Origin of the sequence: Microcystis wesenbergii FACHB-1317 (assembly GCF_014696875.1) — a bacterium.
GTDB classification, from domain to species: Bacteria; Cyanobacteriota; Cyanobacteriia; order Cyanobacteriales; family Microcystaceae; genus Microcystis; species Microcystis wesenbergii_A.
Genome location: NZ_JACJQV010000168.1, coordinates 1 through 46,684, shown reverse-complemented (window position 1 = coordinate 46,684; position 46,684 = coordinate 1). Strand labels below are relative to the sequence as shown.

The window sequence follows — 46,684 nt, the reverse complement described above, 5'->3', positions numbered from 1 at the left end:
CCTAGCTCTCTATAACCTGAGTATCCTAGCATTGTTCCCAGTATTATTACTACTAATACTATCCATAAAGGGTGTCTTTTTCCTTGATCTTTCCGAAAGTCCTTGACTTGTTTTAGTTTTTCTATTAAGCTCAACATATGTTTCAAAAGTTCGCGTTCACTTCTCATTTTACCTGACAGTGATCGCTTTTACTTTTGATATTCTCATGGGAGAATGAAACAGCCCTACCCACAGAAGCGGAATGGGAATATGCCTGTCGTGCGGGGACTACTACTCGCTTTTATTTCGGTGATGATGCTAATCAGTTAGAAGATTACGCTTGGTATGACGGAAATTCTGGGGGTAAAACTCATCCTGTGGGCCAGAAAAGGCCCAATGCTTGGGGACTGTATGATATGAGTGGCAATGTTTGGGAATGGTGCGAAGACAATTGGCACAATAACTATATCGGAGCGCCAAAGGATGGCAGTGCTTGGCTGACAAATGATAATGATTATCACATACTGCGGGGCGGTTCTTGGTACGACTTTCCAAATTACTGCCGTTCCGCTTACGACTTCACCTACTTCCGCCGCGACTACTACTACTACGTCGGTTTTCGGGTGGTGTGCGTCCCCCCCCTAATCAGTTAACAGTTAACAGTTATCAGTTTTCCCCACTGTTAACTGATAACTGATAACTGATAACTGAAACAAGGCGGGTCGATTTTTTTTTGAGATTTTCTAGGGTGCGTCCCAGGCAGCTTTTGCCTTTTTGAAAGCAGTTTAATCTAAATTGCGATGGGTGACGCTGTGCTAATGGGACTTAGGCATTTTCGGGCAGCAAAAAAGGCTCAAACCATTACGGGACAAAGGGTTAACCTCGATTTATGATTTTCCTTGATCTATCTGGGTTTCAGCGATTTTGGGCTTCTCGAAGTAAATCCCAAGCAGGGATTGGGGTTGAGGCTTTTCTCGATTTGTTTTTTGTCTAAGTCCCACTAATACTAAATCCGTTGAGTAACGCACAGAAAACGGGTTTCTCCGAGAAACCCGTTTTCTACTCATGCACTCATGCAAAAAGGGGAATAAATAATCAGTCTTTAATAACCAGATTTAGTATAAGACATTCTACATTCTACCAAATTTTTGACGGCGATCGCTAACTTAAACAGAGGGACGTACCACCCGAATCAACTTTCCCTGTAACGATTCCTCTCCCCTTACCGCCTCATCAACCTGTGCTGTAAACTGTTGCCAATTACGATTATTCGTACAAACCACAATCCCGAAATGCTGATCATCACGACGATGCAAACGGATAAAATCAATTCTATTGATCGTCAAAATGGCTCGCTCTTGACTTACAGCAAACGCCAACACCTGCTCGTCAGGTATCCGTTGATTAGCGTTTCCCGCTTCTTGCACCGTCAAAACATCATGCCCCAAATTTCTCAACAATTCCACAACCGGCAAAGGAAACTGCTCATCTGCATAAAAACGTGCCATCCCCTAAACTGCCTGATTCTGCTCAATGAGTAAATCAATCTCATCTTCATGAGCCGCCGCATATACCCAAGCATTGGCTAAATCCGTAGCTCTAATAGTTGGATAACTTGTTAATAAATCAGCATCACTATAACCAAGACGACGAGCTTCTACTAACACCCAAACTGGAATTCTTGTATTGGCAATGCAGGCTTGTCCGCCGCAAACTTTAGGGGTTTTCTCAATTCCCTGCCAATTACCACCAAGACTTTGAGCGAGTAACTGGATTACCTGCACTTTTTCGCTAGGTTTGAGGGCAAGAAGTTGCTCTTCTAACTCTTTGATGATCACAGGCTTAAATCCTCATACAGTTTTGACCAATTATCCCTAATCATTTTACCATAAAATTTGTGTTGAAAACCTCCCACTATTCAGTTAACAGTGAACAGTTAACAGTTAGATTGAAACAAGCGAAATCCAAAATCAAACTAGGTGTTTTTTTGATTTCAATAATATGTCCTTTAGATGCACGGCAGCTTATTAAGTTATGATACTACAATGGCACTCTCGAAAAAACAGCGAAAAATTCTCGACCAAATCTTCGAGCAGCCCGTCCGGTCAGATGTTGTCTGGACGGATATCGAATCGCTGCTGGAGGCACTGGGAGCAGAAATATCCGAAGGTAGGAGGTTGCGGGTGTGGGTAGCCCTTAAGGGAGTTAAAGCCGTCTTCCATCGCCCCCATCCTCGTCGGGAAACGGACAAGGGGGCTGTAGTATCAGTGAGGCGCTTTTTAAGCGAGGCAGGAGTGGAAAACGATGAAGTATAAAGGTTACGAAGCAGTAGTTTCTTTTGATGACGAGGCGGGTATCTTTTACGGTGAGGTGGCCAACGTCCGAGATGTTATCACTTTTCAGGGAGAGAGTGTAGCGGAATTGCAGCAAGCTTTTGCTGATTCAGTGGAAGATTACCTAGCTTTTTGTGCCGAGCGCGGGGAAAAGCCAGAAAAACCTTTTTCTGATAGTTTTCTGTCACAGCCACACCCGAAATTACACCAACAAATTTAGCAATAAGTAGGCTGGTTTGAGGAACGAAACCCAACCCAATTATTTAAAAGTGTTGGGTTTCACTATCGTTCAGCCCAACCTACGATCTACTAAGGGCGGGTCGATTTTTTTGAGAAAATTGAGGTAGTGTTAAATTTTGTTAAGGACAATGAAAATGAAACAGTTATCGGCTATCAAAAAGTATTATAATTGTCTTTTCTATCCTAAATCAACAGTTTCTGCTTATCAATAATTATGAATACCTATCAAACCTATTTAACTATTGAAATTCTCAAAAGATTATCCTCTCTAACTTACCCTTTGAAGCAGCAACAAAGTTAGCCATTAACATTCAAGTGGTTGAGGATGAAAGGACAGAAGCGGATTTTGAAACCTGATTAGATAAAACCAAGGGAATCTGGGCTAGTGGAATATAGCTAGGTAATAGGTGTAGGGATAATTCATGAATTATCCCTACTAGGTAATAGGTGTGGGGCCAATTCATGAATTAGCCCTACAATAGGTGTTGTTAAATTGAAAGATGCTGCGAATCAGCCCGGAACTGAAATTACTTTGACTTGCCCTGAGCCAACTTGCCCTGAGCCAAGTCGAAGGGGTCGAAGGGCTTGCCCTGAGCTACGTCGAAGGGTAGCAAGGATTGCATGGCATCTTTCCGATTCTGATCTGACAACGCCCTTTCCTAGCAAGGTTTTTGAGTATTTTCCCCAATCTTCATCAATAATGCTGGCTAAGTACATAAATTTTCACAACTCGATCGCCACAACCAACCGGCCAAGAACTACAATAACTCTAGCATCTGTGTCAAAAAAGGCCTATCTATGCAACTTTCGCCCCAAGAAAAAGATAAATTACTCATTTTCACGGCGGCACTGCTCGCCGAAAGACGCAAAAACCGCGGTATTAAGTTAAATTATCCCGAAGCGATCGCCTATATTAGTGCCGCCATCCTCGAAGGTGCTAGGGAAGGTCGTAGCGTCGCTGAATTGATGAGTTACGGCACGACTTTATTAACTCGCGAGGAGGTAATGGAAGGCATCCCGGAAATGATTACGGAAGTGCAGATCGAAGCGACTTTTCCCGATGGTACTAAATTAGTTACCGTTCACAATCCCATTCACTAACAGGAGATTTTTAACACTTATGATTCCGGGAGAAATTATCACACCATCCGGGGCGATCGAGATTAATGTCGGTCGCGACACCCTGCGTATTTCTGTGGCTAATACAGGCGATCGACCCATTCAAGTGGGTTCCCACTATCATTTTTATGAAGTTAATCAGGCCCTGGAGTTCCAGCGCGAATTAACCAAAGGAACCCATCTGAATATTCCCGCAGGTACATCAGTTCGATTTGAACCGGGAGACACGAAAGAGGTGGAATTAGTTGCCATCGCGGGAACTGAAGAAATTTATGGCTTTAATGGTTTAATTAATGGTTCTCTCAAGGGCAAGAAAAAGAAAAAGTAGGGCTTTGACGGAAAAATTATCACAGTTTGATCGCTCAATTGTGGTAACATCAAGGCAACGATAACTAATTCTTTCCAAGACTATGACGACGGTAAAAATTGGCATTATTGGCGGCAGTGGTTTGTATAAAATGGATGCCCTCAAGGATGTGCGGGAAGTATCCCTCGATACTCCTTTTGGTTCTCCTTCCGATGCTTTAATTCTCGGTACTTTAGAGGGAACAGAAGTGGCCTTTTTAGCGCGTCATGGCAGAAGTCACCATTTTTTACCGACCGAATTACCCTTTCGAGCTAATATTCATGCTCTCAAACAATTAGGGGTTGAATATATTATTTCCGCTTCGGCCGTTGGTTCCCTAAAAGCCGAAGTTAAACCCCTAGATTTAGTCATTCCCGATCAATTTATTGACAGAACTAAAGAGAGAATAGCGACTTTTTTTGGGGAAGGAATTGTTGCTCACGTTGCCTTTGGTGATCCCATTTGTCCCCAATTAGCCAACATTTTAGGGGATGCCGTCGCTAGTTTAAACCTACCGGAAGTTACCTTGCATCGGGGCGGTACATACATCTGTATGGAGGGGCCGGCTTTTTCTACTAAAGCGGAATCAAATCTCTATAGAAGTTGGGGCGCAACCGTGATCGGTATGACCAATTTAACCGAGGCTAAATTAGCCCGAGAAGCGGAAATTGCCTACGCTACCTTAGCTCTAGTTACCGATTACGATTGTTGGCATCCCGATCACGATCATGTCACGGTAGAAATGGTGATCGAAAATCTACACCATAACGCTATTAATGCCCAAAAAGTCATCCAAGAAACGGTGCGCCGTCTAGCAGCTAATCCTCCCGTTTCTGCCGCTCATTCTGCCCTTAAATACGCTATTCTTACCCGTCTAGATTCTGTTCCCGTCGCCACTAAAGAAAAATTAGCTCTCCTGTTGAAAAAATATCTTGAAGAAGTAGAGAAATAGCCGAGAAAAGTGGCCGATGAATCTAGAAGTGGGTCATTTTTCTCGCTGTGATCCAGACGATCAATTTGACCCAAATTCTAAGTTATCTCTGGCTTAACTAGCTAGATATTCTCTGATGTTGCCCTTGCGTTTTCTTAATTTAGCGATCGCTTCTCGTTCGATCTGACGGACGCGTTCACGACTGATATTGAGTCGAACTCCTATTTTCGCTAAGGTGAGGGGCTGCCCATTATCTAAACCAAAACGCAGAGAAATCACTTCTTTTTGTTGAGGGGTGAGGTCTGCCATCAGTTTTTCTAAGTCCACCTGGAGGGAAGAATAGGCAGTGTAATCTTCGGGGGAAAGTCCCTTATCTTCCAAGAGTTCCCCTAATTCCGTGTCTTGATTGTCCCCCACCTTTAAGTCAAGGGAAAGGGGTTGACGGGCCCTTTCCAAGTAGTCTCGCACCTGTTTGGGAGTTAGGTCTAATTCCTCGGCTAATTCGGCAATGGTGGCAGCGCGACCTTTATCTTGAGCTAGTTGACGCTGGGCTTTTTTGATTTTATTCAGTTTTTCGGTGATGTGGATAGGCAGACGGATGGTGCGACTTTTTTCTGCGATCGCCCGGGTGATGGCTTGGCGAATCCACCAATAGGCATAGGTGGAAAATCGATAGCCTTTGGTGGGATCGAATTTTTCCACACCTCTTTGCATCCCAATGGTTCCCTCTTGGATCAGGTCCAAGAGATCGAGATTGCGTTTTAGGTATTTTTTGGCGACGGAAACCACTAGACGCAGGTTCGCTTCTACCATCTTGCGTTTGGCGAAATCCCCCGCCCCTAATTCTCGACGTAGTTGTTCTTCACTAATTTCCGCCGCTTCTGACCACTGGCGATCGCTGGGTTCCCTGCCGAGTTTAGTGCTTAGGGATTCTTTGATTTTTTCCAGAAAAATTAATCTTTGTACCTGTTTCGCATAGAGAATTTCTTCTTCATGACTGAGAAGGGGAACTCGGCCAATTTCTCTGAGATAGGCGCGAACTGGATCGGTGGGGTTTTTCGAGGTTTTCATGAGTGCGCGTCGGTTGAGGGTTGATATTCAGGGATTGATGGCGTTTTTCAGATTGCTTCCCCAGAGGCAGTTAAGGAGATGCTATCAGGTTTTTTTTAGTTTTGTAAAGAGATAAGTAAGTGATTACTCAAGGATAGAGAGAAATCTAATTGAAGATTTAATTGCCTCTATAGTCCTTTTTTGGGCTATATATAGATTCTATGGGCATAAATGGCGAGTAGTGACAACCTTGTTTATTTAACTAATATTACAACAATTATTAAATATTGTAAAGTTTATGAGAAAAAAAATATCCCTCTCAGGAACGCACCGATGAAGGGTAGGTTTGAGTATCTCTACTCATAGATTACCCAGAGGTTTCCGCTCAGGCTGCAATCTAGATGACAAAATCAGCAATTTTCTCATCTAGCGATCGCTAGGCGAGCAGTGAGGGAAGTATTTTCAGTGAACAGTGAACAGTGAACAGTAAACAGTAATCAGTGAACTGAAAACTCACATCTGAAAACTGATAACTGATAACAAGGGCCGAATCTAAGACCTAATTGGTTAAGCCAAAAGCTTTGATGTGCTTAGTTTCTAACCTTCTTTTTAGGTAAGAGAATTGCCAGATTCTTTCTTTTGCCTTTTGCCTTTTGCCTTTTGCCTTCAGAAGCTGATAACTGTTGACTGATTCAAGGCTGCCTCCCGTCTATTGACCTTGCCTAGCGGTTCAGGGGGGATTGTGTAAAAATAAGAGAAGATCGGTTTTTTTTGACTAAACCTATGGCCACTTCTTCCATTGCCGTTAGAGAATTACCTCTCTTTCCCCTACCCGAAGTTGTTTTATTTCCGGGTCGTCCTCTGCCCCTGCACATCTTCGAGTTTCGCTATCGGATTATGATGAATACGATATTGGAAGAAGATCGTCGTTTTGGGGTCTTAATGGTAGATCCGGCCACGGGAGAAATCGCTAAAGTGGGCAGTTGTGCGGAAGTTGTCCGTTGTCAACGTCTTCCGGATGATCGGTTAAAAATTCTCACCATCGGTCAACAGCGCTTCCGTGTCCTAGAATACGTCCGGGAAAAACCCTATCGCGTCGGTTTAGTGGAGTGGATTGAAGATGTCCCCACCACCCAGGATCTGCGACCTCTGGCCAAAGAAGTGGATCGACTGCTGCGGGATGTGGTTCATCTATCAGCCAAATTAACCGCTCAAAAAATTGAACTCCCCGACGATTTGCCCAGTCTTCCCCTGGAATTATCCTACTGGGTGGCGGGTAATCTCTACGGTGTGGCCGGGGAACAACAAGCTTTATTAGAAATGCTCGATACAGTCAGTCGTCTGCAACGAGAATCGGAAATTCTCACCTCGACTCGCAATCATCTGGCCGCTCGCACGGCTCTTAAAGATGCTTTAAATCAATGATATTGAGGTTTTCAAGCTTGAGGAGATGGCAGTGGAGGTGTTATTTCAGTGAGCAGTAATCAGTAAACAGTGATCAGTCAACAGTGATCAGTAAACAGTAATCAGTAATCAGTAAACAGTGATCGGTAAACAGTGAAAAGATGGCAAGAAACTGCTATTTAATACTGCTCACTTATAGCGGTTTTCACAGAAGTGAGTCCCGATTGAAACGCTGAAACGCCTATCTATCAAGGGATTTACTATACCTTATTAGACTGAAAACCGCTATAACACATACTGCTAACTGAAAACTCCAATCTGCTAACTGAAAACTCACATCTGCTAACTGCTAACTGCTAACTGATAACTGCTAACTGCTAACTGCTAACTGATAACTGCTAACTGATAACTGATTATTGATAACTCTCAATTACTTGACGAAAATCGCTTTTTTGTTTGACTCCGCGCATTTCTTTTACTAATTCCCGCTCCTTAAAGAATTGTACCGTGGGGGTCCCAGTTACTTGACCCATTTTGGCAATTTCCGGGTCAGCTTCGATGTCAATTTCCACAAAATAAATTTTGCCATCGTACTCATCGACCACTTTATCTAAAATCGGTTTCAGGGTTTTACAGGGGCCACAGGTGGGAGAAACATATTTTACCATTAACAAGCGATCGCCATCATGGAATAATTTCCGCAAAGCATAACCCCCAACGTGACGGGTTTTGTCAATATCAAAAGTCTCCTCCGTATCGGCCGGGGTTTCGCTAACGGTTTTTGTCTCGTAATGTTCAGAAGTGGCTGATTGACGGTATTCTTGGATTAAATTATGCTCCGATAACCATCTTTCTGCCAATAACGCCGCCATACACCCCGTACCTGCGGCAGTGATGGCCTGACGGTATTCATGGTCCTGCACGTCTCCTGCGGCAAAAACTCCCTCGACGCTGGTAGCAACAGTCCCCGGTTTGACTTTTACATAACCCACCTCGTCTAATTCTAGTTGTCCTTGGAATAGGGAAGTATTGGGAGTGTGACCGACGGCATAAAATAACCCTCTAACGGCTAATTCCCTGATTTCTCCCGTTTGCGAGTTTTTAATGCGTAGTCCTGCCATTTTACTGCCTGTACCGAACACATCCACCGCCTGGGTGTGAAAATGAACGGTAACTTTCGGATTATTTAACACCCGGTCCTGCATTGCTTTCGAGGCACGCATCGCTTCCCCGCGTATCAATAAATGGACGTGAGAGCCGTATTTAGTTAAATATACGGCTTCTTCGGCTGCGGAGTCACCGCCACCAATGACAGCCAGGTTTTCCTCTCTAAATATCGGTGTAGCACCGTCACAGATAGCACAAGCGGAAATGCCGTTACTCCAGAATTGGGCCTCGCTGGGTAATCCTAAGCGTTTGGCAGTGGCTCCCGTGGCGATAATAATACTATTGGCCTTCACTTCCCGGTCCGTGGAACGAATGGTAAAAGGACGCTGACTTAAATCCACCGAGATAACATCTTCGGTATAGCATTGGGTCCCCCATCTTTCGGCCTGTTCCTTCATTCTTTCCATCAGCTTCGGACCGGTGATTCCTTCGGGAAAACCGGGGAAATTTTCTACTTCTGTGGTGGTCATCAATTGTCCCCCCGGAATGCCTCCCGCTTGGAAACCCTCAAACATCAAGGGTTTTAAGTTCGCACGCGCCGCATAAATCGCCGCCGTATATCCCGCCGGTCCCGAACCAATAATGACTAAATTCTCGACAGTCATAACCGTAAATGCAACTCATAACGACTACGCTTTTTATTATAACAGATAATGTCGGGTGGGTTAGACGACGATAAGTTAGATAGTTTACCTTAATATTCCCCATCACTGACTCTACCAGTGGGTAAAGTCTGCCGCAAATTGAGATAGGGATAAAAGCTTAATACGGGTATCTTGAGCAACTTTTTGGCGCATTTGAGCCGTATTATATCCCCAATCGGCTAAATATAAGCCCACATCGTTTAAATCTGCTTGTTGCTCCACTAATTCCAACGCATCGAGACGATCCTCGACAAACCACAAATTAGCGGGAGATTCGGGTAAATTAGCCAGTATTTGCTGAATAGTCAGGTATTTTGGCTGTTTGATTTCCTTGCCAATTAATCTCGCTTCTGGAAAATTAATTGCTACTTTTTGTAACAATTGCTTGACAAAACGACTTTCTTTTGTAGTTATAATATAAACCAAAAAATCCGAGTCTAAAAGAGAGGCGAGGCGATCGATCGCGGGTTGATAAAATTGATGTAAAGCTAACCAAGACTCTAGATCCGACTCAATCCATCGATCCCGAAGACCATCGAGAGCATTTGAGAGAACTTTTTTCGCTATTTTCTCCCTTTCTAGCAGATTTTGAGCAATTGACGGCCAATTATTTAAAGCTTCCTCGTCGGGAATACCGAGAACGAGCGATCGCAACAGTAAAGGCATTTCCCAACCGGTTTCGATAACGGGACGAAGTTGCGAAAACCTCGGGAAAAAATCCTCGGGAATTATTTCCGGCCAAAGGGTTTCATAGGTGCGTTTGCTAATCTGAAAATACTCGATCATGCCATCACAAAGAACACCATCAAAATCGAGTGCTAGAATACGGGGGGATTGACTCATATTTTTGCGTTTACATTCTTCTTCAATTAGTTTGATTAATTTATTGCCCTAACTAGCGTCTCTTGTTGCCACTCCATGAATAAAGTAAATAATCATAATAGATTTATCTCAATAAGCGGTAATCGGAATCTCTATTACTATACCCTTCTAGCTTCAGAAAAATATCAGGATGGAGCGAGATATAGTAATGCACAAGTTATCCTATTTGTCAAGAGATGGTGGAGTGGTTATTTAGGTTCTCTCTCGACTGACCAATCCTCTGAGGATAATCCCATAGTTTCTACTACTTTTACACAAAAATAGTAGATATCTTTGGCGGAAAAATTAGTTTCTACTATAAAAACATTATTTTCAAGTTTTTGAGGTCGGCGAAATTTTGTGTCATCTTTCGATAAAAAGCGAGGAAACTCTAGCACAATCTCTTGAAACTTTTCAGGGTCTAGATCATAGAGAGTATTCAGGGTACAAATTAGTACATCTTTCCAAGTTTTTACTGTTTGTTGTTTACCACGAATAATTAGTTTTTTGGGTTTTGTATCCTTGACAGATGCAGTTTCATTGACTGGCAGCGAATCATCGCCAAAATAACTCCAAATTTTTATAACACGCTCGGCTAAATATTCGGCACGTTGTTCGATATCTTCTTTTTGCCATGAGTTAATACTATCAAAGTATTTATTGATTTCGAGATGGCTTTTATGGAGTTCTTCTTTCTTGTGAGAAAAATCTTTATCCGCCAGTTCTCCATTATAAGCCGTCAGGGTTAAATTACCTAAAGTATGCACAAGAAGTTGATGGGTAATATCTGCATCTGTTCCTAAATAATCCCTCCACTTATCATTTAATTTTTGCGGCATAATATGTTCAATAGTCAGGCGAGAATCACTTAAATCTACAGTTTCTCGATGACCAAAAGATTCTTCGATCGCACCGAGAATAATTTTCGCTTTTTCGCTGCGATTTCCTCCGTATAGTTTGATGGTGATTAACTTTTCTTTAAAATCATTATCTTTTGAGTAGTCTTTCTTTTGAAGAGAGATTTTTAATCTTTTAATAAAAGGTTCAGAGTTTAAAGCAGCATCTTTCTGAACTTGGGAATATAGTAAAGCAAAAGTTTTATTAAGTCCGCGAGTCTGGATACCACAAACAAAACGACGGACAAGAAAGTTTTCAAGGGTTTTTAAAACCTCTATAAAGTCCTTTTCAGATAATTTGCTATTTCCCCAGTCATCATAACAATTTAAAAGAAATGGATAGATAGTAGAGACCTCTAGACGCTGAAAAGAATCAAGATATTTACGAATACTAGAATTAGTTTCAAGGGTGGGAGTGATTAGTTTGGCATAATACATAGAAAATGTATATAAGTCCTCTATATAGAGAGCAGGATTATTATCAGCTAGTTTATTTTTAAAGGCAGAATAAATTTCGTTATTTCTAATTTCTGCCCCACTTTTTGATAAATAGTGACGGATAAATTCTGTTAAATTATCTCCTAATTTTTCCTGCATCGGCAGCCAGTATCTGTCATATAGTGTCTGTTGCTCCTCTTGACGAACGTTCATAAATAAATGATTACGAATTAAATCGGCCTCAGTTAAAGGCTGCCCCGTGGCATTCAAACTTTCAAATACTAGGTAAGGATCGTCGTCATTACCAAGAGTTATATTGACCAAAGATAAGTGATTACAGATAACTTCTGTTAGTTTAGCTAACGAAGATGATTGTTCATTAATCTTTCTTTTAAAAAAGAAATAACACTGGGATATGGTATTTTCTTTGTCGATGATTTTGCCACGGATCACAGACTGAAAATATTCTAGGTCTAACTGAGTAGGTTGAATTTTAAAGTAATCAGAACCTTTTTTAAAGGGATTAACAAGAAATGTTTTGTCAATTTCTGCGCTTAAATCCTGTTCTTGTTGGTCTTTCGCTACATCTCGCAAAGCAGCAAAGAGCAGAAAAATAGTCGTTAAACGTTGCTGTCCATCAATTAGCAGATATTTATTGACCACGCCGGAGTTAGGCGAAACTTGAGTTTTAACTATCGAACCCATAAAATGGGGACGAGGGTTTTCTTGACCGTATAAATAGCTTATGTCATCCCATAAATCTTCCCAATCTTTCTTTTTCCAACTATAAGTGCGCTGAAATAGTGGAATTATATATTGTGTGTTGCCTTGAATAATTTCTTGAAGAGTAACTACCGATGCTTGCATAGGGGCTAGTATAGGAAGATTTACCGATTATTCCTAGTATTTATTACTCTAACACAGCAATTTGGCACTGTCTAGGATCCTGGCGGTGGGTTACGCATTGCTAACCCAGCCGACGAATTGCTATATAATACAAATGCCCGCTATTATAGAATTATATTTTTCACTTTTAACTTAGTCTTATGGTTTCACAACTAGATAAAACTAACGTCACTGAAATTATCTACCCCGATAGCGATAGTCAACCCATGGCCGATAATACCCTACAATTTCGTTGGATCACAACAATTAAAACTAATTTAGACTGGCTATTTCGCCAGCAGTCTGATGTCTTTGTTGCGGGGGATTTACTTTGGTATCCCGTGGAAAATGATAATAAACTGCGTCAAGCGCCAGATATCATGGTGGTTTTTGGGAGACCAAAAGGGGAAAGAGGTTCCTATCGACAATGGCTAGAAAATAACATTAGTCCCCAGGTGGTTTTTGAAATCCTCTCTCCGGGTAACACCCTCACGGAAATGGCCAAAAAACAGCTATTTTATGACCGTTATGGGGTCGAGGAGTATTATCTTTATGATCCCCATAAAAATGATGCTAGTGGTGGGATAAGAGGCGAAAATCAGCTAGAAATTCTGGAAACTCTCGATAATTGGGTTAGTCCCCGTTTAGGAATACGTTTTCAGTTGGGGGAACCAGAAATGTTGCTTTTTTATCCCGATGGACAAGCTTTCACCAGCTATAACGAGGAAAAACAACGAGCGGAAAGATTAGCCAATAAACTGCGGGAATTGGGCATTAATCCTGACCAAATCTGAGAGGATGTTTCTTGGCTACTATTAAAAACGGATTTGCTCTGAGAGTGCCTATTGACTAGAGGCAATACCGCGCTGACGTAATTGGTCGATAAAAAATTCTTCTAGGGAAGCACGAGCTAAATTAAGACTGATCAAGCGAGCATCTATACTAGACAGGGCAGCCAGAAAAGCATCGGGTTCTCCCTGTAATTGTCCGTGCCAACAATTATCGCGCCAATGCAAACCGAGGAGCCATTGCTGTAGTTGCTCCTCCCTACCACCTTGAACAATCACCTGATAGACATCAGCACGACCGAGAATTTGGTCGAGGGAACCGACACAAAGTAATTCTCCCCGAGCTAACAGGGCAATGCGATCGCAAATTTGTTCCACATCGGAGAGAATATGAGAGTTAAAAAAGATGGTTTTCCCCCTTTGTTTGAGGGATTGAATAATTTCTCGCACCTGATAGCGACCGATAGGGTCCAGTCCCGACATCGGTTCATCGAAAAAGACTAATTCGGGATCATTGATTAATGCTTGAGCTATACCAATCCGTTGCATCATTCCCTTAGAATACTGACGCAATTGCTTTTTCTGGGCAGTTTTGCGGTCTAATCCCACTAAATCCAATAATTCAGGAATGCGTTTTTTCTGCAGAAAAGAGGGGATCTTAAAAATGCCGCCGATTAATTGTAGGAATTCCCAGCCGGTAAGATAGTCGTAGTAGTAGGCATTTTCGGGAAGATAGCCGATGCGTTGTCTGACCGAGCGATCGCCAATTGGTTGACCGAGAATCAAGGCCCGTCCGGAAGTGGGTCGGACAATCCCCAAAAGGGTTTTTAAGAGCGTGGTTTTGCCGGCCCCGTTCGGACCTAATAATCCAAAGGTTTCGCCCTCATGGACAATTAAAGTACAGTTTTTCAAGGATTCGATTTTTTTATTTAACCAGAATCCCGTCCGATAAGTTTTTTGTAAGTTTAACGTCTCTAGCACAGTTTCACAGCTGGTATTCGTCATTGTTTTGGAGTCATCTGAGACAGAATACATGGGTCTGATATCCCTCTTCCTACACTTTGCTTTTATTATCCCCAAATTGTCACCAGCAATGTCAACGGTATCAAAATAGCCCGGTTTTGGAACCCAGAAAAATTCCAACTGGTCTTGAGAAGGGGTATCAGTGCAGTTCCGGGCTATTGCCAGCTTTCTTCTCTGGCATTGCCGAAAATTAGCCGCTAAAATCTGTTAGACAGGTAACTTTGACACTTGAGCAGCAACTGGTACAATAGTGCGAACGCTTAAGGAAACCAGACTCTTAGACAAACACAGCATGAAACAAATCCTCAATAGCCTCAATTCGCTGACAGTGGCCAGTGTAGCCACTATCGCCTTGGCTTACCCTAGCATCGCTCAAGTTAATCTGTCTGTTTATCCCGCTCCTTCCTCGTCGAACGAATCCATAGAATTATACGTTCCCCCGCCAGAAAACAATAACACCAATAATAATACCTGTACTCAATTGATTGGGGCAAATATCGATAAAATTATCGGTCAAGCTCCCAATCAGTGGGGTATATTAATCGAATCTATCGATCGCCAAACGGTTATTTATAGTCATAACGCCGATCGCTATTTTATCCCTGCTTCTAATACAAAGTTATTTACCACGGCTGCCGCTTTACAGGTGATGAACCCGGAAACGACAATTCAGAAGAAATCCCTGCGCGATTGGGTGAATATCACTAATCAGAGAAGTAATAATTTCTACGCTGAAACTCTTTTTCGCTTTATCGGCGGTTCTAAAAGTGTTACTGCCATCTTGGCACAATTGGGCATCAATCCCAGTGGTTTTCGTTTAGCCGATGGTTCAGGATTATCCCGCCGTAATAATGCTACTCCCCGCTCGATCGTGGAAATTTTGCGGGTGATGTATTATTCTCCTAATCGCGACACTTTCTATGCTTCCTTACCAGTAGCGGGAATTAGTGGCACCCTGAGAAACCGAATGCGTCAGACGGCCGCTACTGGCACAGTTTACGCTAAAACCGGCACTCTTACCGGTGTGCGGGCTTTATCGGGTTATCTAGAAAACCCCCACCAAGAACCGATGTTATTTAGCATTATCGTTAATAATCAACGGGTTTCTGGACAGTCCCTAGTGAAAGCGATCGATACTATTGTCCTACAGATGACCCAATCTCGTTCCTGTCAAGCTCAGTAAATCTCTCGTAAAAATCCCCAACTGTCCTGATCAGCTGTCCGCGCATTTAAGTTGCTTGTGGAGATGAGGCAAGACTAAAGGTTAATAATAGCCATAATCTGCTTCAGTTTGGGTTTGGGTTTGGGGTGAGAGATATTCAAAATTAGAAGGATCCCGCAGAAAGCGAAATATTTCTTCTTCGAGACGATGAATCAGATAGGGTTCTATGGAACTAGAATCGCGTAAACAGGCTAAATAGCCTTCAACGTATAGCCGGATCTCATCAAAACGCGAGCCACGGTGCCAAAGATCCACCATGTCATCGGTTAGTCTTTGATAGTAACGAATGGATTGGGTATCTTGGAGCATGGGCAGTAGAACAAAAAAGAGAGAGTGGGGGTAAGTGTGTATAGATAATCCTAGGGAGAATTGCTATTCTCGGTCTCCCCTATCTCTATTGTACCCACCAAATCGGCAAAACACAGACGAGCGCATTTTCAGTGATCAGTAAAGGGTGTGGGGTGTGGGGTGTGGGGTGTGACCCCCCCAACCCCCCCCGACATCGTAGCAGGGGGGGGGTGTGGGGTGTGGGGAGAAGGGAGAATAAATAAAGGCAATCTCCTGAATCCTGTCTCCTGAATCCTGTCTCCTGCCTCCTGCCCTCTGCCTTCTGCCTTCTGCCTTCGTATAGATTATTCATGGTTTCTTTGTCTTTTTGCCCGTTCAATTTCTGCCTGTAGTTCTGCTATTTGTCGCTGCAATCTTTCGCTTTCGCTATCATGAGCATCAACATTAATTGAGCTTTTTACCCCTGTTTTGGCATAATTTCCCTGGCGAATTTGACGATAGGATTCCGAGTTAAACCATTGCTGTAGATACTGGACTCTTTCTACGGAAAAAGGATGGGTTAAAAAGGAACCATTACCGCCATTATAAATGAGAAATTTATAGATCTGGTTTAAGTTATCTTGGTCTAATTGTCGGTAGGCTTCCCCTTGACGAATAAATTCTTCTAAGTTGCATTCATGCAGATATTTTTGGCTTCCTCCTGCACATTTCATTAAAGTTCTCAGGACTAAATTTAAATCATCGGTAACTAATAAAGCCGCTCTGTCTGCTGATAATTCGGCTTTTCTGCGCCATTCATAAAAGGCATAAACTAGACCGGTAGTAATGGCTTTTCCTAGTCCTAAGGTGATGTCCCCAAGGAAATTAGCCGCCCCCATCACCCAAAAAGACATTTGAATTAAAATACTATGATCGCATTTTAAATGACCTAATTCGTGGGCAAGAATTACTCGAATTTCTTCTTCATCTAAGAGATCTAAAAGGGCAGTATTAAAGACGATGTAGGGATGTTCCGAACCCAAAGAATAGGCATTAGCTAAAGGATTTTGACTGACATAAAGATTCGGTTCTGGGGACATATCTAAATCCCGCAGACATTGGCGATAGATACCGTATAAAGTGGCGTATTGACGCGGACCGACTTTTAGATCATTGCCCATTAATAAAATTTGTTGGGGACGTTCATAGAGATATTCGGAAAAACTTTTCGCTAATAAGTCAAACCCTGGAACCGATCTTAAGGCCTGTTCAGCCTGCTGATCTAGGGGATGTTTAAAAGCTTGACTGGAGATATCAGGATAAGTTGGCATATTAATAAAACCTCTTGTAAAAATCAAAAATTGTTGTTAGGGTTAGGAGTCAGTAGCCGGTCGTCAGGAGAATTAAGAATGAATAATAAGCAATTAAATGCTCTATTTACAGATTTTAGGTCATTTAATCCTTATTTTTGCCGTTTTTGAAACCTCAAAAATTAATTATGCAAGAGGTTTATAGAATAAAAAAGTCAAAATTTGTCCTAAATTGATCCTATACAAATGCTTGATACAGCGGTTATCTTAAAGATGAAGTATGACCTAATTTAGTATCGATGACTGACTCCCCAAAACAAAAACTTTGTACTTCACCATTAAGATAACTGCTACGGATAAACCAGCGGATCTAAAAATTGAAAATTTTAGCCCTAGTTGCTCAATTTATCAAGTTTATACTGTCCCGTTAATCAGTATAATAAAAGTTAAAATCTTTTAATGCTAATATTCTCTGCTTATTTAAGCGATAATGATAGGCCACACGAAACTTTAACTTTTCCCATGCGCTTTTTTGAATTCTGTTTTTACCAGAGGAAAACTTAAGATGTTCGACAAATTCATGCTCGATTATGTAAGACCATTCGCTAGAATAAGTAGGTAAACCTGCTTTGGCCGCAGCTAACCCCATTACTGGACCATCTGCACCATGAATGCGGTGTATTTCTAAATATTTGGCAATTATTCCCCAATAATGAATGAATTCTTGTTCTTTTTTCTGATTTTTTCCGACAGCAAAGATAAATTCCCCAACATAGGGAGCGTTTTCAAAATCTATATCCAACTTCTGCGCCACTTTCTCATAATAAGGAATATTTTCGGGTTGATAACGAGTTAGATGAGCTTTTAGATTCTTGATTGTGCCGAAAACTCCGTCAAGATTATTAAATTGTTCAGGAAACACTAGGGGTTTTATTAATCGAATATCCGTATCAATTTGAATAGTCATGTCGTAGCGTTCTAAGGCTTTCTCAATAGCAAAACGCCTGTCATTATAGGGAAACATGATACTATCCTGAATATGTTTAATGGCAATTACGTTACTTAAATCTTGAAAATCCCTTGGCTCGTCAGTCAATATCAGATATTGAATACCAGGATGGTATTTTTCCAGATCCCGCGCTACGTTGACTGCACAGGAACGATACTTTTTGCCGAGAGCTAAACCGCAAAAACAATAACTATTCATTAATCACTGTCTGAATTTTTGTCTGGGTTCAGTCTAGCTTATCTTAGAAAATTCGTCAATCAGTCGATAAAATTGCGTTGAAAAAATCCCTAGTTTTTAGTTGGCAGCAAAACTACAAGGTACTACTTCGGACAAATAAGGAGGGCATCGTAGTTTTCGGAGTTAATTTCGTCAAAAGTGGCGTTAATGGCGCAATTATGACCGATTTTTTCGCTATAGGTTTGATATACTTCAAAATCGTGGACGGCAGTACGCACCGATGACCAACCATTTGTAAAGCTTGAAAGGGAACCATTACTTCGTAATCTTCGACGAAATCGCCCACCAGCATGAGGATTTTTTACCTGATTACTATAGTTTTTGCGTAGCATATAAGGTACAAAAGTGAGCAAGATTTTAACTTTTCTTTGCAATTTTTTCGAGGCAAACGAGCGCATTATAGTCAGGAACTCCTCCTAGAGAAGGTTGGCGTTTATCAAATCAGCAACGCCGACTTTCCCAATAGGTTTTTAATTCTGCAAAATTGCTGATTCTAGAGTTTATTTCGGTGACATAGAATAGACCTGTGGGAGAAATGAGCTTTATTATTGTTAACTATCTTTAGCAATAATTCCTAGATTCGATAACAAAGCTTGCAGGTTAGTTTGCACGGTAGCGGGTTGGTATCTCTTAATAGTTTCTAGGGAATTATCAGCGAGTTTTTGCCACAATTCCCTATTATCATAGAGTTCGATTACCGCTTGGGCAAATTCCTCGGCAGTATCGGCAATTAAAACATCTTGGTGGTCAATTAATCCCATACCTTCGGCACCAATTTTTGTGGTAATAGTCGGTAATCCTAGGGAAAGACTTTGACCTATTTTACCCTTCATTCCCGCACCAAATCGCAGGGGTGCGACAAAAATCCGACTCTTTTGGAAATAGGGTTCCACTTCGGGAACATAACCGGTAACAATCACTTGATCATTGGCTAATTCCTTCACTTCATCCTTGAGGTTACTTCCCAATAAATTAACGGTAATATCGGGACGGGATGCCCAAACTAAGGGCATAATTTCTAAACATAACCACTTAACTGCATCAATATTAGGAGGGTGATTGTAGCTACCAATAAATACTAAACCCGATCGCTGGTCAAAGGCAACTTTTTCTGACAGGGAAATTTCTTCATGGATATTGGGGATTACCCAAACATTTTTCACTCCTAAAGAGGATAATACCTGCTTTTCGTCTTCGGTTACTACTACGGTTGCTTCCGCTTGATTAGCATAGTTTAACTCTAATTTCTGATAGGTTTGCCAACTCCAGCTAGTATTTTGGTAACTGGGATCGAGATAGTCTTTTTGCCGTTTTAAACGTAGAAAATGCAGGTCAATTGTATCATAAATAATTGGTGCTTTTGTTTTTAAGCGAATTAAATCCATATACTTATCACACAATTCGGGACGACACAACCAAACTCCATCGATCAGGGGTAAATATTTGATTAATTTTTCTTCTAGATTATATCTTTGCGCTGTGCCATAAATAACTTCAATTCCCAGCTGTTGCAGGACGGAAGTATAGGGTTGTTCAGGATAGCCATTATCGGGAAAGAAAATCACTGAATAGCCTAAATTGAGCAGTAGCTTAAGAATATTTAATAAACGCACACAGCCAGACTCTCGATCGTATAGTGGAACGTAGGAATCAATGACTAAAATTGTCGGTTTTCCTTGTAAACGTCGGGCAGCTTTGGGTACATTATTAGCATCGTTATCTAGGTGTTTAGTTAATACCTTTGACCATTTTTCTCGAAACTTAGTTTGATTAATAACTTGATATTGTTTAATCCCACTGGAAAGGTCTGTTCCCGAGGTGATTCCTTCGTAGTGAATAACGTTAGATTGGGGTTGATAGAGAACTTGATACCCTAATTCTCGGATGGCAAAACATAAGTCTGTATCTTCGTAATACGCGGGGATAAAGTCTTGACAAAAACCACCTAATTGCTTAAATAAGTCCGTAGGAACTAATAAACTTGCTCCCGAACAATAGTCCACGGGACGCACATAATTATATTCCGGTTCATCGGGACTGTCTAAGCGTCCATAATTCCAACCATCGGCAGAATTCCAGATAATTCCCCCCGCTTCTTGTTGTTTACCATTAGCATAAATTAACTTGGAACCCACCGCACCAACTTGGGAATTATTGATAATTAATTTCACTAAACTTTCTAGACAATTTTCCAGAATTCTAGTGTCGTTATTGAGAAAATATAGGTATTGACCTTTTGCTTGACTAGCTCCATAATTACAGGAACGAATAAAACCAGAGTTCTCTGCATTAGTTAATACTTTAATTCCTTTAACTAAAGTAGATAATTGTTCTAAGGTGTCATCATTGGAAGCATCATTAACAATGATTATTTCATAGGCTAAATCGGAACTTAGGTTAACACTCAGGGATTCCAAGCAGTTAAAGGTGTAGGCAAATTGGTTATAAGCAGGAATAATAATCGAGACTAAAGGATCATCACTACTGGCAATTTCTAGGGGTCGCGGTTCAGCTAGTTTAGCACTTTCGATCACCTGTTCTTCAAATTCAGAGGAACTCTTTCCTGTGAGAATTTTGATAATTTTCCGTTTCGTCTTTTTGAGTGCTGGTTTCCATCCTTCCTCTTGGAGACTAAAGACAAATTTTTTGAGCAGTTTTTTAACTTTGAAAATAATCATTGTTGTCGTAATTCCCTTGGTTAACTGATAGATAAGATTAAATTGGCTGATAAACAATAATCTAAAATAATATCATCTAATTGTATTTTTGACAATAGCATCAATTTAATTACCTCTTATTAAAAACGCTTTAAATATAAATAATTAATGTATTTTTTATCAAATAATCAATAGTGATTATACTAAACCTAAGCTAATTTGAATCGCTCGATCTATCTGCTGCCTTTCTTCTGTGGAGATGCCACCAATCTTTCTAATTAATCTTTGTTTATCAATAGAACGGATTTGATTTAAAAGCACTACCGAGTCATTCTTTAGTCCTCCTGCTGAAGCTTTAATTAATACTTCTGTCGGATACAATGGGTCTTGAAATTTGCTTGTTATGCCCGCAACAATAACAATGGGACTATACCGATTTGCTAAATCATTTTGTATGATTAAAGCAGGGCGTGTTTTTTGAATTTCTGAGCCGACAGTTGGATCAAAATTAACTAAATATATATCTCCTCTGTGCGGATAAATCTCAGTTACTACCATAGTTCTTCCTCTAGAGAAAACCAATCTTGTGCTAAATTTAAATCTCTTTCTGCTCTAACAATAGCTCCTTCCTTTAATTGTTGCTTGAGGTAGTTTCTCTGTTGTTCCATAATATATAATTTAATCGCTTCATTAATTAAATTATTATATTCTTTTTCAGGATAATCACTACTTGCCAACCATCGATCGAGAAGTTGCATGGTATCTTCAGGGAGAGTTATCTGAAGTTGTCTGGCCATTTTGTCTTTCCTAACCATATCTAGACAATAACAATTATAAACCCCTAGAGCGATTTTAGTTGCTGTCGGGATAAATTCTCGGGGCTGCGGCGATTAATTTTTGAGTGTAGGGGTGTTGGGGATGGCTAAAAATCTGTTCAGTGTCACCCATTTCAACTATTTTACCCGCAGTCATCACCGCAATTCGATCGCAGAGGAATCTCGCTAACCAAAGATCATGAGTTATAAATAAATAAGTGAGATTAAATAACTTTTGTAACTCTAACATTAACTCTAAAACCTGTGTCTGGACACTAGCATCGAGCATACTAACCGGTTCATCACAAATAACTAATTCCGGACGAGTAATTAAAGCGCGAGCAATGGCTACCCTTTGCTGTTGTCCCCCCGATAACTCCCTAGGATAGCGTCGATAAAACTCCTCTACCGGTGTCAAACCGACTCGATCTAACATTTCTAAAACCTCTTTTTTAGCCGTTTCTAGACTAACTTTTTGATGGATCAAAAGCGGATCAGCGATACTTTCTCCCACCGTCATTAAAGGATTGAGACAAGCGAGGGGATCCTGAAAAATCATCTGCATTAAGCGCCGTTTTGGACGCATTTTTTCCGCCGACAAAGGGGTTAAATCTTCTCCTAAAAATTCCACTTTTCCCCCGGTGGGTTTAATTAACTGTAATAGGGTTCGCGATAGGGTACTTTTCCCACACCCCGACTCCCCAACTAAACCGAATATTTCCCCTCGATACAGTTCAAAATTGACTTCATCCACCGCTTTAATAAATTTCTTGTCTTTCTTTAAAAAGCTATCTAAAAAGTTACCTTCTAGGGTATAATACTGTTTTAAATTATCCACCTTTAACACCGTCTCCTGACCTTGAATTGCCGTTGATTTTTCCTCCCGTAACTGTAGGTGTAAAGCGGCGGACAAAAGAGAACGAGTGTAGGGGTGTTGAGGTGCTTTAAAAACTGTTTTTACCAATCCCGATTCGACAATTTTGCCCCCCTGCATCACCGCTAATCGATCGCAATATTCTCCCACCATCGCTAAATCATGGGAAATTAACAATAATCCCATCTGTTCCTCGCTACATAAACGCTTTAATTCCCGCAGAATTTCCGCCGAAACCGTCACATCTAAACTGGTGGTTGGTTCATCGGCAATAATTAACTTAGGGGTTAATAATAAAGCTAAAGCAATAGCCACTCTTTGCCGCATTCCCCCGCTAAATTCGTGAGGATATTGGGACCAACGATTAGCGGGAATTTTTACTTTTTCTAGGACAGTACAAGCTTTACGTTTAGCGCCACTATAGGTTAAATTCCCTCGATGAGCTTGCAAAGTTTCCACACAATGATCGCCAATAGTCATCAGCGGATCTAGTCGCGTCATCGGATCTTGAAACACTAATCCCACCTCTTCCCCGCGAAACTTTTCTAACTCTTTGCTAGATAAAGATAAAAGCGATCGCCCTTCAAAGGTAATCTCACCTTCCACGTGAGTGCGATTGGGTAATAACCTTAAAATAGCCTTACCGATGGTCGATTTTCCACAACCAGATTCACCCACTAATCCCAGAGTTTCCCCTTGGCCTATACTAAAAGATACCCCATCGATCGCCCAAGAGGGAGAACTTAATTCGGTCGGGTAGGCAATTTTTAGGTCTTTAATTTCCAACATGACGCGATCGGTAACGATAAAAGTTAGGACTTAGGGTCAAGTATGCCACACAAACGGCGATCGAGCATTTAATTACTAATCGACAACTGCCCCTAACAAAACCCGACAATACCCCTTTAAAGTCGCCACTCGCTCGCTAATTATCTGTAAACGTTTCTCCCGTCCTTGCCGCGCCGAGGCCAAAAATAACCAGTCCGTCTCCAGCAATCGCCACGATCGATATAGTTCCGTCTGGACCGTGCGCCAACGATTAGCCACCTCTGGGCTGAAATTGTCATCATTTAGTGACAATATCTCCCCTTCTAGACAGGTTTGTAAAGCTTGAAAAGATTGTAACCCCGTGGAAGCATCCCCATCCAGAAGGGCAAGACTGAAATCCTCCAGTTTTCTTAACAAAGATTTGTAGGCTTGATGGTAATTTGTCGGTAGCATCCAATACAAAGCGCGTTAGAATTTGTTACATAAGATTAACGATTTGCCGTCACGGTTGCAAGTCCTCCTCCCGACCAGAGACAAAAACTTAAAAGAATCCCGCCCTTTTCGCCGATCGACCCGATTCCAGTGTTAGAGAGTTAAGTAATCTGGCATCGCTTCGGCCTAATAATTTGCTAGTTATCCCTCTCCACCACCCCTATTATCCCCCCGATCTAACCATGAACGCCATCACTGCCATCCAACCAGAAACCCTCACCGTCCTTCCCCGGGCCACGGAACCGAAAAAAGCGTTAGTTTTACCCGATTGGCTGCAAGAATGTCTGATTACCTACGAAAACGACCCCCAGAATCCCGATATCGATTTAATCTGTCGGGCCTTTAATTTCGCCCACAAACTCCACGAGGGCCAGTATCGCAAATCCGGGGAACCCTATATCGCCCATCCCATAGCTGTGGCGGGATTACTGCGGGATCTGGGAGGTGATGGGGCAATGATCGCGGCGGGATTCCTTCACGATGTGGTGGAAGATACGGAAGTCACCCCCGAGGAAATCGAGGCTAGATTCGGTGTTGAGGTGCGTAATTTGGTGGAAGCGGTGACAAAACTCTCCAAATTCAACTTTTCTAGCAAAACTGAACGGCAAGCGGAGAATTTTCGCCGAATGTTCCTGGCGATGGCTCAAGATATCCGCGTCATCGTGGTAAAATTAGCCGATCGCCTGCACAATATGCAAACCCTCGAACACCTCACCCCGCAACAGCAGCAACGCATCGCCCTAGAAACTAGAGAAATCTTTGCTCCTCTGGCTAACCGTTTAGGGATTGGCAGATTTAAATGGGAATTAGAGGATTTATGCTTTAAATACCTCGAACCCGATGCTTATCGCACCGTGCAGTTATTGGTATCGGAAAAACGTATCGATCGAGAGGCCCGCATCGAAACCGTCACTAACACATTGCGGGAAAAATTGCAAGAAATTGGCATAAAAGTTCTTGATTTACAGGGTCGCCCCAAACATCTCTATGGCATCTATCATAAAATGCACAATCAGGGCAAAGAATTCGAGCAGATTTATGATATTGCCGCCGTCCGCATTATCGTCGAAACCAAAGAGGAATGTTATCGTTGTTTAGCCATAGTTCACGACCAATTTACCCCGATTCCCAACCGTTTTAAAGACTATATCGGTTTACCAAAAGCTAACCGTTATCAATCCCTCCATACCACCGTTGTTGGTTTAAATGCCCGTCCCCTAGAAGTGCAGATTCGCACCCTAGAAATGCACCATGTTGCTGAATACGGGATTGCGGCCCATTGGAAGTATAAAGAAACCGGTTCTAGTCACACAACTTTAACCGCGGCGGATGAAAAATTCGCTTGGCTGCGTAATCTGCTCGACTGGCAAAAAGACCTTAAAGATGGCCAAGAATACATGGATGGCCTCAAAAATAATTTCTTTGAAGAAGATATCTATGTTTTCACCCCCAAAGGTGATGTGGTGGCCCTCGCCCAAGGTGCGACACCGGTAGATTTTGCCTATCATATTCATAGCGAAGTAGGTAATCAGATGAAAGGGGCAAGAATTAATGGTAAATGGTCAGTTCTTGATGCTCCCTTGCAAAATGGTGATCTGGTGGAAATTCTCACCAGCAAGCATAGTCACCCTAGTTTAGATTGGTTAAATTTTGTCGTTACTCCTAGCGCCAGAAATCGCATCCGGCAATGGTACAAAAAATCGCGCCGAGAAGAAAATATTAGCCGAGGTCGTGATTTATTAGAGAAAGAATTAGGTAAAACTGGCTTCGATGCTCTGCTGAAATCAGAACGAATGCAATCGGTGGCTAAACAGTGCAATTATGTGGCAGTGGATGATTTATTGGCGGCCTTGGGTTACGGCGAAGTTACCCTAAAAAATGTGGTTAATCGTCTGCAAGAAACAGTTAAAAATCAACAGGAAATTTTAACGGTCAAAAATCCGTCCGATGTCCTAACTGATTCCCAATTAATTCTACCACCTTCTCCCGTTCAAAGGGCTTTACCCGTTAGTAAATCACCGATCGCCGGTGTGGAGGGATTAGTCTATCGTTTAGCCGGTTGTTGTTGTCCTTTACCAGGGGAAAATATTACCGGTATAGTCGCCCATGCAGGGGAAGGTATTGTTATTCACCGTCAGGGCTGCTCGAATGTGGAAAAAGCCGAAGCTGAACGCTTAATTCCTGTTAGTTGGAATCCTATAGATGACCAGGGACGTTATCCAACTTATCCCGTAAATATTCAGATTGAAGTGATTGATCGCGTCGGGGTTTTAAAAGATATTCTCTCTCGTTTAAGTGACCAAAATATTAACGTTCGCAATGCTGGAGTTAAGACTAATTTCGGTAAACCCGCTTTAATTTCTCTGAAAATTGAAGTAAAAGACCTGCAACAATTTGAACGCTGTGTTACTCAAATTAAGCTGATGAGTGATATTTTAAACGTTCGTCGCATCAGTCAGGTAAAAAGCGATCGAGAGTAAGTTAAACCTAAAATTTCTGCTAATATCCCCCAAACCCTGGAGTGTCTTAGCTGTTGAACTACGATGCTGACACTGACTAAAACCACGCTGCCAATATCTGCACTTTTTGTCACCGAACAACGTAGGATCGATAATTAATCTGAGCGCAAAAATCCTTATGTTATTATCCCTACTCTCAGTCATCAGTTTTCTGATTAGTTTTCTGGTGGTTGCTTTGATTAAACAACGTTTTAGTCAACAATTGTTAGATATTCCCAATGAGCGTAGCAGCCATACTCAACCCACACCTAGGGGGGGTGGACTCGGTTTTGTCGTCGCTTTTGCTCTGACCGGCTGCCTCAGTTATTTTCTCCTTTCTCCTTCCCTACCTCTCATTCCCCTGTGGTTATCCCTGACTCCTTTGATTATTATCGGCCTTCTCGATGATCGTCGCGGTATTCCCTCTAGTATTCGCTATTTAGTGCAGTTATCCTCCGCTAGTGTTGCGGTTACTTTTTTCGGTGCTTTTCCCCAATCGTGGCTATTAGATTTGGGTTTTGGCGGCAAAATTTTAGCTATTATTCTCACAATTATCGGACTGACCGCGATCATTAACTTTTATAATTTTATGGATGGTCTTGATGGCTTGGTGGCTGGCTGTACGGCGGTACAATTAGGATTTCTCGCTCTCTATTTTCAGCAACCAATTTTATGGCTTTTAGTGGCAGCTTTAGGTGGTTTTCTCCTCTGGAATTGGTCGCCAGCGAAAATTTTTATGGGTGATGTGGGTAGCACCAGTTTAGGGGCAATTGTCGCTATGGTTTTACTTAATAACCAGGGCAATCAAAGTCAGGCTTGGTCAGCTTTAACTATCACTTTACCTCTGATTGGTGATGCTATTTATACCCTTATTTGTCGATTATTAAAAAGGGAAAATATCTTCCAATCTCACCGCAGTCACCTTTATCAAAGATTACAAAAATCAGGCTTGTCTCATCCACAAGTAGCAATTATTTATATGGGGGTAACTCTCCTGATTGCTATTAGTATTAACTCCTTAGGAATCCTAGGATCATGGCTGAGTTTACCTCTGATTATAGGATTAATTTTTCTCGGAGAAATTTATGTTAACAGGAAAGTTAGCGAGCATAATTTATCAGTGACAAGAAAAGAATAAATTTTTTATGGCTATGGACTGAGGGGTTATTCAAACCTAGAGAATGTTAGACTAAATCCTCTTGAAAGATTATAGGAAACGGGGGGTAAGGAGCAGCAGGAATTACTCAAATAGTTATTAGCGAAAGTCGTTGCTTTCAGTCAAAAACTGATGGTTTTAATCTCTGGCAAAAACAGAGCTATTTACCTATTATCCCTACTAACCAAGAGAAAAGAAAAAATTAATATTTATCGGCCAGGGTTAGCTGATAGAATCAAGGAGATGACTATCATTCCAAGGTCAATGAGCGCAAGAACATTATTCGATAAAGTCTGGGACGCACACACGGTTAAGATTCTTCCCAGTGGACAGACACAATTATTTATCGGACTGCATCTAGTCCATGAAGTCACCAGTCCCCAAGCTTTTTCGATGCTAAGAGAAAGGGGTTTAAAAGTATTATTTCCAGGACGGACTATTGCCACCGTCGATCACATCGTCCCCACCGAAAATCAGGCGCGTCCTTTCCTTGACGATTTGGCCGAGGAAATGATCCGGGCGATCGAAACTAATGTTCAAACCAATCATATTCCTTTCTATGGCATCGGTTCCGGCAATCAGGGCATAGTTCATGTGATCGCTCCTGAACAGGGTCTAACCCAACCGGGGATGACGATCGCCTGTGGTGATTCCCACACCTCCACCCACGGCGCTTTTGGGGCGATCGCTTTTGGCATCGGCACTTCCCAAGTGCGCGATGTTCTTGCTACCCAAACCCTATCCCTATCGAAATTAAAAGTGCGTCGAGTAGAGGTAAACGGCGATTTAAACCCCGGTGTCTATGCTAAAGATGTAATTCTCCATATTATCCGTCAATTAGGCGTTAAAGGCGGTGTTGGTTATGCCTATGAGTACGCTGGTAGTACAATCGAACGGATGTCCATGGAAGAAAGAATGACGATTTGTAACATGGCGATCGAAGGTGGGGCCCGATGTGGTTATATCAACCCTGATCAAATCACCTACGATTACCTCAAAGGTCGTGATTTTGCGCCCAAAGACTGGGAAAGTGCGGTTAATTGGTGGGAAAGCATTAAAAGCGATGCCGATGCGGTTTATGACGATGTGGTGGTCTTTGATGCCGGTGAAATCGAACCCACAGTTACTTGGGGGATTACTCCGGGCCAAGGAATCGGGGTTAACGAAATCATTCCCACTCCCGAAAGTTTACCAGAAAGTGAAAGAGCGATCGCAGAGGAAGCCTATCAATACATGAAACTCACCCCCGGCACCCCGATTAAAGGCACAAAAATCGATGTCTGCTTCGTCGGTAGCTGTACTAACGGACGGATCAGTGATCTGCGCGAAGCGGCCAAATTTGCCCAAGGTCATCGTGTTGCCCCCCATGTGAAAGCTTTTATCGTCCCCGGTTCCGAAAGAGTCAAAAAACAAGCGGAAGCAGAAGGATTAGACCAAATTTTCCTAGCATCGGGCTTTGAATGGCGCGAGGCGGGCTGTTCCATGTGTTTAGCCATGAATCCCGATAAATTGCAGGGAGATCAGATCAGCGCCTCCTCCTCCAATCGTAATTTTAAAGGTCGTCAAGGTTCCGCTTCCGGTCGTACTTTGTTGATGAGTCCGGCGATGGTGGTAGCGGCAGCAATTAAAGGGGAAGTCACCGATCCCAGGGAGTTGTTAAATTAAATAGGGTTTGCGGCAAAAAGTTTGTTAGTGGGGTCAGGAGTCAGGAGTCTCCGAGTCAGGAGGCAGGAGATAGGGTGATAGGGTTTTGGGGTGATAGGGTGATGAGACAGCTTCCCCACTTCCCCACTTCCCACTTCTCACTCCCTTCTCCCCTTCTCCCTTCTCTACAATAATTACTCGCAACCAGAAATACCTTGGGTTATTAAGTAGCTAAGCAAAATTAATTACACATCTAAGCCACTACTCCGTGAGACTTCTGCTGATGTGAGCAAACAGAGAACTGAAAACTCACATCCGATCCCTAATAGCTGTCTCCCGTCTCCTGTCTCCCGTCTCCTGTCTCCTGTCTCGACTAGGAAATTAATTTTGCACGACTAATTATCATACTTTGTGCTTTTTGTCAAAAAAACTTTTTTTTTGCAATAAAACTACATAAAAAAAAGATCATCGTTGTGGGTGAAATTGACTGATTTACCCGTTTTAATTAGGATCACCTTCTAGGTGTGGCAAGGGTTTCAACCATTGCTGCCCAAAAAAGCACAGAATAACCCATTATGAAATTCTATCAAATCGCTGTTACCAGCATAACGTCGTTGTTAAATAAAAATATTTCTCAATTAATTCTTAAGAATTTATAAATATTGCGGAATGTTAATTTAAATATTCTCAAGTTTTTGCAGTAAATCAATAATTTTTACTTATCTTTGTCCAACATTGGGTTAGAAGTCAGTTATCAGTTATCAGTTATCAGTTATCAGTTATCAGTTATCAGTTATCAGTTATCAGTTATCAGTTATCAGTTATCAGTTATCAGTTATCAGTTATCAGTTATCAGTTATCAGTTCACTGAGAAAACTCCCCACTTCCCCACACCCCAACACCCTACACCCCACACCCTACTTCCCACTCTCTTTTAATTTGACTGCCATAATTGCCAAGCTTTAACGAGATTTCCCCCCATCAAGGCAGCCACTGCATTTAAAGTCTTAATTTCCTCACTATCGGGATTTAATTGTCTAGCTTGATCTAAGACTTTTTGGGCTGCTTGCGGTTGCCAATCGTAGAGATAAATAAAACCTTGATAAGCATAATGATAGGGATTATGGGGGTCAATTTTAATCATTTCCTCCGTGGCTTTTATTGCCCCTGCCACATCCTGTTGTAGTACCTTAGAAATTGCTAATCCGTAGGCTAAAGATAACTTATCGGGGGGATTTTGTTGCTGTAAACGATAGGAAAAAGCTTTGTCTGCTTGCAGCACATAATCCTGAATCGAATCGTATTGATTGATACGATTAGTTAACTCAAAAATTGGCTCAATACCCGTTAATCCTTGACCAATATTAGCAGACTTTAAGCGCAATTGGGTGACTAAATCTAATTGGGGCGTTGCTAACTTGGGAACTTGAGGATCGATAGTAATTTGAGCATTAGTTTTAATCGGATAGGTTTCGCCAGTTTCCCGATTGAGATAGACAGCAGATAAGCGATAAACTCCGGGGGTTGCTGCCGACTGCATGGCGGTTTTTTCAGTAACTTCAAAACCATTTTGTTGCTCTTCTGGAGTTAATTTTTCTGCCATTAATCCCCCCATAGCAATACCATGATCGTGCATCCAATAATCCTTACCGTCCACTTCTTGCCAAGTTAAAATCACTACCCCTGACTTTAATTGTTGCCAGTCTCCTGCCCATTTGTAAACCACAGGAATTGGTTGATTAGGAGAGGCTTTTTCGGCAATGGCAATCTCTCTTAATTCCACCTGTTTTGGCGCATTTTCAAGGGTTTTAACCGTGACGGAGGGGTCTATTTTACGGTGTAGGGAAAGGGTACTATCATCCGGTAGCTGCCAAGTTTTTTCCACTTGGAAATCTGAACCAGTGGCGACTCGATTAACAATTTTTTTCTGGACATCGGGGACGGAACCCTGTTCACCAGTTTTAGTTAAAAACCAATCTAAAGAATTGACATCCTTTTCGATATCTTCTTCCCGAACTCCCACCTGTCTGCCGGCAACCTGGGAATTATGTTTACCACCGTAGAAAGAGAGAGTATGTTGATTTAATTCGGGGGTGGAAGGTAAAACCCCTAGAGTGCTGCGAAGATAGGGAGAATCGGCTAGAATCTCTTTAACTACTTCTTCCTGTTGCCAGCCGGTTTTTAAATAGGGATGGTGTTGTAATTCGGGACTGAAAACGTTAGTAATTAGCTCTCCCCCCAAGGGGAATAAATTTAAGCTGGTGAGGATAGCGGCAATAGTTATCGTTCCCCAACGGATAGCGGGGGCAAAACGACCGCACCAAGATAATAAACCGACGGATAAAATTAAGGATAAAGTCGGTAAAAGCGGCAAAATATAACGAGCATCTTTATTGATGTTGAGGGATGATAATAGGTATCCCCCCAGCAGAAAAACTCCTAACCAAATCCACACAGGACGATTAACCTTATCTTCGGTTTTTCTATGACGTAATGAGATTAATAATCCCACCACGGGAACTAATAACAATACCCAAGAAAGAAAATAGGGTAAAACTTGGGCGTAAAATGTCCAGGCATCTGGACTGGTAAGAGGCGGATCTCCCTCCAAAATCGCCGAATCTACCGTGGCACGTTTGCCCGCAGTTAACATTAATAACCAATTCGTCCGATACCAGGGAAACATTAACAATGCTGCCGTCAAAAAACTGAGCATTAATTGCGCTAGATTGCCCCAACGTTTTCGCCGGAGATTTTCGCCCAATACCCACAAAATCGGTAAAAAGAGGAAAAATAGGGCGGTTTGTTTGACTAACATCCCTAAACCGAAAGAAATACCGAAAGCGATCGCTTTTAGCCAGCCTTGACCACTAAATCGCCACCATGTCAAGCAAAAGTAAGAAAACGTTACAATTGCCGCTAAGGGAAAATCTAAGAGATATTCGAGGCGATAATAGTATAAACCGGGGAGAAATTGACAGATTAAGACCGCCCATAAAGCCACAGTCCCATTAAAGAGGATAATTCCCAATCCGTACACAGAAAAGAGCAGTAGGGTGCTATAGATAGCCATTACCCACATACCCGCGTCAAGACTAATACCAAAGAGATTAAAGAAGGGAATCGTTAAAAGATAGGTTAAAGGGGGAATTTTCGGGGACATTAGCCATAAACCGCGCCACCAATCCCCATCAAACCAGCGCGGATTTTGGAAAGCTTGGGTATAGATAATGCCACCGTTGAGATAATCGGCCTGATCCCAAGCAGGAATAGTATGATCCAGACTAAACCAGAATCTATCGACTAATATCCCCAATATCCAAATAATACTGACAATAATTAATCCCTGTCTCCTATCTAGCGATCGCTTCAAAATGACTTCTCCCTAGTGCAACTCTCAATTATTCTGCCACGCTCTCAAGCGACCCTGAAAAAATCGCCAGCGAGAAACACCAGACCGATCGGGGTAAAATAAAGATTTAGTGAAAAATTGTAACAGGAACTTGACAAATGCGAGTGGTGATCGTTGGTGCGGGATTAGCGGGAATGGCAACAGCTATCGATCTGGTCGATGCGGGCTGTACAGTAGAAATATTAGAATCTCGTCCCTTTGTCGGAGGAAAAGTCGGTAGTTGGGTAGATGCGGACGGTAATCACATCGAGATGGGCTTGCACGTCTTTTTTGGTTGTTACTATAATCTTTTTGAGTTAATGAAAAAAGTGGGCGCTTTTCAATCCCTACTACTCAAAGAACACACCCACACTTTTATCAACGAAGGGGGAAAAATCGGCGAATTAGACTTCCGTTTCGTCGCAGGTGCGCCTTTTAACGGTTTAAAAGCCTTTTTTACCTCCTCCCAACTCTCGGCAGCCGATAAAATCTTTAATTCTCTGGCCTTAGGTACCAGTCCCATCGTCCGCGGTCTGATAGACTTTCAAGGAGCGATGAAAACGATTCGGGATCTGGACTCGATTAGTTTTGCCGATTGGTTTCGTAGCCATGGCGGTAATGACGGCAGTTTAAAAAAAATGTGGAATCCGATCGCCTATGCCTTAGGATTTATCGATACGGAAAATATCTCGGCCCGTTGTATGCTGACGATTTTCCAATTTTTTGCCGCTAAAACCGAAGCTTCCGTCCTGCGGATGTTGGAAGGTTCCCCCCACGAATACCTACATAAACCGATTATTAACTATCTGGAAGCCCGGGGTGCCAAAATCTCCACCCGTCGTCAGGTGCGGGAAATTCTCTATTCTGGAGAGGGCGAAAATCTGCAAGTTAATGGCCTGATCGTCGCTAACGGAGAAACCACAGAAACTATCACCGCAGATGCCTATGTTTGCGCTGGTGATGTCCCCGGTATTCAGCGTCTTATTCCCCAAGATTGGCGAAAAATGCCGATTTTTGACAATATTTTCCGACTAGAAGCCGTCCCCGTCGCCACGGTACAATTGCGTTTTGACGGTTGGGTGACGGAATTAAATGATGCCGAAAAACGGCGACAACTGCAAAAAGCGGTGGGAATTGATAATCTTTTGTACACCCACCAAGCGGATTTTTCCTGTTTTGCAGATCTTGCTCTCACCAGTCCTAGGGATTATTATCGCCCCGGAGAAGGTTCTTTATTACAGTTGGTTTTAACGCCCGGGGATCCTTTTATTAAAGCTAAAAATGAAGATATCGCCCAGCACGTTTTAGCGCAAGTCCATCAGTTATTTCCCTCCTCACGGGAGTTAAAGATGACTTGGTTTAGCGTGGTGAAATTGGCCCAGAGTCTCTATCGGGAAGCACCGGGGATGGATGTCTATCGTCCCTCGCAAGCGACTCCTATCCCTAACTTTTTCCTTGCCGGTAGTTATACCCAACAGGATTACATTGATAGCATGGAAGGGGCCACTTTATCGGGTAAACAGGCAGCCAAAGCCATCTTACAACAGGCCGAGCGCTGGAAATCTTTAGCCACGGTTTGAGCAAACAGCCGGCAATCTCCTCTCTTGAGAAGGGATTGCCTTTTACCTCATCTCAACCAGTAATTTAAATACGCAGGCAGCTGATTCTCTCTTGGGTTTGGTGGGTAAAATGTATTTTAAGATACAGTCCTGCTGGCGAGGGAGTGGAAGGAACCACAAAGACACAAAGAACACAAAGATCGATCGCTCCTATATAAGTTAAACTGGTCGCAACGCGCTCGCTACGCGAGATCACACAAAGAAGAAGAGAGCCGATTTTACCTATCCACAACTAGAATACTAGAACTACTGAATAGAACGCCATATCTTTAATTGTCAAGGCTGCTCCAATATGAAAGATCGAGCCAATTCCCTGTATGAATCCGACTTCTACGGGTGGACAGAGCTACAAGCGAAAGCTCTAGCCAACCGACAGGTAGAAGCTCTGGACTGGCAAAACTTACGGGAGGAAATCATTTCCTTGGGTAAACAAGAATATCGAGAACTGGTGAGCCGTCTAACCGTTTTGGTAGGACATCTTCTCAAATGGGAATATCAGCCGGATAAACGTTCTCGCAGCTGGTTTTTGACGATTAGAGAACAGAGACGAGGGATCAGACGGCATCTAGAGGGTAATCCTAGTTTAAAATCCCGGATACCGACGGCTTTATCCGATGCTTTCGAGGCCGGAGTCGATTTGGCTTTGCGGGACACGGATTTACCGATACGGACTTTTCCCTCTCACTGTCCCTTCACCTTCGAGGACATCATGACCGACCATTTCCTCTGCGATACCAGTCAAGATTGGTCGTAAATTTAACGGTTATACCACCTCGACGGGTATCTGTATCTCAACAAGTAATTTAAATACGCAGGCAGCTGATTCTTTTTTCACTCTCTCCCTTCAATAATTTTAATTTCTTCCTCGCTTAATCCATAGAGTTTATAAACAATTAGATCGATTAATTCATCGGTGGCGCTTAATTGTTGTTTTAGTGGCAAAAGTTTATCTAGACTGGTTTGATATTCTTTTTCTAGGGTTTCCTGTATTTGACGATCGAGTAAGTTAACGGTAATTTTCTTTTTGTTCTTTTTCAGTATCTCCCACAGCTGATCCAAGCTAAGATGAGGTTCGCTTTTTTGGTAGTCACCGAGATAGTTTTGGATTTTTGATTTGTTGGTTAAATTATCGATCGCACTGCCGATTATTCTCTCTAAATATCTTAAAAAGCTTTTGATTTCTTTTTGTTTTTCCCGATTTATCTCGATCATCTGTTCTGCTAAGTATGCCAGAATATCATGGACTATATCGGTTTCCTCTCTCCTAATATGTTCCTCGATTTCTTTTAATATTTCTTGCTTTTCTTGATAACTTTTGATAAGTTTCTCTAAACAATGTTGACGGTGATCGATATTGGTGTTAAAAGATATTTTTCGGATGGGGATATTCTCCATGTATTGACCAAAAAATCTTAATCTACCTTGCTTCTCTGTATCCCCCAATACAGCACTGTTTTGAGACATATAAAAGAAAATTAAGCTGGAATTTAAAAGAGCTAGTAAATAATAACTTTGGCTAGGAATTAAATAGGTAGTATTGATTGAGTAAAAGCCATTATTATCTAAAGTAAAGCGCGATTCTTTAGCAATATCTGGATAAATAATTTTAGGTTTTTCAAAAATATCATAATAAGTGCAAGATCTTAATTCCCACCAAAACTGTCCTTGATCACATCGTTTTCTAGCTTTTTCTGCAAAACCCTCAAGATGTTTAGTAAGAGAAGGGTATATTGAAGAAAGATAATTCCAAGCCAATTTTTCCTGATCTGTATCTATTTTTTGTTTTGTCCATCCCCAGGGAATCAATAATAAATATAAGTCCCGATTCTTGATTTCATATTTCCTTAAATCATCTCCTACTATTAAAGACTTGATAAATTGTTGATTGTTTGGGTCGGTTTTTACTAAATATTCTTTGATATTTTTGTCAATCACAAATGCTTCGTTACATCCTGTTTTAATTCCCAGATAAATCTGATTGTTTACATATTCACTCAGAAAAACAGCTTTTTTTGGTAATTTTTCGACAATTGTAGCAATCTGATTTTTAGCTAAAGACCAACCTTCCACAGACAAGCTATTTTCACATACATAATATGACAGATCATTAATCACATCAATTAAACTATTGAATTTGAGAGACTTAATCTTTGATACTAAAACATTTTGTTGACCTACAATATTATTTTCAATCAGTAGAATAGATGGAAAAGTTGCCGCTTCCGAAAAAACAGGCAATTCTCCAAAATCGATAATTTCTTTTATAGTTGTTTGCTGGGTTAGAAATTGTCTTAATTTCGTTCCATAATTAGCACGCATAAATTTATTTGATATAATCAAACCCAAGTGACCTCCTTGCTGTAAGGATAGTAACCCCATTTCGACAAAATAAACGTATAAATCGGCAACTCCATGAAAAGATTGATAATTTTCTTTTAGAAAGGGTTTAATATCTTTTAATCCTTCTTGTCGAACATAAGGAGGATTACCGATTACTGCATCAAAACCGGGGTTATCCTTCCAAGAAGCGGAATCAAGATCGATAAAAACTTCAGGAAATTCCAGATCCCAATGAAAAAAGCGCTTACTTTTATATAAACTAGCTGCTTGGTCTAAAATTCCTTGATCTGATCGGGGTAACTTATCCCAATTAATTGCCGATATATTGCCACCGTAGCGCTGCAGAAACTCGATAGCAGTTTTAACCCCAAAAAAGCGAGAGAGGAAAACATCTAATAAACGCTTGTAGGGTTTAGCTTGACTATCAAAATCACGGAATAACTGTTCACTTGCTTCCACTTCAGCAAAAGTCGCATCGCTGAGGGTACTAATTCCCCGCATAATTTCCGCGGCCCGAAGTAACCCAACAAAAGGGCCCGTTAAAAGAGTTAATTGACCACCTTCTTCCTCGATCATAGCGGCTTCTGCATCCTTGGCGGTAGTTCCGATCAGAGAATTACCACAACGTAAATGATGATCCAAAAAACTCAAAGGTGCGCCCACTGTGAAAGAATGTAACCAGAGACTAACCTTGGCCAATTCTACGGCCATCGGATTGATATCCACCCCATAAATACAGCGCTTCATCACCACTCTCTGTAATAATTGCGTGGGTTCAAGGGTGGGAGAATCGAGAATAATTCCCTGTTGTCGGAGATTGTCGATAATGTTTTGTCGGGTGGTTTCCAACATGGTTAAAACGGGATTATCTTCGGGATAAAGATTGAGAATCTGGATTAACTCATCGGTGAGATAGTCCACTGCTTCTACTAAAAAATGTCCGCTTCCCATGGCGGGGTCACAGAGTTTAAGATCAAGTAAGGTAGTGATCGCTTTTTTTTCTAAGCGTTGTAGCTCTTTTTCTAATCCCTGCTGACTGAGATTTCCTAAACGTCTATCGCTGCTTTCTTGTCTTCGGGTGGCGATTTCCGTCATCACATCCCCGAACTGTCGCGCTCTTTGCTCTAAAATTGGTTTGAGGGTATGACTGACAATATATTTAACAATATAATCGGGAGCGTAATAGGAACCGGTGGCTTTTCTTTCTCCCCGATCATTTTCCAGATGCACCGATTCCCCCTCAATCACGATGCGATATTCCAGTAATCCCTCGTAAATTGATCCTAACTGTCGCACACCTAAAAAACTATAGTCGATCGGCTGTCCCTCAAAACGTGCTAACTTGTCTAAGATGGGCGCTAAAACCGCATCGGATAACTTATATTGACCGAGAAAACAATTCACCCGGCCTTCTTCCATATCAAATAAACCCCCGTTGTAACGAGGTACGGCTAAATTAGCATCCCCTCGATCGACAATGCGAAATAAACTGAGGAGAGCATCGTATATTCCCGTCGAGGTGCCACTAAAGACCTGCTGACGATCGATTTTAACGGCAATTTCTCGCGTCTTTTGCAATAAGCTGTAATCGCGATAGTCTCCCCTCACCGGCAGCAAGTCCCGCGCTTCTGCGTAGAGCAGAAATAATAATTTATACAGCAGGGATAAACTCGCCTCATACAATAAATCTGGCTGTATGTCTGTATTTAATGATACAAAACCTTGAGAAATATCGGGAAAAATGCGATCGAAGACTAACTCTTTTAACTCGTTACCCACTCTAGTGGCATAGGTGGTACTTCCCTCCCGGACCCGTTCAAGGAAATTCTGACCGTGAATATCCTTAATAAAAGCCTCTTGACGGAAAAATAACCAGAAATACCGAAATTTTTGCCGGTCTCCCCCTTCTAATAGTTCCATCAAGTCCACTGGATAAAATTCCGTGGCTGTGGAGGACGCTTGACGATAATATAAGCGCCATTCTCGACCATTGGTGAGAATACCCCAATCTACTCCCGTCCCCGTCAGATAATTGGTGATCTGAAAGGAAGGATTACTATTTTTCCAGATATCTCGCTGATCATTCTTAGAAACGTCACTAAGAGAACGTTGCCAGTATTTGGCCTCAGCGATCGCTAAAACTTGACTATAAAAGGCTCTTTCATTATTCTGGAGAGCATAGGCTTGATAACGGTCATTTTCTGTGGCAAATAGGGCATAATCTGGCCTTTCTGACCTTCCTTTTCCCCTACTGCTTACCTGCGGTATATAACTAAAACCGAGAATTTCTAGAATCGGTTGTATTAATTCTGCTTCCGTTTGCGCTTCGTTAAGAGTCGGCAAAATCGCCTTTTTTTGTTGATAAAGACTCTCTAATCGGGAAAATGCCACGGATACATCCTCTTGCCATTCCAGAGAATCCGGCAGCCGATGCTCAAGATAGTGTTGAGAAAAAAGTGGTTTATTGCCCGTTTGTCCTGACATGACCGATTATCCTAACATTGAGGGTATCTAGCCTAAAAATGAAGGGTTCGCAGGCAGGCACGGATTCCCATTATATAAAAAGTATATGTCAAGTCTCCGATTTTGTCAAGGGTTTTGGCCAAAAAAAATCGCCTCTGGGAGGCGGGGGTGAAAGGTATCACCCCAGAGAAATAATTAAACGCCAAAAGACTTACCACAGCCACAGGTTTGACTGGCGTTGGGATTAGTGAATTGGAAACCACCGCCGATCATCGCGTTGCTGTAATCTAACATGAGACCGTAGAGATAGAGCAGACTTTTTTTATCAGAGACAATTTTGAAGCCATCGTAATCGAAAACCTCATCTTGGGGGCCAATATTGCTAGGATGCTCAAAATCCATCATATAGGACATTCCCGAACAACCACCCTGACGCACACCCACGCGCAGACATAAATCCTTGCCCTGTTGCTTTTTGAGCATGGTAAGGTGTTTGAGGGCAGCCTCACTGAGTAAAATTCCTTTTCCTTGAATCTGAGTAGCTTGTGTCATCGTTAGCAGGAACTCCTAAACGTAGATAAAACTTTGCCTTCTCCTATCCATCTTAACGATAGTTGAGGACTGATGACTGGATTACTGTTTACTTTTCCCGGCCTCGCAGGAGTTGCAGGGCAAAAAGAAGCAAAAAAATGGGATTATTAATTAAATAGCGTTGCCAGAGACGACCAGGTTCTTGAAACAAACGATAGAGCCATTCTAAGCCGATTTTCATCACCCAACCGGGTGCTTGAGACACTTCACCACTGTGGAAACGAAAAGCGGCGCCGACTCCCAACATAACAGCCTTTAATTTTCCCTGTTGTCGGGCCATCCACTGTTCTTGTTTGGGACATCCCAACCCGACAAAAACCAATTTAGCCCCGGATTGCTGGATTCTGTCCCTATCTTGCGCTTCTTCATCGTCGCTGAGGGGACGAAAAGGGGGGGAATAGCTACCAGCGATAATTAAATCAGGAAAACGCTGTTTAAGATTGGCTTGCAGATCAATTAGGGTCTTTTCTGTGGCACCGTAGAGATAGATGGGGATTTGGCAGCGGGCAGCTCGCTCGCAACAGGCTAACATAAGATCCGGACCATAGACGCGACTTTGTTGTTTAATCCCCAGTAAGCGCAATCCCCAGACGAGAGGCATTCCATCCGGTGTCACCAGATTAGCGCCATTAATCAGACGACGATAGGCTTTGTGCCAATAACCCATCATCACCACATGGACGTTAGCGGCGACAATATAGCAGGAGAGATTATTTTCCACCCAGGACTGAATGCGATCGCAAGCATCTTGATAACTGGTGGCATCCAAACGAGTGCCAATAATCGATCGATGTGCTAAAAACATATTGTCTCCTGCTGCCGGACTAACTGCTTTGAGGATGCCCAAAAAGCAGCCAGAAAATATCAAGAAAGTTCTTGCATAATTAATTTTTGAGAGGGCAAAAATCAGAAAAATAGGCATAAAATTGCCTAAAATCTGTGAATAGACCATTTAATTGATTAATGCTCATTCTTAATTCTCCTGACTACTGACTACTGACTACTGACTCCTCACCTAACCGAAGATTTTTGATTTTTGCAAGAGGTCTAAGGGAAATTCACTTTTCTAAGCGGAGATTAGCGCCACTGCTATCGGTGCGATAAACCCAAGTTTTTTGGTTATCAGTCAGAACAATTCGCCATCCTGCCACCAGCGCTTGAGTACATAATTCTCCCGGTTTAGCTAATCCTAAACAACCGTCGGGCCAGGTTTGTCGTTGTGCTGCTTGAATTTGCAAGCGATTAACGGATATCTTGGTTTTCTGACTCAAATCTTGACGGACAGCCTCGATGACCGAATTAGGTGGCCCAGGAGATGCTAAACTAGGTTGTACCAAGAGGAGAGAAAGCAGACTCCCTAGTATTAAAATAGCAGTTGCTCCCTGAACGATTCTCGTTGTACCGATTTGTCCTTGCCAGTTCTGGCTAAAATTCTTTCTAGATATCATGTTTAGTCCTGTCTCTTTTCTGGGATTGATAGTCTGATCAAATCTTGCTGTTTATTATCAGTGTAACCGAAACTATGTTCCCTGTCTGGTTTTCGAGTCCATCGGTGTTTTCTCAAGAAAATTCCATCGTCCAAGTTCCTTCTCCTGAACCGGCGGTTGAAATCTCTCCCTCCAATTCTGCTTGGCTTTATAGCACAATTGCCTTAACTATTGCTTTGATCGGTTTAATTATTTACGGCAAATTCAAAATAGAACAGATCAAGAAACAAGTTAGGATTGAACAATTTAAAAGTAAAGAGTTGAAAAAAAAGTTGAAGTTAGCACTTCATACCATCAAAAAAATGGAAACCGACCCCGATCTTGTCCATTCTAGGGCATTTAATCTCGATTATTTGCGGATGAGGATGGATGAGGCGGTTTTTCGTTCCGTCATTTTTAACCAGATTAAGATGAAAATAACTAACTTAATCGGCGAAGCTTTACGACCAAATACAGCAAAAAATGCCCTAGGAATTGTCGGTGCAGGAAGACAGATTAATGAAACTTTTGATGTCACCTACGAAGTGGAAGCACAGGAAGGAAAATCGAATAAAGGGGTTTTATTTCGGATTCAGATTAAACTGACAAAACTTCCCACCCAAACCAGTTCCGCTACCGTTAACGAGATTACTAATTGTATAGAAACCTTTCTTTCTGCGGACTCAGATAAAGCTAATTGGCAACCAACTATTCATGGACAAATAGTTTTAATGAGTTGGGATGAAAAAGCGAAACCGACTCCTTTATTGGTATTGGAACAATCAGAAGAAGGAGTCAATATCACTTTTCGTTCCCATCCCCTGAAAACCGGCATCCCTTTAAGTGGCGATGGCGATTAGAATAGATGAGGATGAACTATCTTAGATGGATGGACTTATGTTATCTTTTTTCCTCCGTTGGTTGATTACCGCCGTCTCTTTATTGATTACAGCGCAAATAGTACCAGGTATAGAAATTAAAGATTTTACCGTGGCTTTAATTGCCGCTGTCGCTTTGGGTTTAATTAATGCTATTATTAGACCCGTGTTGATTCTTTTTACCCTGCCTTTAACTATTTTGACCCTAGGGTTATTTATTTTTGTGGTCAATGCCATTTCCTTTTCTTTAGCCTCCTATTTTATCCCTGGTTTTCAGGTAGAATCATTCTTTGCTGCTTTATTCGGTTCGATCGTGGTTTCGATCATTTCAGGAGTTTTAAATGGTTTTTTTGTTGACTAAAGTGGGCAAAATTCGCTTGTTTAAAACAGCTTGGCTTACTCTGATTGATTAATTTCTGATCTAGAGACGTTGATTATAGCAACGTCTCTCTATTTTTTGGAGATGAGGAAATCTCTACTGATTTGCTCTGGCTTTTGTCGTTAAGTAGCTGGTTATAATTAAATTGAAGATAGATCCCCCCTTAATCCCCCCTTAATACTAGGGTTGATTCATCCTAGGGTTGATTCATGAATCAACCCTACCCTTAATCCATCTTTAACAAGGGGACATCTCAACGTTTTTAACACCTACCTACTTAAAAATCAGGAAAATTTAATCCCAAGATTTCCATCTCAAGCAGCCAGAGCAAGTTCAATTACTGTTAAAATAACTGGAATTGTTGAGCTAAGTTTAAATAATCTCAAGTCAGTTTTTCTTGATTCTCCTACACCCTACACCCTGATCACTAAAAATCGATGAACCAATTAAACTTAGAAGTTGCGGGAAAAAAAGAACGTTTAGATGCTTGGATGGGGTCACAATTGCCCGATTTCTCGAGATCGAGGCTGCAAAAACTGATAGAACAGGGATATATACAGTTAAATGGTCAAATTTGCACCAATAAAAATACTAAAGTTGCTCAAGGCGATCGCTTAAAGATTACCATTCCCGACAGTCAACCCCTGCAATTAACCGCCGAGGCGATCGAGCTTGATATTCTTTACGAAGACGACTATCTGATTATTATCAATAAACCTGCCGATTTAGTGGTTCATCCGGCTCCCGGCCACGAATCGGGAACCTTGGTCAACGCTTTACTGCATCACTGCCCAAATTTAGCCGGAATTGGTGGAATTCAACGCCCCGGTATAGTCCACCGCTTAGATAAGGATACCACGGGTGCGATCGTTATTGCCAAAACCGACCAGGCCCATCAACACCTACAGGCACAATTAAAAACCAAAACTGCCCGCCGGGAATACATAGCCCTTGTCCATGGTGTCCCCAAAAGCGAAACAGGTACAATTGATCTGCCGATCGGTCGTCACCGTAGCGATCGCCAAAAGATGGCTATTATTGCCGTGGAAAAAGGAGGTAGAAATGCTGTCACTCACTGGCAAATCAAGGAAAGACTAGGCAACTACACCTTAATGGAATTTCGCCTAGAAACGGGCAGAACTCATCAAATTCGCGTTCATAGCAGCCACATCGGTCATCCGATTCTTGGGGATACCCTCTATAGTTCCGGTCGTTCCATCGGAATTAATCTACCCGGGCAATTACTCCACGCCTATCGTTTAATCTTAATACATCCGGTCACGGGAGAGAGCCTAGAAGCGATCGCTCCCTTACCCGCTATTTTCCCGAAAGTTTTAGCTATTTTACGGCAGAGAAACCCCTAGCGCACAAATTGCGGCATAATCTCCGCTGCTGTCCATAATCCGTAGATACCGCGACGATGCAGGGAAACCCCCGCTTTCAGATAACCGAAAGCCGGCCCGCAGACATTAGCCGCCATACTGGTTTCATCACCTAAAGTGAAGGTATGGGTGGAAATTTTGCCTTCAAAAGTCCGCCCCGTGACTTTAACATTGGTACTTAAGGGCTTTTTCGGGTTGCGCGTATCCACCACACCCCCGACGGAAACCCGATCGCGTCCACAGATTCCAGCCAATTCCAGCATAATATCGTCTGCGTGTTCCATATTTTCGAGGCTGAGAATGCCATTGGTTTTATTTAACAGCATTTCCACTTCCGCATCACTCATCCGGTGCGCCGTTTCTGGGTCGTAACCAGGTAAATGGGCGATATCTTCGCGAATAGTGGCACGATAAGCCTCCCAGTTGGCGATTCCCACGCCAAAGGTAATTTTAACGCTATGAATCTCTGCATAACTCTGGGCAGCTAGGGCAGCGGCCGCAGTTAACAGTCCGGGGGTGGCACCGCAGCCGGTCATGTAGGTGATGCCGGCGGCTTCTAGGTCTGTTTGTAGTGCTAAGATTTGTGCCATGGCGCTGGTACGTTTGAGCGCATCGACTAAAACCCCGCGCCAACCCAAGCGAATGAAAGTTTTAGCGATATCGGCCATGAAATTGTTGGGTAAATTCGGCAAGGCGAGAAAATAGCCCTCTACATCGGCAGTTTTGATTAATTCCTCGATACTGTTCTCGCTGAGACTGCCGTAATTTTCCAGATAACCGATCGAACCCCGGTCATGATAAATTTTGTTACAAGTATTGACATCTAGACCGTCTTTGTGGTAAGCAAAACCAGCTTTATCGGCGGCGGCAGTCCAGAGCATTTCCTGTTTGGGGGCGAGAATTCTGGCGGCGGCCTGTCCCAAACCACCAAAACCTAAAACACCGATCCGAAGGCGATCGCTGGCTGTTTGTTTATTCATATTTGTTCTGATTCCTATAGACAAAATTCTATGATCTCGGCGGTCGTGGTTCGCCGTTGCATCTCCTTTATTTTCAATTTATCGCTTCAGGTCGTCTTTTTTGTGTAGTTTTGTTAAATTGTGCCTCCTGGGTCAAGGTTCGCCCTTGACGATGAAGAAAAGTTACGGGAAACTTACAAAAAATGAAAGTGGTTGGCCGAGATAATATAAAGTTTTGCTAAAATTTTAACCAGATTGCTACGATTAGCAAACTATCGTAAATTAAAACGATAGGGAGCTTTGCAAACCCCAGATCACGCCGAGAAGACCTATGAGCATGGAAAGCCTAGAGTTTATCATCTATCCCGATGGTCGCGTTATGGAAAAGGTGACAGGCATAGTCGGTTCATCTTGTCAAGAGGTGACGGCGGCGATCGAGGCACAACTCGGGCAGCTGATGTCTCAAGAGAAAACCTCGGATTATTACCATCAAACCGTCAGCCAGTCAGAGAAAGTCAGCAACGCAGCCACTTTTAGCGACTGGTAATTTTTCATTTTTCCCAATCCCTTTATTTAAGCCACTGAAAAGCCATGTCACACTTTAGCAATATCAAAACCAAAATCCGCGATCTATCCTACCTAAAAGCCGCCCTGAGCGATATGGGGATGGAATGGAAAGAGGGTTCCCACCCCGTCAAAGGTTATCAAGGTCAAACTTTAAGCGCAGAGGTGGTAATTGAACAAGATAACAATTACGATATCGGTTTTCGCTGGAATGGTAACGAGTACGAGTTAGTTGCCGATTTACAATACTGGCAACAACCTCTAACCGTAGAAGGATTTTTAAGAAAAGTAAATCAAGGTTATGCCTACCACACCATTCTGGCAGAAACTGCTAAACAGGGTTTTCAGGTGGCAGCACAGGAAAAAAATACTGATGGTTCTATTCGTCTAGTGGTACAACGTTGGAGTGCCTAATGGCTGATTTTTCTCCCGAACGCTCTGGTTTTGAACCAGAGTTAGGGGGATTCCTAAGAGATTCCCCCGATCGCACTGGTTTTGAACCGGAATTGGGCGGTTTACTGCGCCAGAAAGCGGTTTACGTCGATGAGGTCACTTGTATCGGTTGTAAACACTGCGCCCACGTTGCCCCCAATACCTTTTTTATTGAAGGCGAATACGGTCGCTCTCGCGTCTATAATCAGGACGGTGACGAAGAAGAAATTATTCAAGAAGCGATCGAGACTTGTCCAGTTAACTGTATTCACTGGGTTAATTATAATCAGTTGTCATCCCTTGAGGAAGAACGCAAACATCAAGTGATTAAACAGTTAGGTTTTCCTCAGATTCACAAGAAATTTAGCCCCGCAGATTTAGATTTCTAGGGTGGATAGGTCTAGTCTCATCCATCCATTATTTCCTAGAAGTCATGGCAGCGGTTCTCGATCGAATCTGCTACAGTTCTCAGGGGAAATAATCCTATCTCGGATTTTAACGACATTGACATCCTCGCCGCCGTAAAACGGACGGCGATTCCCAAACCTCACGATTTGGGTTTCTGCTTCTTTCCCGAAGGATTTTTCGCACCTGCCTTAACAGATTTACTCTGTTCTGGTCTTATGGTCGCTCTACAGACTGACACCGCAAGCCCTGCGGCCAAAATATTTTTACTGGCGTTAATATCTCGGTCGTGGTGAGTCCCACAGTCTGGACAGTCCCATTCTCGAACATTTAACGGCATTTTCAAGGGCAATATACCCGCAATTACTACACCTTTTAGAGCTAGGAAACCATCTATCTATTTCGATGTAATTTCTCCCATACCAACGGCATTTATAGGCTAATTGTCACCCCCCCAACCCTAGGGTTGATTCATTTAAATTAAGTACAGCTGATTTTGAGTCAATAAATTTGAATGAAAATTCTCAAGTTTATCTTTTTCTAATCAAAAGAGTTAGTGACAATAACTAATCTTTAATCCTCTGCCAATCTTGATTATGAATAAATTGATAAAGCTTGTTCCCAAGCCACTAAAAGCCTATCTCTCTTCAAATTTTCTGAGAGTACATCCTGTTAATTTAGCTAATTTTTCTGCTTCTTACGTCGATAAAACTATCAGTTTTTCCCAACGTTCAGCTAACCACCTCTGTCCCTCTGTTATTG

Annotated in this window: 43 protein-coding genes and 2 pseudogenes; 21 read left to right on the top strand and 24 right to left on the bottom strand. The window is 42.1% G+C overall.

What is annotated here, in order from left to right; genetic code table 11:
* On the bottom strand, window positions 1-137 hold a 137-nt coding region (locus H6F92_RS15885; protein WP_190357953.1), incomplete at its 3' end, for a transposase family protein.
* Between the two features lie 87 nt (window positions 138-224).
* On the opposite strand from H6F92_RS15885, the pseudogene H6F92_RS15880 reads away from it, so the two are divergent.
* Window positions 225-632 (top strand): annotated as a pseudogene (locus tag H6F92_RS15880) (formylglycine-generating enzyme family protein); the annotation flags it as partial.
* Window positions 633-1,145: 513 nt separating this feature from the next.
* Here the strand turns inward: H6F92_RS15880 and H6F92_RS15875 are convergent.
* Together H6F92_RS15875 and H6F92_RS15870 are read right to left on the bottom strand one after the other, a co-directional pair.
* Window positions 1,146-1,487 (bottom strand): DUF5615 family PIN-like protein, encoded by a 342-nt coding sequence (locus H6F92_RS15875; protein ID WP_002757208.1) that lies wholly within the window; start codon window positions 1,485-1,487, stop codon window positions 1,146-1,148.
* 3 nt (window positions 1,488-1,490) lie between these two features.
* Window positions 1,491-1,817 carry a DUF433 domain-containing protein gene (locus tag H6F92_RS15870; protein ID WP_190358663.1) on the bottom strand — a complete coding sequence of 109 codons (327 nt, stop codon included), beginning with the start codon at window positions 1,815-1,817 and terminating at the stop codon, window positions 1,491-1,493.
* Between the two features lie 207 nt (window positions 1,818-2,024).
* On the opposite strand from H6F92_RS15870, the gene H6F92_RS15865 reads away from it, so the two are divergent.
* The 5 genes from H6F92_RS15865 (at window position 2,025) to H6F92_RS15845 (ending at window position 4,969) form a co-directional block, all read left to right on the top strand.
* Window positions 2,025-2,294: a type II toxin-antitoxin system HicA family toxin gene (locus H6F92_RS15865; RefSeq protein ID WP_043997958.1), complete on the top strand. Its 270-nt coding sequence runs from the start codon at window positions 2,025-2,027 to the stop codon at window positions 2,292-2,294.
* Window positions 2,284-2,532, top strand: a complete 249-nt coding sequence (locus tag H6F92_RS15860) for a type II toxin-antitoxin system HicB family antitoxin (protein ID WP_190358662.1) — start codon at window positions 2,284-2,286, stop codon at window positions 2,530-2,532. The genes H6F92_RS15865 and H6F92_RS15860 overlap by 11 nt, the downstream gene beginning before the upstream one ends.
* 818 nt (window positions 2,533-3,350) lie before the next feature.
* Complete coding sequence (gene ureA / locus H6F92_RS15855) at window positions 3,351-3,653, top strand: urease subunit gamma (RefSeq protein ID WP_002738360.1); 303 nt, start codon at window positions 3,351-3,353, stop codon at window positions 3,651-3,653.
* 19 nt (window positions 3,654-3,672) lie between these two features.
* Entirely contained in the window at window positions 3,673-3,999 is a 327-nt protein-coding gene (gene ureB, locus H6F92_RS15850) for an urease subunit beta (protein ID WP_002748322.1), read from the top strand.
* Between the two features lie 82 nt (window positions 4,000-4,081).
* Window positions 4,082-4,969, top strand: a complete 888-nt coding sequence (locus tag H6F92_RS15845) for an S-methyl-5'-thioadenosine phosphorylase (protein WP_190358661.1) — start codon at window positions 4,082-4,084, stop codon at window positions 4,967-4,969.
* A 93-nt stretch (window positions 4,970-5,062) separates the two neighbouring features.
* On the opposite strand, the gene H6F92_RS15840 is transcribed toward H6F92_RS15845, so the two are convergent.
* The gene (locus tag H6F92_RS15840) at window positions 5,063-6,019 is read right to left on the bottom strand and encodes an RNA polymerase sigma factor, RpoD/SigA family (protein WP_190358660.1); all 957 of its coding nucleotides are present in this window, start codon (window positions 6,017-6,019) and stop codon (window positions 5,063-5,065) included.
* 762 nt (window positions 6,020-6,781) lie between these two features.
* Here H6F92_RS15840 and H6F92_RS15835 point away from each other — a divergent pair.
* Window positions 6,782-7,423, top strand: coding sequence for an LON peptidase substrate-binding domain-containing protein (locus H6F92_RS15835; RefSeq protein WP_151696328.1), 642 nt, complete (start codon window positions 6,782-6,784; stop codon window positions 7,421-7,423).
* Between the two features lie 392 nt (window positions 7,424-7,815).
* Here the strand turns inward: H6F92_RS15835 and trxB are convergent, their stop codons facing one another.
* The 3 genes from trxB to H6F92_RS15820 form a co-directional block, all read right to left on the bottom strand.
* Window positions 7,816-9,174, bottom strand: coding sequence for a thioredoxin-disulfide reductase (gene trxB, locus H6F92_RS15830; protein WP_190358659.1), 1,359 nt, complete (start codon window positions 9,172-9,174; stop codon window positions 7,816-7,818).
* Between the two features lie 111 nt (window positions 9,175-9,285).
* Window positions 9,286-10,056: an HAD family hydrolase gene (locus H6F92_RS15825; RefSeq protein WP_190358658.1), complete on the bottom strand. Its 771-nt coding sequence runs from the start codon at window positions 10,054-10,056 to the stop codon at window positions 9,286-9,288.
* Between the two features lie 227 nt (window positions 10,057-10,283).
* Window positions 10,284-12,275: a DUF262 domain-containing protein gene (locus H6F92_RS15820; protein ID WP_190358657.1), complete on the bottom strand. Its 1,992-nt coding sequence runs from the start codon at window positions 12,273-12,275 to the stop codon at window positions 10,284-10,286.
* A 179-nt stretch (window positions 12,276-12,454) separates the two neighbouring features.
* On the opposite strand from H6F92_RS15820, the gene H6F92_RS15815 reads away from it, so the two are divergent.
* The gene (locus H6F92_RS15815; RefSeq protein ID WP_190358656.1) at window positions 12,455-13,087 is read left to right on the top strand and encodes a Uma2 family endonuclease; all 633 of its coding nucleotides are present in this window, start codon (window positions 12,455-12,457) and stop codon (window positions 13,085-13,087) included.
* A gap of 48 nt (window positions 13,088-13,135) precedes the next feature.
* On the opposite strand, the gene H6F92_RS15810 is transcribed toward H6F92_RS15815, so the two are convergent.
* Window positions 13,136-14,116, bottom strand: a complete 981-nt coding sequence (locus H6F92_RS15810) for an ABC transporter ATP-binding protein (RefSeq protein WP_190358655.1) — start codon at window positions 14,114-14,116, stop codon at window positions 13,136-13,138.
* Window positions 14,117-14,396: 280 nt separating this feature from the next.
* Between H6F92_RS15810 and dacB the strand changes: the two genes are divergently transcribed.
* Entirely contained in the window at window positions 14,397-15,287 is an 891-nt protein-coding gene (gene dacB / locus H6F92_RS15805) for a D-alanyl-D-alanine carboxypeptidase/D-alanyl-D-alanine endopeptidase (RefSeq protein ID WP_190358654.1), read from the top strand.
* Between the two features lie 81 nt (window positions 15,288-15,368).
* Here dacB and H6F92_RS15800 read toward each other — a convergent pair whose 3' ends face one another.
* The 9 genes from H6F92_RS15800 to patD form a co-directional block, all read right to left on the bottom strand.
* On the bottom strand, window positions 15,369-15,635 hold the full coding sequence (locus H6F92_RS15800; protein ID WP_002739044.1) for a DUF6761 family protein: 267 nt from the start codon (window positions 15,633-15,635) through the stop codon (window positions 15,369-15,371).
* Between the two features lie 323 nt (window positions 15,636-15,958).
* Window positions 15,959-16,924 (bottom strand): M48 family metalloprotease, encoded by a 966-nt coding sequence (locus tag H6F92_RS15795; RefSeq protein ID WP_190358653.1) that lies wholly within the window; start codon window positions 16,922-16,924, stop codon window positions 15,959-15,961.
* Window positions 16,925-17,330: 406 nt separating this feature from the next.
* Window positions 17,331-18,110, bottom strand: coding sequence for a hypothetical protein (locus H6F92_RS15790; RefSeq protein ID WP_190358652.1), 780 nt, complete (start codon window positions 18,108-18,110; stop codon window positions 17,331-17,333).
* 122 nt (window positions 18,111-18,232) lie between these two features.
* A complete protein-coding gene (locus tag H6F92_RS26575) occupies window positions 18,233-18,502 on the bottom strand; it encodes a type 1 glutamine amidotransferase family protein (RefSeq protein WP_277882321.1) in 270 nt (89 codons plus the stop codon).
* Window positions 18,503-18,700: 198 nt separating this feature from the next.
* On the bottom strand, window positions 18,701-20,827 hold the full coding sequence (locus H6F92_RS15780; protein ID WP_190358651.1) for a glycosyltransferase: 2,127 nt from the start codon (window positions 20,825-20,827) through the stop codon (window positions 18,701-18,703).
* A 177-nt stretch (window positions 20,828-21,004) separates the two neighbouring features.
* On the bottom strand, window positions 21,005-21,364 hold the full coding sequence (locus tag H6F92_RS15775) for a type II toxin-antitoxin system PemK/MazF family toxin (RefSeq protein WP_079209299.1): 360 nt from the start codon (window positions 21,362-21,364) through the stop codon (window positions 21,005-21,007).
* A complete protein-coding gene (locus H6F92_RS15770; RefSeq protein ID WP_079209300.1) occupies window positions 21,358-21,603 on the bottom strand; it encodes a hypothetical protein in 246 nt (81 codons plus the stop codon). The genes H6F92_RS15775 and H6F92_RS15770 overlap by 7 nt, the downstream gene beginning before the upstream one ends.
* A 55-nt stretch (window positions 21,604-21,658) precedes the next feature.
* The gene (locus tag H6F92_RS15765) at window positions 21,659-23,284 is read right to left on the bottom strand and encodes a dipeptide ABC transporter ATP-binding protein (RefSeq protein ID WP_190358650.1); all 1,626 of its coding nucleotides are present in this window, start codon (window positions 23,282-23,284) and stop codon (window positions 21,659-21,661) included.
* 75 nt (window positions 23,285-23,359) lie between these two features.
* Window positions 23,360-23,716, bottom strand: a complete 357-nt coding sequence (gene patD / locus H6F92_RS15760; RefSeq protein WP_104395311.1) for a heterocyst frequency control protein PatD — start codon at window positions 23,714-23,716, stop codon at window positions 23,360-23,362.
* A 221-nt stretch (window positions 23,717-23,937) separates the two neighbouring features.
* Between patD and H6F92_RS15755 the strand changes: the two genes are divergently transcribed.
* The 4 genes from H6F92_RS15755 (at window position 23,938) to H6F92_RS15740 (ending at window position 29,991) form a co-directional block, all read left to right on the top strand.
* The gene (locus H6F92_RS15755; RefSeq protein WP_190358649.1) at window positions 23,938-26,235 is read left to right on the top strand and encodes a RelA/SpoT family protein; all 2,298 of its coding nucleotides are present in this window, start codon (window positions 23,938-23,940) and stop codon (window positions 26,233-26,235) included.
* 157 nt (window positions 26,236-26,392) lie between these two features.
* Window positions 26,393-27,391: an MraY family glycosyltransferase gene (locus H6F92_RS15750; protein ID WP_190358648.1), complete on the top strand. Its 999-nt coding sequence runs from the start codon at window positions 26,393-26,395 to the stop codon at window positions 27,389-27,391.
* Window positions 27,392-27,673: 282 nt separating this feature from the next.
* The gene (leuC, locus tag H6F92_RS15745; RefSeq protein ID WP_190358647.1) at window positions 27,674-29,074 is read left to right on the top strand and encodes a 3-isopropylmalate dehydratase large subunit; all 1,401 of its coding nucleotides are present in this window, start codon (window positions 27,674-27,676) and stop codon (window positions 29,072-29,074) included.
* Between the two features lie 704 nt (window positions 29,075-29,778).
* Window positions 29,779-29,991, top strand: a complete 213-nt coding sequence (locus tag H6F92_RS15740; RefSeq protein ID WP_242030155.1) for a hypothetical protein — start codon at window positions 29,779-29,781, stop codon at window positions 29,989-29,991.
* On the opposite strand, the gene H6F92_RS15735 is transcribed toward H6F92_RS15740, so the two are convergent.
* Window positions 29,988-32,426, bottom strand: coding sequence for a glycosyltransferase family 39 protein (locus tag H6F92_RS15735; RefSeq protein WP_190358646.1), 2,439 nt, complete (start codon window positions 32,424-32,426; stop codon window positions 29,988-29,990). The genes H6F92_RS15740 and H6F92_RS15735 overlap by 4 nt on opposite strands.
* A gap of 137 nt (window positions 32,427-32,563) precedes the next feature.
* Here H6F92_RS15735 and zds point away from each other — a divergent pair, with 137 nt between their 5' ends.
* Together zds and H6F92_RS15725 are read left to right on the top strand one after the other, a co-directional pair.
* A complete protein-coding gene (gene zds / locus H6F92_RS15730) occupies window positions 32,564-34,024 on the top strand; it encodes a 9,9'-di-cis-zeta-carotene desaturase (RefSeq protein WP_190358645.1) in 1,461 nt (486 codons plus the stop codon).
* 331 nt (window positions 34,025-34,355) lie between these two features.
* Entirely contained in the window at window positions 34,356-34,817 is a 462-nt protein-coding gene (locus H6F92_RS15725) for a DUF29 domain-containing protein (RefSeq protein WP_190358644.1), read from the top strand.
* Window positions 34,818-34,894: 77 nt separating this feature from the next.
* On the opposite strand, the gene H6F92_RS15720 is transcribed toward H6F92_RS15725, so the two are convergent.
* From H6F92_RS15720 to H6F92_RS15705, 4 genes are all read right to left on the bottom strand, one after another.
* Window positions 34,895-38,887: an Eco57I restriction-modification methylase domain-containing protein gene (locus tag H6F92_RS15720; protein ID WP_190358643.1), complete on the bottom strand. Its 3,993-nt coding sequence runs from the start codon at window positions 38,885-38,887 to the stop codon at window positions 34,895-34,897.
* A gap of 174 nt (window positions 38,888-39,061) precedes the next feature.
* Window positions 39,062-39,418, bottom strand: coding sequence for an iron-sulfur cluster assembly accessory protein (locus tag H6F92_RS15715; protein WP_002784265.1), 357 nt, complete (start codon window positions 39,416-39,418; stop codon window positions 39,062-39,064).
* A gap of 88 nt (window positions 39,419-39,506) precedes the next feature.
* Complete coding sequence (locus H6F92_RS15710; protein ID WP_242030153.1) at window positions 39,507-40,409, bottom strand: WecB/TagA/CpsF family glycosyltransferase; 903 nt, start codon at window positions 40,407-40,409, stop codon at window positions 39,507-39,509.
* Window positions 40,410-40,515: 106 nt separating this feature from the next.
* The gene (locus H6F92_RS15705; RefSeq protein WP_190358642.1) at window positions 40,516-40,905 is read right to left on the bottom strand and encodes a hypothetical protein; all 390 of its coding nucleotides are present in this window, start codon (window positions 40,903-40,905) and stop codon (window positions 40,516-40,518) included.
* 104 nt (window positions 40,906-41,009) lie between these two features.
* Here H6F92_RS15705 and H6F92_RS15700 point away from each other — a divergent pair, with 104 nt between their 5' ends.
* The 3 genes from H6F92_RS15700 (at window position 41,010) to H6F92_RS15690 (ending at window position 43,544) form a co-directional block, all read left to right on the top strand.
* On the top strand, window positions 41,010-41,783 hold the full coding sequence (locus tag H6F92_RS15700; RefSeq protein ID WP_265795819.1) for a hypothetical protein: 774 nt from the start codon (window positions 41,010-41,012) through the stop codon (window positions 41,781-41,783).
* Between the two features lie 37 nt (window positions 41,784-41,820).
* Complete coding sequence (locus H6F92_RS15695) at window positions 41,821-42,162, top strand: phage holin family protein (protein WP_190358641.1); 342 nt, start codon at window positions 41,821-41,823, stop codon at window positions 42,160-42,162.
* A gap of 455 nt (window positions 42,163-42,617) precedes the next feature.
* Window positions 42,618-43,544 carry an RluA family pseudouridine synthase gene (locus H6F92_RS15690; RefSeq protein ID WP_190358640.1) on the top strand — a complete coding sequence of 309 codons (927 nt, stop codon included), beginning with the start codon at window positions 42,618-42,620 and terminating at the stop codon, window positions 43,542-43,544.
* On the opposite strand, the gene bioU is transcribed toward H6F92_RS15690, so the two are convergent.
* Window positions 43,541-44,542 carry a (S)-8-amino-7-oxononanoate synthase BioU gene (bioU, locus tag H6F92_RS15685; protein WP_190358639.1) on the bottom strand — a complete coding sequence of 334 codons (1,002 nt, stop codon included), beginning with the start codon at window positions 44,540-44,542 and terminating at the stop codon, window positions 43,541-43,543. The genes H6F92_RS15690 and bioU overlap by 4 nt on opposite strands.
* Before the next feature lie 310 nt (window positions 44,543-44,852).
* Between bioU and H6F92_RS15680 the strand changes: the two genes are divergently transcribed.
* From H6F92_RS15680 to H6F92_RS15670, 3 genes are read left to right on the top strand one after another with little or no spacing between them, the layout of a single operon-like run.
* Window positions 44,853-45,068 (top strand): DUF2997 domain-containing protein, encoded by a 216-nt coding sequence (locus tag H6F92_RS15680; RefSeq protein WP_002752708.1) that lies wholly within the window; start codon window positions 44,853-44,855, stop codon window positions 45,066-45,068.
* Window positions 45,069-45,112: 44 nt separating this feature from the next.
* A complete protein-coding gene (locus H6F92_RS15675; RefSeq protein ID WP_002731926.1) occupies window positions 45,113-45,499 on the top strand; it encodes a DUF1257 domain-containing protein in 387 nt (128 codons plus the stop codon).
* Window positions 45,499-45,906 carry a ferredoxin gene (locus H6F92_RS15670; RefSeq protein ID WP_190358638.1) on the top strand — a complete coding sequence of 136 codons (408 nt, stop codon included), beginning with the start codon at window positions 45,499-45,501 and terminating at the stop codon, window positions 45,904-45,906. The genes H6F92_RS15675 and H6F92_RS15670 overlap by 1 nt, the downstream gene beginning before the upstream one ends.
* 158 nt (window positions 45,907-46,064) lie before the next feature.
* Here the strand turns inward: H6F92_RS15670 and H6F92_RS15665 are convergent.
* Window positions 46,065-46,368, bottom strand: a pseudogene (locus H6F92_RS15665) (RNA-guided endonuclease InsQ/TnpB family protein); the annotation flags it as partial.
* Between the last annotated feature and the right edge of the window lie 316 nt (window positions 46,369-46,684).

What these genes read in the sequence shown, in the direction of transcription:
- H6F92_RS15770 (WP_079209300.1), bottom strand. Translation starts at nt 21,603, where the DNA reads ATGGCCAGACAACTTCAGATAACTCTCCCTGAAGATACCATGCAACTT.
- H6F92_RS15795 (WP_190358653.1), bottom strand. Translation starts at nt 16,924, where the DNA reads ATGCCAACTTATCCTGATATCTCCAGTCAAGCTTTTAAACATCCCCTA.
- H6F92_RS15755 (WP_190358649.1), top strand. Translation starts at nt 23,938, where the DNA reads ATGAACGCCATCACTGCCATCCAACCAGAAACCCTCACCGTCCTTCCC.
- H6F92_RS15670 (WP_190358638.1), top strand. Translation starts at nt 45,499, where the DNA reads ATGGCTGATTTTTCTCCCGAACGCTCTGGTTTTGAACCAGAGTTAGGG.
- H6F92_RS15725 (WP_190358644.1), top strand. Translation starts at nt 34,356, where the DNA reads ATGAAAGATCGAGCCAATTCCCTGTATGAATCCGACTTCTACGGGTGG.
- H6F92_RS15865 (WP_043997958.1), top strand. Translation starts at nt 2,025, where the DNA reads ATGGCACTCTCGAAAAAACAGCGAAAAATTCTCGACCAAATCTTCGAG.
- H6F92_RS15810 (WP_190358655.1), bottom strand. Translation starts at nt 14,116, where the DNA reads ATGTATTCTGTCTCAGATGACTCCAAAACAATGACGAATACCAGCTGT.
- zds (WP_190358645.1), top strand. Translation starts at nt 32,564, where the DNA reads ATGCGAGTGGTGATCGTTGGTGCGGGATTAGCGGGAATGGCAACAGCT.
- H6F92_RS15695 (WP_190358641.1), top strand. Translation starts at nt 41,821, where the DNA reads ATGTTATCTTTTTTCCTCCGTTGGTTGATTACCGCCGTCTCTTTATTG.
- H6F92_RS15720 (WP_190358643.1), bottom strand. Translation starts at nt 38,887, where the DNA reads ATGTCAGGACAAACGGGCAATAAACCACTTTTTTCTCAACACTATCTT.
- H6F92_RS15680 (WP_002752708.1), top strand. Translation starts at nt 44,853, where the DNA reads ATGAGCATGGAAAGCCTAGAGTTTATCATCTATCCCGATGGTCGCGTT.
- H6F92_RS15790 (WP_190358652.1), bottom strand. Translation starts at nt 18,110, where the DNA reads ATGAATAGTTATTGTTTTTGCGGTTTAGCTCTCGGCAAAAAGTATCGT.
- H6F92_RS15835 (WP_151696328.1), top strand. Translation starts at nt 6,782, where the DNA reads ATGGCCACTTCTTCCATTGCCGTTAGAGAATTACCTCTCTTTCCCCTA.
- ureA (WP_002738360.1), top strand. Translation starts at nt 3,351, where the DNA reads ATGCAACTTTCGCCCCAAGAAAAAGATAAATTACTCATTTTCACGGCG.
- H6F92_RS15800 (WP_002739044.1), bottom strand. Translation starts at nt 15,635, where the DNA reads ATGCTCCAAGATACCCAATCCATTCGTTACTATCAAAGACTAACCGAT.
- H6F92_RS15845 (WP_190358661.1), top strand. Translation starts at nt 4,082, where the DNA reads ATGACGACGGTAAAAATTGGCATTATTGGCGGCAGTGGTTTGTATAAA.
- H6F92_RS15765 (WP_190358650.1), bottom strand. Translation starts at nt 23,284, where the DNA reads ATGTTGGAAATTAAAGACCTAAAAATTGCCTACCCGACCGAATTAAGT.
- bioU (WP_190358639.1), bottom strand. Translation starts at nt 44,542, where the DNA reads ATGAATAAACAAACAGCCAGCGATCGCCTTCGGATCGGTGTTTTAGGT.
- trxB (WP_190358659.1), bottom strand. Translation starts at nt 9,174, where the DNA reads ATGACTGTCGAGAATTTAGTCATTATTGGTTCGGGACCGGCGGGATAT.
- H6F92_RS15690 (WP_190358640.1), top strand. Translation starts at nt 42,618, where the DNA reads ATGAACCAATTAAACTTAGAAGTTGCGGGAAAAAAAGAACGTTTAGAT.
- H6F92_RS15780 (WP_190358651.1), bottom strand. Translation starts at nt 20,827, where the DNA reads ATGATTATTTTCAAAGTTAAAAAACTGCTCAAAAAATTTGTCTTTAGT.
- dacB (WP_190358654.1), top strand. Translation starts at nt 14,397, where the DNA reads ATGAAACAAATCCTCAATAGCCTCAATTCGCTGACAGTGGCCAGTGTA.
- H6F92_RS15750 (WP_190358648.1), top strand. Translation starts at nt 26,393, where the DNA reads ATGTTATTATCCCTACTCTCAGTCATCAGTTTTCTGATTAGTTTTCTG.
- H6F92_RS15815 (WP_190358656.1), top strand. Translation starts at nt 12,455, where the DNA reads ATGGTTTCACAACTAGATAAAACTAACGTCACTGAAATTATCTACCCC.
- ureB (WP_002748322.1), top strand. Translation starts at nt 3,673, where the DNA reads ATGATTCCGGGAGAAATTATCACACCATCCGGGGCGATCGAGATTAAT.
- H6F92_RS15875 (WP_002757208.1), bottom strand. Translation starts at nt 1,487, where the DNA reads ATGGCACGTTTTTATGCAGATGAGCAGTTTCCTTTGCCGGTTGTGGAA.
- H6F92_RS15715 (WP_002784265.1), bottom strand. Translation starts at nt 39,418, where the DNA reads ATGACACAAGCTACTCAGATTCAAGGAAAAGGAATTTTACTCAGTGAG.
- H6F92_RS15820 (WP_190358657.1), bottom strand. Translation starts at nt 12,275, where the DNA reads ATGCAAGCATCGGTAGTTACTCTTCAAGAAATTATTCAAGGCAACACA.
- H6F92_RS15840 (WP_190358660.1), bottom strand. Translation starts at nt 6,019, where the DNA reads ATGAAAACCTCGAAAAACCCCACCGATCCAGTTCGCGCCTATCTCAGA.
- H6F92_RS15825 (WP_190358658.1), bottom strand. Translation starts at nt 10,056, where the DNA reads ATGAGTCAATCCCCCCGTATTCTAGCACTCGATTTTGATGGTGTTCTT.
- leuC (WP_190358647.1), top strand. Translation starts at nt 27,674, where the DNA reads ATGAGCGCAAGAACATTATTCGATAAAGTCTGGGACGCACACACGGTT.
- H6F92_RS15860 (WP_190358662.1), top strand. Translation starts at nt 2,284, where the DNA reads ATGAAGTATAAAGGTTACGAAGCAGTAGTTTCTTTTGATGACGAGGCG.
- patD (WP_104395311.1), bottom strand. Translation starts at nt 23,716, where the DNA reads ATGCTACCGACAAATTACCATCAAGCCTACAAATCTTTGTTAAGAAAA.
- H6F92_RS15710 (WP_242030153.1), bottom strand. Translation starts at nt 40,409, where the DNA reads ATGGTCTATTCACAGATTTTAGGCAATTTTATGCCTATTTTTCTGATT.
- H6F92_RS15775 (WP_079209299.1), bottom strand. Translation starts at nt 21,364, where the DNA reads ATGGTAGTAACTGAGATTTATCCGCACAGAGGAGATATATATTTAGTT.
- H6F92_RS15705 (WP_190358642.1), bottom strand. Translation starts at nt 40,905, where the DNA reads ATGATATCTAGAAAGAATTTTAGCCAGAACTGGCAAGGACAAATCGGT.
- H6F92_RS15675 (WP_002731926.1), top strand. Translation starts at nt 45,113, where the DNA reads ATGTCACACTTTAGCAATATCAAAACCAAAATCCGCGATCTATCCTAC.